Here is a 55,359-nt window from a genome sequence, read left to right as displayed (position 1 = left end):
TGCGCCAACGGCAGTGCGGCAATCCAGAAAGGCGCCGCGGCCTTCCATGCGTTCGGTGTGGACGGCGCGGGCAACCTCGTCGCGGGGGGCCAGTTCGGCCAGCTCGTGATAGCGCTGCATGAAGGCGGCGCCATCCTGGTTGTGCAGCGTGGCGCCTTCTCCGCGCAGGGCTTCGGTTGCCAGTGGCGCGGGATCGCGGCCGATGTCGATGGCGGTCGGGTGGAACTGTACGAATTCGAGATCGGCGATCAGCGCGCCGGCTTCCCAGGCCATGGCGACGGCGTCGCCGCGGGCTTCCGGAGGATTGGTGGTGACCTGGAACAGGCCGCCGGACCCGCCGGTGCACAGCACGGTCTCGCGGGCTGTGCGGGTCGAAAGCGTGCCGGCCTGGTCACGCAGGATGATGCCGGCCACCCGGCGTGTGTCATCCTGCAGGAGGCCGGTTGCCCGCGCGCCTTCAATCACGGTGATGTGCGGCGCTGCGGCCACGGCGGCGACGAGCGCATCCATGATTGCCTTGCCGGCAAGATCTCCGGCCACGCGGGCGACGCGCGGATGGGAATGGGCGGCTTCGAGCGACAGGGCCAGCGCGCCATCTGGCGTGCGGTCGAACGGCACGCCCAACTCGACCAGATCCCGTACCCGGGCGGGGCCTTCCTCGGCAATCAGGCGTGCGATGATCGGATCGACCAGGCCGGCCCCGGCGGCGACCGTGTCGGCGGCATGCTGTTCCGGACTGTCCTTGGGGTGCAGGGCGGCAGCGAGCCCGCCCTGGGCCCAGGCAGAGGATGCGGCCTGGCCCAAGGGTGCCGGCGAGATGACGGTGCACGGGCGCGGGGCCAGTTCGAGCGCGAGGAACAGGCCTGCAAGGCCGGCCCCGACGATCAGGACGTCATCATCGACTGGCCCGCTGGCCGTCAGGGTCTGGGAGCTCGGCGCGGACACGGATCAGGAAATGCCGTCATTGGCGCGGCGGAATTCCGCAGGCGCAGTCACCGCCGAGACCAGTGCGCCGAACATGCGATCGGCTGACTGGATGGTCAGCGTGAAATTGTCCGGCACATAGATCAGGCCTTCGACCTTGGCTTCGAGCATCTCCTCGATCTGGGACCGAATGGAAATCTGGTCTCCGAAGCGCCGCGCCTTGCAGGACTGGCGGACCACCGAGCGGCCCCACATGGAGCAGACTTCAACCGCGGTCAGTTCGCAGCCATACAGGCCTTCTTCCGGATGCGGAGAAAGATACATCGTGCCGGACATCATGCATTCCCCGCCGCGATATGGCTTGGTCTGGAAGCTCCATGTGCCGAGGACATCGGCGGGGTCTCCCGCGGGCTTGCTGTCGGCATGGGCGGGGGCGCAGGCCAGAAGCCCTGCCATCGCCACTGCCGCGAGACGGAACCTGCCTCGGAACATGCTACCTCTCCTTGCGCCCTAAGGCACATTACGCCGCACTCCGGCCTTAGCACAACCTGCGCGGCTGCTAGACGACCATTTCGATGTCGAGCGGTTTCAGACCGGTCTCGAACGCCAGCGGCCTGGCCATTTTCGGCAGGGCCATCATGGCATCCAGAGCCTCCTTGGCACGCACGCGCACATCTTCCGGAATGGTCACTTCATGCTCGCCTGTGACGAGGCAGTCATAGATGTTCTCCAGCGTGATCCGCTTCATGTGCGGGCAGAGATTGCAGGGCCGAATGAAGTTCACATCGGGATTGGCCGAGGCGACATTGTCGCTCATCGAGCATTCGGTCAGCAGGACCACCTTGTTGGGGCTTTCCTCGGCCACGTAATTGGCCAGCGCAGAGGTCGATCCGGCAAAATCGGCTGCTTCCAGCACGTCCGGCGGACATTCCGGGTGGGCCAGGATGACGACGCCGGGATGCGCTTCGCGGAGCTGGTCGACATCGTCGGCACTGAACATCTCGTGCACTTCACATGCGCCCGGCCACGTCATCACGCGGATACCGGTCTGTGCGGCCACGTTCTTGGCGAGATACTGGTCCGGCACGAGGATGACGGTGTCGGAATTCCATTCTGCGGCAATGGCTTCAACGACTTGTGCGGCGTTGGAACTGGTGCAGGTGATGTGGCACTCGGCTTTCACCTCGGCGGTGCAGTTCACATAGGTTACGACCGGATAGTTCGGGAATTTCTGCTTGATCAGGCGCACATCGGCGCCCGTGATCGAGGCCGCCAGCGAGCATCCGGCGCGCGTGTCGGGGATCAGAACGGTCTTTTCGGGGGCGAGGATCTTGGACGTCTCGGCCATGAAGTGCACGCCTGCCTGAACGATGATGTCGGCATCCACCTTGGACGCCTCACGGGCCAGCTGAAGGCTGTCACCGCGGAAATCGCCGACCAGCTGGAAAATGTCCGGCGTCATGTAATTGTGTGCCAGGATGACGGCGTTCTTCTCTTTCTTCAGGCGGTTGATTGCCGCCACGAGCGGCGCGATGGCCGGCCATTCCATCGGGGTGATGAAATCCTGCACGAGCGGGTACAGCGCATCGGTTTCCGCCTTCACGGCGTCATCATAGGCCAGACCGCGCGCTTCGGCGGCGGACGCGCCGCGCAGCGGGGTCGGGGTGGGGCAGCCAGGGCCGGAATCTATAAGACGTGCCATTGTCGTCCTCCTTGGTTCAGATCGACTTATGCTCGATCTGAGTATAATATGGTCCTGAACAGGTGCGTTTCAAGGGGATCGGCCTTCAAACGTCCGGGAACAGGTGGCTCGTGCGACAGAAACATGATGCTTATGCGCACTCTGAGCAAAAGGGGTCTAGCGGATAGGAATAAGGAGGGCAAGCCGAAACATTGGCGAACCGAGGGCGTCCCGTCAGGTAGGGATTGACCCGTTCCCGCCATCATTGCGGACATATTCCAGCACGGCCTCGATGAATTTGAGCGTGGCGGTGCCCGTTCTGTGGGGATTGTCCTCGATGTCGCCCTTGATCTTGAACAGGGATTCCGTCGCCAGGCTTCGCTCGCCAAGGCGAGGCTGACGGGCAAAGCGATAGGTTTCTGCAATCTCTTTCGAGATGCCCGGCAGCGTCGTTGCATGTTCATCGCGAACCAGTCTTGCAGCGAGTGCGCGTGCGGCATGCAGACTGTCCGACCTGCCGAGAAGCAGCAGCGCACGATTGCGGACCTGATCGTACTCTTTGTCATTCGTCAGCTGGAACAGGAGGCGGGACAGCGCGATGGAATGCTCCTGCTTCCAGCTTGACCCGGACAGATTGCGGCCATCCGCCACCACATCATCAAAGAAGCGGTAGAACTTCCGGCTCCAGTCCGGTTTGTCGCGACTTTCCGGTGACGTCCTTTCGTAGAGATCCGCGAGCTTGTTCAGTCGCTCGGTTACGCTGCCGACAATCAGATCCTTCGCGAACCAGCGCACGACTTCGCGCACTTTGCGATCCCGGTCATTGAACAATTCATTGAGGCGCCGCGTGTTGTAATAATAGTCACCCTTGTCGAGATCCTTGCTCTTTTCTCGGTGTGTCTCGAAGTAAGCCAGATAGCGGGAGTTCAGCGGGGCGGCGCCATGTTCTGCGGGCTGGAATGCCTTGCGCAGGATGCGGCGTTCCATGAACGGGTCGAAAAAGTCTATCTGGCCAGCTTCGAACAGACGTTCCTGCGCGCGATTTCGTTGCATGATCCCGAATGCCTGAAGCAGGGCCGCAATGAGCACAACGTCCACCAGCAGGCGCGACACGAACACGATATGGCGTGCCATCGGCCCTTTCGGGGCGAAGGGCTCTTCCTGGTTCACGTCGTAGATGTCCACCCAATCGACGATGGGCACACCCTTGGCCAGTTCTGTGCCGAAGAATTTCAGCCAATCCATCAGTCCCGCACTTTGCGCGGCGACGCCCATGGGGCCATCGACTGGTTCGAAGAGGTCAAAATGCATCTGGATCTGCCGCAGGGCCAGCGGCACGAGGATGAACAGCCAAGCATAGCCCATCAGGGCCTCGTCACGCAGGTCGTTCGCAAACCCAAGACGGAACTGACTTGAGCGCGTCGACTGGATGCGCAGGGCCTTTTCGCGGTCATCCTCCACCCATGCCCACCTTCGGCCGAGGCCGAAGATGATCACGCCAGCGATGCAGATCGGCACGAGGCCCCATGGAGCCGGCAGTGCATAGCCCATGGCGGTAAGCGGCAAGAAAATCAGTGTCAGGATCAGCTGTGGAATCATCCAGCCCGATTGGGTGGCGCCGGACAGCGGTGCGATCAGGCGCACGGCAGCGGCATCGATGCCGCTGGTGATGTAGCCGGGATGGAATGTCACTCCAGCGGCTTTGACCGGGCGCGGGTCGGTTTCCCGCCGGTTGCTGAGTGCATCTCCAAGATGCGGGACGAAGATGAAGGCGAGAAATCCGGCGATGACGCCGCTCATTACAACCAGTCCGAAATCCTGTTCCATGGAGAACCAGCGTTCGCCGGCCGCCCAGGCGCCAAGGCTGAGGAAGCCGAGTGCGCCGGCGCTGACGCCAAGTTGAAACCAGCTGGTCGGCCCTTCCGGGTGCATCAGATAATTGGCTTTGTCCGTCGCCGCCTCTCGCGCGATCGTGTGAAAGCCGAACAGGAGAGGCACGAAGCTCGAAATGATCGCTGCAATGTACAAGGAGCGTTGCGTTGGATCGTTCAAATCCACCGACCATGGCCAGTGTGCGAAGGGGACATGATGCCCGAACGCGATCCAGGCCAGTACACACAGCATGAGTGACGTCAGCAGGAAGACGCGGTGAAAAGATGGATGATGTTCCGGATCATCCAGTTCCTGATTTGACGTGCCAACCCGCGAGCGAAGCACGGCGAAAATTCCCGCAGCCATATATGCAAGCAGGCAGAGGGTTGTGATCGTGCCCCAGGCTGCCGCGCCTTCAACGGACTCCGGATCCGACAGATCCGCGATTGCAACGCTGACAGCAGCCAAGGCTGCCATCACCAGAGTCCACACGATCAGCCAACCATCCCGGCGCCCGGGACAAGACCAGCTTGGCCAGCCCGGATTCCAGACAATTCCCATTTTCTCCAGCATGGCATACTCCCCTCACCACGCCGGATTTTAATCATTTGTTAACAGGCGAGAAAAGCCAATTCTTCTATTTTTCGGCGAATGGGAGATCACCCCTCGTCGAAGAGTTCCAGGGCGGCGGCGGTCATGGCTTCGACGCCGGTGGCGATGGTGGGGTCATAGGCCGGGGCGAAGAAGGGGGAATGCAGCGAGGGCAGGGGCAGGGAACTGTCCTTGGAAGCCTCGTAGCGCTCCGGGTCTACCGCGCCGATCCAGAACAGCAGACCGGGAATGTTTTCTTCGGTGCGGCCGAACTGGCTGAAATCCTCACCGCCCATCACCGGCGGCACTTCTTTCACATTATCCTCGCCGATGGCCCCGGCGACGGCCGTCATCGCCTTGTCGGCGAGATCGGCATTGTTGAACAGGGACGGGGTGTAGTCCTGCTCCACCTTGATCTCCGGTTCCGGTGCGCCGAAGGCTTCGGCCTGTGCCTTCGCGATGCGCTCGATGCCGTCCAGCAGCATTTGCCGGGTCGCGTCATCATAGGAGCGGACGGTCAGGAGAAGGGTCGCTTCGTCCGAGATGATATTGTGCTTGGCGCCGGCCTTGAACGATCCGACGGTGACGACCGCGGAATCCTGCGGGTTCGTGTTTCGGGATACGAGGCTCTGCAGCGCCACCACGATATGCGAGGCGACGAGGACCGGGTCACGCGTCGTGTGCGGATACGCGCCATGCCCGCCCACGCCTTTCACCGTGATGTCGACACTGTCGACATTGGCCATGGCGTAGCCCTTTGTATAGACGACCGTACCGGCAGGTGCGGCGGCGGAGACGTGCAGAGCGAGATTGTAGTCCGGCTGCGGGAAACGGCTGTAGAGCCCGTCCGCCAGCATGGCTTGGGCCCCGAGGCCGATTTCCTCGGCCGGCTGGGCGATCATCACCAGCGTGCCGCTCCACTCATCCTTGCGGGCGGCCAGGGCGCGCGCCGTGCCGATCCAGCTGGTCATGTGGATGTCGTGCCCGCAGGCATGCATGACCGGGCTTTCCACGCCGGTCCATGTGGTGGAACGGACTTCGGACGCGAAGGGGAAGCCGGTCTGATCGGGAACGGGTAGGGCGTCCATGTCGGCGCGGATCATCACGGTCGGGCCCTCTCCATTGCGCAGCACGCCCACGACGCCGTGACCGCCGACACCATCCTTGACTTCTCCCACATCCTTCATGGCCTTGGCGACGACCCAGTCCTGACCGATGCCCGTTGTGACGTCGAAGCCGAGATTCTCCAGTTCGGAAGCCATGAGCGCCGCAGAGCGGGCTTCCTTGAAGGACAGTTCCGGATTGGCGTGAAGCTGTTTGTAGATCTCGATGAGGCCCGCATCGGCCTTCGGGAGCGCTGCGGCCTGAGCAGAGTCTGCCGGAGCGGCAGCGGGAGTGATTTCAGCCGTTTCAGCGTCCGCTGCGCCGGTGTCCGAGGCAAGCGGTTGGGGCGTTTCGGCGGCGTCGTTTCCATTTCCGCAGGCGGCAAGGGCGAGGGCGAGAGATGACAGGGCGACAGTACGGAACATGAATGCAGGCCTCCGGTTCGTGATCGGCTCAGCCTAGCGGCGAAATCCGCGCTGCCAAGAGGGCGAAAAAGACCTGCAGACAGCGGCATGGCGCGGGTTGCGCCACGGTGCTGCACTGCATATAAGGGACGGTCCAAAGGAGATTATCTGCTCATGGCCCGCGTTACCGTCGAAGACTGCATCGAAAAGGTCCCGAACCGTTTCGAGCTCGTCCTGCTTGCCGCACACCGTTCCCGCATGATCCGCGAAGGTTCGCCGATCACCGTGGACCGCGACAATGACAAGGATCCGGTCGTCTCGCTGCGCGAGATTGCCGATGAGTCGGTTGACCTGAAAGTGGTCAAGGAAGCCCTGATCTCGAACCTCCAGGACATCCGTCCCGGCGAGGAGAACGAGCGCGAAGCAGACCGTATGGCTCTCGAATCCGCGCCGACCGCCACCGAGGAAGATGTCATGCGGGCCTACCAGGCCGAGCTGGAGTCCGGACGGGACGACCGGCTCTAGGAGGCCTGATGGACGGCAGCACCCTTTCCGCAAAGGCTGAAGGGGCTGGCGACCCAGCTGCCACATCGCGACCGGCTGCCGACAAGCCGAAAGAAGTGCTCACCCGGCAGGGGCTGATCGACAAGGTCCGCGCCTATCATCCACGGGTGAAGTCCGAGCTGCTGGGCGCGGCCTATGATTTCGCGAAAAAGCATCATGGCGAGCAGATGCGCGATTCCGGCGACGCGTATTATTCCCATCCTGTGGAGGTCGCGAGCCTGCTGGCGGACGTCAAGCTGGACGAGATCACCATCGTGGCCGGCCTGCTGCATGATGTGGTCGAAGACACCGAGATCGACATTGGCGATGTCGAAGTGCGCTTTGGCGCCGATGTCGCCGAACTGGTTGATGGCGTCACCAAGCTGGACAAGCTGGAATACAGTTCGAAGGAACTCGCCCAGGCGGAAAACTTCCAGAAATTCATTCTGGCCACGACGAGCGATATTCGTGTCCTGCTGGTGAAGCTGGCCGACCGGCTGCACAATATGCGCACGCTGCACTTCCGGAAGAAGGCATCGAGCCGCGAACGCACCGCCCGCGAAACGATGGACATCTATGGCCCGCTGGCGCGTCGTGTCGGCCTGTACCAGATTGCGGCCGAGATGGAGGATCTGGCGTTCCAGGAACTCAACCCTGAAGCGCGCCGGGCCATTCTGTATCGCCAGGAGGAGCTGGCGCTGGAAAATGCCGGCGATCTCGAGCGGATCCGCGGCGACCTTCAGGACCTGATGGATGCCGCCGGCATACCGTGCCGCATCAAGGGGCGCCGCAAGCAGCCCTATTCGCTGTGGCGCAAGCTGGAGCGCAAGTCGATTTCCTTCCGCGACGTGGCGGACCTGTTCGCATTCCGGGTCATCGTGGAGAATGTCGAGGATTGTTATCGCGCTCTTGGCGAGGCGCACACACTGTGGGCCTGCATTCCCGACCGGTTCCGCGATTACATCTCCGTACCGAAGCCGAACGGGTATGCCAGCCTGCACACCACGGTGCGCGCATCCGGCAATCGCCGGGTGGAGCTCCAGATCCGGACCGAGGAGATGGATCGTACGGCCGAGTTCGGCGTGGCGGCGCACTGGGGCTACAAGAATCGCGCCTACGGGTTTGATGCGGATTCGGCCCGGGCGGCCGGTCTTGATCCGGCGGCCAGTCTCGAGGCCTTTGCGGAATTGCTGCAGGATGGTGGTGACCCCAGCGAGTTCATGGAACACGCCAAGCTGGAGATGTATCGCGAACATGTCTTTGCGTTCACACCGAAGGGCAAGCTGATCATCCTGCCGGCCGGGGCGATGCCGCTGGATTTTGCCTATGCGGTGCATTCGGCGGTGGGGGATACCTGTGTCGGTGCGAAGATCAATGGCGAGGTCAAGCCGCTGCGCCGGCCCTTGAAGAATGGCGACGTGGTCGAGATCATCCGGGGCAAGGCCCCCCAGGCCATACATGGCTGGGAAGCGCTGGCGATCACCGGCCGCGCCCGTTCGGCCATGCGCAAACTGGTGCGCGACAAGGAAACCACGGAATTCCGGCGCCTGGGGCAGGGACTGGTCAATCTGGCGCTGCGCCGCGCCGGGATCGACCCGGTCGATGTGAAGATGAACCATACGGCGCGGCTGGCCGGCTTCGAGAACATGGAAGACATGGTCGAGGCCGTCGGGCGCGGACGGATCTCGTCGGAGGATGTCATTCAGGCCGCCTTCCCGGGATACCGGCAGGAACTCGCCGCAGACCCTTCCAAGGTGCGGATGGATTCCGAGCACACGCCGCTGATGGTGTCGGGCGCGGACCTGTCGCCGGGGGTGACACTGCATCTTGGCAAATGCTGCTGCCCGCTGCCGGGGGATCGCATCATGGGCGTCCAGGAACCTGGCAAGGGCATTGTCGTCCATGTGGCGAGCTGTCCGAAGCTGGCTGAATATGATGACAAGCCGGAGCTCTGGGTGGATCTGCGCTGGACCGAACTGGCCCGGACCGGGGCGATGGCCATCGGGCGCATCCGCATCAATGCCTCGAATGAGCGCGGCGTGCTGGCCAAGCTGTGCGCAGCAGTGGCGCAGGCCAATGGCAACATCACCAGCATTCACACCGCAGAGCGGCATGAAGACTTCACCGAAATTCTCATGGAAATTGAGGTTGAAGACCTCAAGCGCCTGACGCAGATACTGGCGGCACTCCGGTCGATCGCAGTGGTTGACCGGGCGGTGCGCGACCAGGAGGGCGAAAATGACGAATGATGATGTGTTGAACGTATTCCGCGAGGCGGGGGCCTTGCTGGAAGGACATTTCATCCTGTCATCCGGGCGCCGCAGCCCGGTTTTCCTGCAGAAGGCGCTGGTGTTTTCGCAACCTGCCCTGTCGGAGAAACTGTGCAAGGCGCTGGCAGAAAAGCTGACAGCTGAGTTTGGCAAGATTGATGTGGTCGCCGGGCCGGCCGTTGGGGGCATCATTCCAGGATATGAACTGGCGCGCCAGCTGGGCGCTCGCTCGATCTTTGCGGAGCGGGTCGACGGACAGCTGCACTTCCGGCGCGGCTTCTCGATTGCCGAGGGCGAACGCGTGTTGATCGCGGAGGACATCGTCACCACGGGCCTGTCCTTCCGCGAAACGGTCGAAGCACTCGACAAGTTACCGGGCGATGTTATTGGCGGCGCCTGCATTATCGACCGGTCCAATGGCAAGGCCGATGTCGGGTGCAGGCTGGTCTCGCTCGCCGCCGTCGATTTTCCCGATTATGACGCAAATGATCTGCCCCCGGAGCTTGCCGCGATGGAGGCCGTCAAGCCTGGTTCGCGAGGCCTCGCCTGATGACCGACCGGCTCCGCCTCGGTGTGAACATCGATCACGTGGCGACGATCCGCAATGCGCGGGGCGGGGACCATCCTGACCCGATGCGCGCGGCGGCGATTGCGGCCGAGGCCGGGGCGGACGGTATTACAATCCATCTCCGTGAAGATCGCCGGCATATTCGCGATGGCGATCTGGAGGCCATCCGTGCTGCGTCCAGCCTGCCGATCAACCTGGAGATGGCGGCCACCGAAGAAATGACGGACATCGCCTGCCGGTTCCGTCCGCAGGCGGCCTGCATCGTACCGGAGAAGCGCGAGGAACGCACCACCGAAGGCGGCCTGGATGTGGCAGGCCTGCACAACCAGATCGCACCGATCGTGCGCCGGCTGAATGAGTCCGGTGCGCGAGTCTCGCTCTTCATTGAACCTGACCCGGTCCAGATCGCTGTTGCGGAAGTCCTGCAGGCGCCTGTCGTGGAATTACACACCGGCAAGTATGCCGAACTTTGGATCGAGGGGGGCATGGAGGCGGCCGCGCCGGAACTGGAGCGCCTGAAGGTTGCCGCAGCCGAAGCCCGCAAGCGCGGGGTGGAGCCACATGCCGGGCACGGGCTGACCTTCGAGAATGTCGCCCCGGTCGCGGCCATTCCAGAACTTGCCGAACTGAACATTGGTCACTTCCTGATCGGAGAGGCGATCTTCATCGGGCTTGAGGCGGCCATTCTGGAAATGCGTCGCCTGATGGATGAGGCGCGCGCATGATCATCGGTATCGGGAATGATCTCTGCAATATCGAACGGGTCGAAAAGACGCTGGAACGGTTCGGCGAACGGTTCGAGAACCGCGTCTTTACCGAGGTGGAGATTGCACTGGCCCGGCGCCGTCGCCGGACGGCGGAGACCTATGCCAAGCGATTTGCCGCCAAGGAAGCGTGCGCCAAGGCACTGGGCACCGGTGTGCCGCGACGGGGCGTGCACTGGAAACATCTGGGGGTGGTGAACCTGCCGACCGGGAAGCCGACCCTGGCCCTGACCGGTGGCGCAGCCGAGCGCCTTGCCAAGATGGTTCCGGACGGCCACGAGGCGGTCATTCATCTGACCATCACGGATGATTATCCCTGGGCGGAAGCGCAAGTGATCATCGAAGCCCTGCCAAAGGTCGAGACATGAGCGCCGCGCGTCCGAAACGGACCCGCCTGCGGGCGAAGGGAAAGGGCAGCCAGCCATCGCTGTCCGAAGCAGACCTCAAGCAGGTCGAGGCCATTCTTGGACACAAATTCAAGTCGCAGGAAACCCTCGTCCGTGCGCTGACCCATCCCAGCGCTGTGTCATCGGTAGACTCCGTCCGCCTGTCCAATCAACGCCTCGAATTCCTGGGTGACCGCGTGCTGAACCTGGTCATCGCAGACCGGTTGATCGACCGGCGCCGTATGGAAAGCGAAGGGGATCTGGCACCGCGACTCAACGGGTTCGTGAAGAAAGGCGCCTGTGCCGACGCAATGCGGCATCTGGGGCTGGAGAACTACATCATCATGTCAGAGGGGGAAGTCGCCTCAGGCGGACGCCGGCGCGAGTCGACCCTTGGCGATGCCTGCGAGGCGATCATCGGGGCGCTGTATCAGGATGCCGGCCTGAGTACGGCCCGGAAATTCATTGAGAAAGGGTGGGCGCCGCAATTTGATGCGCCGCCGACCCAGACCAAGGACCCCAAGACCCTGCTGCAGGAATGGGCACAGGGACAGGGCCTGCCGCTGCCGGACTATGACGTGGTCCGCCGGTCGGGGCCCGATCATGAACCCACTTATGAAGTCGAGGTGCGTGTGGCGGATCGGGGCGCGGCTGTTGCCGCGGGCTCGTCAAAGCGCGATGCTGAGCGTAATGCTGCCGCCCTTCTTCTCGACAGCCTGACCGGAGCCCAATGACCGAGACCGAAATCACCCGTGCCGGATTTGCCGCCATCATCGGCGCGCCGAATGCCGGAAAGTCGACCCTGACCAACCGCCTTGTCGGCACCAAGGTGGCGATCGTCACGCACAAGGTGCAGACGACGCGGTTCCCTGTGCGCGGGGTGGCGCAGCTGGACGGCACCCAGATCGTGCTGGTTGACACACCCGGGATATTTGCGGCGAAGCGTCGACTGGACCGGGCCATGGTCAAGGCGGCCTGGAGCGGCGCGGAAGATGCCGATGCGATTGTCCACCTGATTGATGCATCGGCCTGGGTGGCCGAGCGGGATGGCAAGGTGGACGGCGCGCAGAAAAAATCCCTGGAAGATGACCGCCGGGTGATCGAACAACTTCAGCAGACCGGCCGCAAGGCGTTCCTGGCTTTGAACAAGATCGACCTGTTTCCGCATGACCAGATACTGCCGATCATCGCTGAATTGAGCGAGACCGGTGTCTATGAGGAGATCTTCATGATCTCTGCCGAGAATGGTGACGGGGTCGACGCCTTGGAGCGCGCCATCGCCGAGAAGATGCCGGAAGGCCCGGCGCTGTATCCGCCCGACCAGATTGCGGACCTTCCCATGCGTCTCCTGGCGGCCGAAGTGACACGCGAAAAGCTGATGCTGCGTCTGCATCAGGAGCTTCCCTACCAGTTGATGGTCGAGACCGAGAGCTGGGAAGAGCGCAAGGACGGGTCCGTTCGTGTGCAGCAGGTCGTGATTGTCGGGCGCGATAATCACAAATCCATGGTGCTGGGCAAGGGCGGGTCCGTGATCAAGGATGTCGGGCGCAAGGCCCGGGAGGAATTGTCCGAGATGCTGGGCCGGAAGGTGCATCTGTTCCTGTTCGTCAAAGTGGATGAACGCTGGCAGGAGCGCCGGGAAAGCTATCAGGGGCTGGGCCTGGAGTTTGATGTTTGAACTGGTCCGATGACGGCATAATCCTCGGCGGGCGCCGGTTCGGGGAAGGCGGCCTCATCCTCGACGTTCTGACCCGTACGCGCGGGAGGCGATCCGGCCTCGTCTATGGCGGGTCCTCACGAAAGCGTCGGGCGCAATACGAAGCCGGAAATTCGGTGTCCCTCAGCTGGACAGGGCGGCTGGAAGACTCGCTCGGGCGGTTTGATGTCGCGGAGGCGAGCCGTGAACGGGCTGCGCGGGTGCTGGACGACCCGGCGGCGCTGTCGGCCATTTCGTCCATTACAGCCATCCTGCGGGGCGGGCTGGACGAGGGTGATGCGGCCGGTTCGGCGCTATTCGAAGCGACCGAATTGCTGCTCGACCAGATCGAGGCGCGCGAAATCTGGCCAGCTCTATACGTCCGTTGGGAGCTGGGCCTTCTGTCTGCGCTGGGCTTCGGACTGGACCTTGATGCGTGTGCATTGTCAGGCGCCAATGACGGCCTGACCCATGTGTCGCCAAAAACCGGCAGGGCCGTGCGAGGATCGGAAGCTGAAGACTATGTTGAGCGCCTGCTACGCCTGCCGCAATTCCTGACACAGTCTGCGGCGCCTGTGGCACCGGATGACATTGCCGACGGACTGACCCTGACAGGGCATTTCCTGGAGGCGCGCCTGTTCGGCGGGCTCAATCGCGGTGTACCGCCGGAACGGACCCGGCTTGTGGGGCGCATCCTGAAACAGCGTTAGGCAATCGCAGTTTCCGGCATGTGTTCAGAAGACATTCATTTTGCGTGGTGATATCTGGGCGGTGAGGACTGGGGCGTTCCGTGCAAACGAGAAGGCTGATGCCATGAAGAAAACTGTACTTGCCGCAACCGCCATTGCCACAATGACCCTGGCGGGCTGCATCCACGTAGACGCTGACGAACATGGCCGCGATGCGATCTACGAGAACACCGAGACCGCGCTGCGCGTTTGTGGCGGCGAAGGCCGCGTCAAGGAAGTGACCGAAGACGGCTTCAAATGCCTTGACTGATCCGGTCACCGGCAGACTTTTCCACCGCCCATGTCGAGATGAAAATGATCGGCATGGGCGGCATTGTATTCCGGTCCCAAAGTCACCGAGAAAAGGTCGCAGGCGCCCTTGTGAAGGCGACGCAGGAATTTCTGTTCAGCCCCGCCTGCATCCCAATGTGACTTCACATTGACGAATCGCCCGTCCTCCAGCCGGAAGCCGGCAATGTCGATGGCATTGCCGAGACCATGCTGGGACATGCGCCGCGTGCCTGCGATATTGCGGCAGGAGAAGCTGCCATAGGTTTCAATCCGGGCGATGGGAGACCCGAAGATGTCCACTGCCGCCGGCCGGGCGACATGGCGTTCCCATGTGTACAGCGCGGCGGCCTGCGCGCAGGTCATGCGGAGGGGGGCGGAGTATGGCGTCAGGGTCTGGTCCAGGGTCAGAGCGTCATAGAGGCCACAGCTGCCGGCCATGTCCTGATCTTCCAGCGGGGTGTACAGGACGCCTGCCTCGTCCAGCGCGGTGAAACAAAGTTCCCGGTTCTTCTTGGCGCGGGTCAGTTGGTGCCAGGTGCCGAGGCCCGGCGGCTCGGTCAGGTCGACCGGGGCGAAAGGATTGTGACGCGGTGGCGCCAGCCAGAAGAACACCAGAACGCACAGCACCGGTACGCCGATCAGGATGATCCATGCCTTGAGTGCGTTCATCTGCAGCTGCGCCCTTTTCCTTTCCTTAACCAAAACGACGTTTGTGTTAACGTGCTCCGGCCCGTGAGTCGCTGACTTTAATCAAGGGCCTGCACCAGAATGTGGCACGAACTGCAAAGAGGCCAGAATGTCCGATTTGATTGACGGGACGCCGGAAGACCGGATCATCAACGAGCCGATGAGCGAGGCGCTTTCCAAGCGCTATCTCGCCTATGCGCTGTCGACGATTACCGCCCGGGCCCTGCCGGATGTGCGCGACGGCCTGAAGCCCGTCCAGCGCCGTATCCTGTATGGCATGCGTGTCCTGAAGCTGGACCCTGAAGGCGGCTATCGCAAATGCGCCAAGATCGTTGGCGACGTGATGGGTAATTTCCACCCGCACGGCGACAGCTCGATCTATGACACGCTGGTGCGCCTGGCGCAGGATTTCACGGTCCGCTATCCGCTGGTCGATGGGCAAGGCAATTTCGGCAATATCGATGGCGATAGCGCCGCTGCCTATCGTTACACTGAAGCGCGGATGACGGTTGCGGCCGAGCTGCTGCTGGACGGCCTCAACGAGAATGCGGTCGATTTTCGCGCCAATTATGCCGAGAATGATGAAGAGCCTGTCGTGCTGCCGGCCGGCTTCCCGAACCTGCTGGCCAATGGCGCCAGCGGCATTGCCGTGGGCATGGCGACCTCGATCCCTCCCCACAATGCGGCAGAGCTGATTGATGCGGCGCGCCTGCTGATCGAGAAGCCGAAGGCAACGACCGAAGAATTGATGGACTACGTCAAGGGGCCGGACTTCCCGACGGGCGGCATCATCGTCGAGAGCAAGGACGCGATGATCCAGGCCTACGAGACCGGCCGTGGCAGTTTCCGCATGCGGGCACGCTGGGAAGTCGAGGATACCGGTCGGGGGACGTATCAGATCGTCGTCACCGAGATTCCCTATCAGGTGCAGAAATCCAGGCTGTTGGAAAAGCTGGGCGAACTGATCGAGGCCAAGAAGCTGCCTTTGCTGGATGATGTTCGCGATGAGAGCGCCGAGGATGTGCGCCTCATCCTGGTGCCGCGCTCCAAGACGGTCGAACCGGAAATCCTGATGGAGAGCCTGTTCAAGGTCTGCGACCTGGAAACGCGGTTCAGCCTGAACATGAATGTGTTGCACAAGGGCGCGCCTCAGGTCATGGGCCTGAAGGATGTCCTGCAGGCCTATCTGGATCACCGCCGCGAAGTCGTGGTGCGCCGGGCAGAGTTCCGCCTCGACAAGATCGAGAAACGCCTGCACCTGCTCGACGGCTATCTGATCGCCTATCTCAACATTGATGAGGTGATCCGGATCATCCGGTATGAGGACGAGCCGAAAGACGTGCTCATGTCGACCTTCAACCTGACAGACACGCAGGCTGAAGCGATTTTGAACCTTCGTCTGCGGGCTCTGCGCAAGCTCGAGGAAATGGAAATTCGCGGCGAGCATGACCGCCTGATGAAGGAACGCGAGGAGCTGACAAAGCTGATCGGTTCGACCCGCCGCCAGTGGAGCAAGGTCTCCAAGGAATTGAAGGAGGCGCGCGAGGCGTTCGATCCGGACTCCGAACTTGGCCGCCGCCGTGCCACGTTTGGAGAAGTCGCGGAAGTGGACCTCGCCGCAGCGCTCGAGGCGACCCTGCCGAAGGAGCCGCTGACGATTGTCCTGTCCCAGCAGGGCTGGATTCGCGGCATGAAAGGCCATGGACTCGATCCGGAATCCGCGAAATTCAAGGATGGCGACGCGCTCTACCTTTCCGAAGAAGTGATGAGTACGGACAAGATTATCCTGATGGCGTCGGATGGCCGGGCATTCACACTGCCCGCCGACAAGCTGCCGGGCGGGCGCGGTCATGGTGAACCGATCCGGCTTTCCATCGATCTGGAAGACAGTGTCGACATTGTCGCCATGTTCCGGTTCGAGCCCGAGCGCAAGCGCGTGGTCGCTTCGAGTGAGGGCTATGGCTTCGTGGTCGAGGAAAAGGAACTGGAATCAAACCGCAAGGCGGGCAAGCAGGCAGTGAATACCGGCAAGGGCGCGCTGAATGTCTGCGTGCCGGTCGAGGGCGACATGCTGGCCGTGGTCGGATCAAACCGGAAACTCCTGATCTTCCCGCTGGATGAACTGCCCGAAATGTCACGCGGCAAGGGCAACAAGCTGCAATCCTATAGCGGCAAGCATACGCTGAAGGATCTGATGACCTTCGACAAGCGTGACGGCCTGATCGTCATGACCGGTGGCCGCCACCGCGCTTTCCCGGAATGGGAAGAGTGGATCGGCAAACGGGCCCAGGCCGGCAAGACCGTGCCGAAAGGCTTCCCGCGCGGCGGCACATTCAGCGGCTAGGTATACAAGAAACACGGTCCTCAGGAGAGGGAGCTGTGTCCGAAGTGGTTGAACTTGTCTGATCGTCCTGAGGGGCTCGAACCACGCGCATTGGTATGGTGGGGTGCATCAGCTGATGCACCGGACCCTCCCAGAGCTTCCGAAGTTTGGGCAAGACCAGCGTGTGGCCAACCCTGAATTACAGTGTATGCGGACGGAATCTGTTCTCAGCGGTTCAGTCAAGTTGCTTGATGTCGGTTGCGTGGTCGCTGCACTTCTCTTCTTCAGAAGCGAGTGTGTACCAGGTCCTTGTGTGACCCTCGCTGAGGGGCTTTCCTGATGCCGGGACGATTTCCGCTGAGGTGAACCGAATGTACTGGTCTTTGTAAACATTTGCGGTCTTGGATTTGCGGCCGACATCCGATTGAAGGCGGATCTTGCAGCGGGAATTGCAGGACTTACCCCAAGGGCACCCGATATGGCATGACGTTTTCGTCGCGGAGACGTCATCCGTCCCGTCTTTCAGCCCCCTCAGGGTGAACTTCTTGTATTGAATCTGCGCGACTTTATCATGCCCATCGTAGGTGGTGAATTCCAGATCCATCTTCGTGCAATTCTTGACGTGGAAGTGGACGTCAGCGTGAGCTGGCAGGCTTGCCAGGAACGTTGAAAAGAGGAGGGCGAAGACGCCGTGTATACAGAGTTTCATTTGGATTTCCTGAATGGCTCAACCAATATTATTGATCCTGGAGAAGGAGTCTGAAGCACGCACGCTGGTCTGGAAGCTGATTTATTTTTCATCGTCAGCGGAAGGGTCTGCGCAGCGCATTTCGTCCTTGGTGATCGATACGTCCAGCTTGGCGTGCCTGATGCCGTATACACGGGCGTAATAGTCTTTCGGCACATCTTTCGTGTGGGTGAATGCGGTGTCGACTTGCGCCGCCAGCTTGCAGTGCTCATTGCAGGAGTAGAACCAGGAGCAACCTGCGTCGCATGTCAGCTTTTTGGAACGTGAGTCCGTTGCGCCTTGCTCCATGGCATCCAGAGTGTCGCCGTCTGCGATCAGCCACTCCGCTCCGTCCCCGCCATTGAAGGTCACCAGGGTCAAATCGTCGGAGGTGCAGTTTTTCGCATGAATGTTCACTTCTGCGCCCGCTGGCAGACCTGCCAAGAATGCAGTGACGCAGACAACGGCTAAACTTAATAGCGAGAGCTTCATGATCAACAGGTCCCTATATCGATCTGACCAGACTGGTCTCGGCGCGAAGGTTCGCTTCGGTTTTGAGGACTCAACAGTTACCAGAGTGTTTCGTGAGACACTCAGGACACAAACGGCTTGACCATCGCTCAGGGAGCTTGGTGCCTGAAGCAATTCACGCGACTACCGGAATCCCATGGGCCCCCCGCTTGGGTGGAGAAGGTTCCGCTGGCAAAGGCCCTCCTGCATGCGGGAGAGTGTTCACAGGCGTGTCTTCAGGCCTGAAGCAGGAGAGGCCGACCATGTGAACAGTTCAGGAAGAAGGTGAAAGCCCGAAGGCCTTGTAGGCGTCCTTGCGACCGCCCCAATAAGGCGTGATATGTGACGGGATCTGCACACGGCTGACCGCTTGTGCCTCGAAGGGGGCAGCGGGTGCCGGACCAACTAGAACGGCGTTGAAAGCACTGCCCCGCGCGTCGTTCAGGATCCACTGGGGACGTTTGCCGGAAAGTTTTTTGACGTCCTGACGGAAGAAGCGCGTCGCGTCACGATACTCCTGCTCCCATTGTGCCTTGTAGCGCCGGGGGTCGAAATCGGGGTTCAGGCGTTTCGCTGACGCGATGCGCTCCTCAACAGGGATGGCGCGGCCCTGTCCGCCGATGTAGCATTTGCGCGTCGGGGAGTTGTCAAAGGAGATGAAGCCTGTGCGCGCTGCATCGACGCCGTTGGCAATGGCCCCGGCATTATAGGAATTCACCACAATGCCGTCGATTTCGACGCCGGGCGCGCGCTGAATGTTCCACAGCACGGAATCGTATGAAGTCAGGTACAGGAATATGGGGGCATCGGTTTCCGTCACAAGCACGTCGATCTGGCGGGAGTTCTGCACGGCATTTCCGATCGCCATTCCGAGGGCTTCGCGTTGAACGGCTGTCTTCGCACTGGCCTTCCGCTCCCGGATGAGGGCTTCGCGCTCGGCAATGGCTTCGGGTGTGTCCTTGCGATCAATGTGATGAAGCGGTGAGGAAACGCCACCACCATATGTGTAGACATAGGCCGTCTTCGCTCCGGACCGTGCCTTCGGTGTGCGGCAGGCCGCACTGGTGCGAACTTCTTCCAGGGGGACGGGCAGGGTTGCAGGGCTCAGTTTCGGGGTCCCGGAGGTCACCTCTCCATAGGAGATCACAGGCTGGCCTTCGGCAACAACCAGCGGGGTGGAGGCGGCAATGGAAGTGCCTCCGCCATTCCCGCAAGCAGAGACCATCAGGAACGCTGATGCCCAGATCAAATGTCTCATGCCAGCCCCCGTCATGATGTGCTGTGGAGACAGATTAGCGGGACGAGGTTTCCACTGGGTTGATCCGGGGAAAGAAATTCAACTTTTCGGCGCTCTGTCGGGTGAGCGTCCGATCCGGATCATTTGTCGAGCAGAGCCATCGTGTCCGTCATAAGGGGGCCGATATCCGTATGCAGGACAAGGTCTGCGAACGGGTCCTGATCCGTGGGCTCCCGGTTGATGATGATCATCCGTGCACCATTGCGCTTGGCTTCCATCGGAACGGCCGACGCCGGATAAACGACGAGGGAAGATCCCAGGACGATGACAAGGTCGCACAACAGGGCCTCTTCGCTGGCGCGCAACATCTTGTCTTCCGGCATTGCCTGACCAAAGGAGATCGTCGCATTCTTCAGCAGGCCGGTGCAGAAGATGCAAGTCAGGTCCTCGTCATTCTCCCATCGAGGCTTCAAGGTCTCGAACTCGTAGCGCTTTCCGCACTGCAGGCATTTTGCGTAACTCGCATTTCCGTGGATCTCGATCACCTTGTCATCCGGCACACCGGAATCCTGATGGAGGTTGTCCACATTCTGCGTGACGACAGAGGAGACCTTTCCCCGTTTCACAAGGTCGGCAATGGCATAGTGTCCGACATTCGGCTTTGCGCCGGTCCAACCTTCGGTACGGTTGAAGACGCGCCGCCAGGATTCCCGCCGCGCATCGCGGGAGGCGACGAAATCCTGAAAATAGATGGGAGACATCTTGCTCCACACACCGCCGGGGCTTCGGAAATCGGGAATGCCGCTCTCGGTTGATATGCCCGCGCCGGTGAACACCATCACGCGGCGCGCGTCAGATATCATTCTTGCGAGCTGGCCTGCATCCGTCATGAGCGTCGTCTTCGAAGTCCCGATTGTCTTTCCTCTCCCCAAGCAGCTAATGGCTGGGGCAGATTTGTAAAGCGGTGCCTTTGCGAATGTGCGTAGTATTACCTACACGACCGCTCCGAAGGCGGCGCCGATCAGTCCGGTAACGAGCATGGCGACTACACCCCAGAAGACGATGCGGATCGTCGCTTTCAACTTGTGTGCCCCGCCGGCCTTGGCGGAAGCGAGACCGAGCAGGACCAGCGCCAGTAGGGAAACCAGCGCGACGACCGGCGTGACGAATGCGGCGGGCGCCAGGAGCCCGGCGAGCAGCGGGAGTGTTGCGCCGGCGGCAAAGCTGAGCGCCGAACTGATGGCGGCCTGGACCGGTCGAGCGGTCACGATTTCGTTGATGCCCAACTCGTCGCGCGCATGGGCTTCCAGGGCGTCTTTTTCCATCAATTGACGTGCAACCTCATAGGCCGTGTCTTTTTCCACCCCACGGTTCATGTAGATGTGGGCCAGTTCGACGAGTTCCGCCTCCGGATGCGCCTGCAGGGCAGCCTTTTCGATTTCCAGATCGGCGCGCTCGGTATCGGCCTGCGACGAGACGGATACATATTCGCCGGCGGCCATGGACATCGCCCCTGCAGCAAGTCCGGCCAGCCCGGCCGTCAGGATGGCCCCCTGTGAGGCATCCGCGGAGGCGACACCAATCATCAGGCTGGCGGTGGACAGAATGCCATCATTTGCCCCGAGCACGGTCGCTCTCAGCCAACCGATCCTGTGGCTGTAATGGTGTTCTCCAAGCGGATAGGCGGATGCCATGTCAAGTCTCCTGTTGATCGGCTCAGGGAGAAGATACCGGCCCGGGTCAAGCCCGGGGCTTGATTCAGATCAGGCCGCCCGGTTCAGGCATACATGCCTTCGCGCAAATTGATGCCGTGTTCGACCCACGCCTTCATGGCGCAAATCATTTGCGACCAGCCCATGCAATTGCCGTAGGAGTTCTTCAGGCCATCCTCGGTTTTCGGCCAGCCTTCCTCGGAAATGGATACAATCGTTCGGTCATCTTCCGTGGACTCGAACCGGATGGTGACTGTGGTCTCGACGCTGCCATCATCATCCCCGCCCCATTTGAGCACGATCCGCTTGTCCGGTTCCACCTCAACGACCTGCACGGGGAAGGCGCCGGGAAAATCATGAAAATCCCAGGTCACGGTGACGCCCGCCTCGAGACGCCCCCGGGCGCCTCCGGTCGTGAAATAACTGGATAGCTCCTTCGGGTCCGCGACCGCCTCGAAGACTTCGTGAACCGGGCGATTGATACGCCCGCTGACTTCGAATTTGGGTGTCATGGATCGCCTCCCGGACCAGCTTGCCTGCCGTCAATTAATGTTATAAAAAAATAACATGTCAAGCGAAGAGCAATCTGATCTCGTCTTCAAGGCGCTGGCCGCGCCGGTTCGAAGGGACCTGCTGGACGCGTTGAAGGACGCTCCGCAGACAACCGGAGAGCTGTGCGCGCGGTTCGCTCATTTGAACCGATGCACCGTGATGCAGCATCTTGGCGTGCTCGAAGCAGCTGACCTTGTCCTGGTGCGGCGGGTGGGGCGGCGACGCTGGAACTATCTCAACGCCCTGCCGATCAAGCACATTCATGACCGGTGGATCGGTGAGTATGCGCGCGGCGCTGTCGGCATGCTGGACCGCCTCAAGTCCGGGCTGGAAACGGAAACCGTCGCTGGATAGTCATCCCTCCCTTGCGCTGCAGGCCGGGCGCGGATACCCCTTTGTTATCCGGTTCTTATGGAGGGACGCCTAATGAGCCCCATTCTCGTAATCCTGGCTGCGATCGTGGCGATCGTCGGCTTTGTCATCCTCATCTACAACGGCCTTGTGATGAAGCGCCAAAGGGTCAATCAGGCCTTTGCGGACGTGGATGTGCAGCTGAAACAGCGCCAGAATCTGATCCCGAACCTTGTCGAGACGGTGAAGGGATACGCGTCGCACGAAAAGGAGACGCTGGATGCCGTCATCAAGGCCCGCAGCGCCGCGCAGAGTGCAAGCACGCCGGCCGAAATGTCTGCAGCCGAAGGCATGCTGACGGCCTCGCTCGGCAAGCTTTTCGCGCTGGCCGAAGCCTATCCCGACCTGAAGGCCAATGTGAATTTCCAGCAGCTGCAGACAGAGCTTTCCTCGATCGAAGACAAGCTGGCCGCGGCGCGCCGGTTCTACAATTCCGCGGTGCAGGACTACAACACGTCCCGCGAGCAATTCCCGGGCTCCATCGTGGCCGGCATGTTCAATTTCGAGCCGCGCGATTTCTTCGATGTCGGCGTCGAGGGTCGCGAAGCGCTTTCCACGGTGCCGGAAGTCAAATTCTAGGATAGACTGCCCCCTTCGGATACGGAGGTGGGACCATGAAACATCCAGCAATCTGCGCGGCGCTTGTCCTTGGGGCTTGCGCCGCGTCTTCATCCGGCTGGAGCGCATCGACATGGAACGGGTTGCCTGATCGCACGGTTGCGGGCGGTGGCTACAGCTTCTTTGCCTCACCCGCTGAGGGGCAGGGCTTCAAGCTGAAATTCTCGGTGAAGACGGACGGAACCTTTGGCGTGGCAGAGGCGCCGACCGAGGATGCCTTGCTGGAAGCTGCGAAGGCAGCGGCCCCCGAGGGGTGTGACTTCATAGCGCTGGAGCGGACACCGGATGGCGGAGCCGTTGCGGACTATGACTGCGAGACAGACAGATGAGTGTGGCCCGCGTTTCGACTTATCTGATGTTCGAAGGCCGGGCAGCTGAGGCACTGGCACTGTATGGCGAAGTGTTCCCGGAAAGTGACTCCTGCCTGCGGGACGGGCCGGTCTACATGGCCGAATGGCGTCTTGCCGGGCACGAAATCCTGCTGGTCGACAGCCCGGCCCGGCATGACTTCACGTTCACACCATCCACCTCCCTGTTCATCGAGTTCAGTGATGCAGATGCACAGCGCGCGGCCTATGATGCCTTGTCGGAGGGTGGGCAGGTGATGATGCCGCTGGACGATTACGGGTTCAGTCAGCGCTTCGGCTGGGTGGCTGACCGGTTCGGCGTATCCTGGCAGCTCAATCTGGTTTAGGCGGGCTTTGCCGCGCGTTGGGCGAACCAGGGCTCCAGCAAGGCGATCGCCTCCTCGATCTCCGGAGTGGAGAGCGCGAACGAGAAGCGCATGTAATGATGGCCGTCGACCGGGTCGAAATCCACGCCCGGCGCGGTCGCGATGCCGGTGTCTTCCAGCAGGTCCAGGCAGAAGGCCATGCTGTCCTGCGTGTAGCGGGAAACGTCTGCATAGATATAGAAGGCGCCATCCGGCGGAGCGATCCGGTCGAGGCCGAGACGGGGCATGGCGTCCAGCATCAATTCGCGATTGCGTCGATAGACGGCAACATGCCCTTCCAGTTCGTCGCGGCTGTCCATGGCGACGAGCCCGGCATGCTGCGACAGGGAAGGCGGCGTCAGGAACAGATTTCCGGCATAGGCGCCGGTGCGGGCCGCGCCGTCTTCCGGAGAGACCAGCCAGCCGAGTCGCCAGGCCGGCATGGAGAAGTATTTCGAGAACGAGTTCACGATGTAGGCGTTCGGATCGAATTCGAGCATGGAGCGCGTCGGCGGACCATAGCTGAGCCCGTGATAGATTTCGTCTGACACGATGCGGATGTTCCGGGCCTTTGCGACGGCTGCGAGCTGTGCCAGCTCCTTTTCCGGAATGATGGTGCCGGTCGGGTTTGCCGGGCTCGACAGGATGAGGCCGGCCGGGGCAGGCTCGATGGTTTCAAGTGCGGCGGCTGTCAGCTGATAGCGGACATCCGCGCCGCAGGCGATTTCTACCGGTTCCAGATTCAGGGCCCGCAGCGTGTTGCGATAGGCGACATAGCCCGGCCGGGCAAAGGCAATCCGGTCGCCCGGTGAGAAGGCCGTCGAGAGCGCCAGGACAAGAGCCGGGGACGCCCCGCAAGTCAGCGTGATCCGGTCCGGTGACAGATCCACGCCATACATGTCCCGGTAATGGGTGCAAAGGCGCTCCTTGAGCGGACGGCTTTCCCAATAGCCCATCGCATCCGTGTCCAGCACCTCATGTGCCTTTGCAATGGCACCCAGCGGGGCTGGGGTAGAGGGCTGGCCGAACTCCATGTGGAGGATGCGGCGGCCGGCTGCCTTCAACTCGTGCGCCCGCCGGCTGACCGCCATGGCGCGAAACGGATCGATGTCTTGTCCCATATTAATGGGCGGTAAGGGACGGCAGCCATGTTGCCAAGGCGGGAATTGCCGCAACCAGGCCGATCAGCAGAAGCTGCAAGCAGATAAAGGGGATTGCGCCCTGCCATATCTGCAGGGTTTTCACGCTGGAGGGCGCCGCGCCGCGCAGATAGAACAAGGCAAATCCGAAGGGCGGCGTCAGGAAACTGGTTTGCAGGTTCAGCGCCATCAGGATGGCCAGCCAGACCGGATCGAAGCCGAGGATGATCAAGGGCGGTGCAACCAGCGGAACCACGACAAAGACGATCTCAATGAAATCGAGGAAGAAGCCGAGCACGAACATGACCAGCATGGTCATCACCAGCGCCCCCCATTTTCCGCCGGGCATGGCGTGCAGCACTTCGGCCACGATGTCATCGCCGCCATAGCCGCGAAAAACGAGGCTGAACAGGGAGGCGCCGATCAGGATCAGGAACACCATGGAGGTGATCTGGGTTGCGCTTTTCAGGGCAGGCGTCAACTGACCCAAGCGGCGCATGACGATGAGACCGGTGGCGACACCGGCGAAGAAGACGAGCCCGGCCAGGGCGGTCAGGACGATTCCGACCTCATTGGCCATGCCGATGCGTTCGACGCCGGTGCGAAGGTCGAACAGGTTTCGCAGGATGATGATGGCGACCACGCTGGCCAGGCCGGCCAGCAGGAGCCAGGTGATGCGGCGTTCATGCTCGTCGTCGGCGAGGCGAAGCCCGGCCAGCAGGACGGCCCCGGCCACGCCGATGGCCGCTGCTTCAGTGGGCGGGGCAACCCCACCCAGTATGGCGCCGAGAACGGCCACAATCAGAAGAAGTGGCGCGCCCAGACCGAATGCAACCTCGCGGGTCGTCAGGGGCGGGCTGTCATCGTCCTGTACCGGGGGGCAGCGGTGCGGCTTGCGGAAGGCCGTCACGGCGATCCAGCCGAGATAGAGCCCGACGAGCAGCAGGCCGGGGATCAGCGCGCCGGCAAACAGGTCGCCGACGGAGACGACGAATGAGCCGGCCGTGCCAGTCGCCTGGCTGGCCTGGCTGGCCGCATTGGAGATGGCATCGGCGAGCAGGATCAGCACGATGGAGGGGGGAATGATCTGGCCCAGGGTGCCGGAGGCGGCGATGGTGCCCGTGGCGAGGCGCGGGTCATATCCCTGACGCAACATGGTTGGCAGCGCGATCAGCGTCATGGTGATGACCGTGGCGCCGACAATGCCGGTGGAGGCGGCCAGCAGGGCGCCGACGAGGACGACCGCAAAGCCGAGCCCGCCGCGTACTTTGCCCAGCAGGCGGCTGGCGATGTGCAGCAGGTCCTCTGCGACCCGGGAGCGTTCGAGAATCACGCCCATGAGCACGAAGAGCGGAACGGCGATCAGTGTCTGGTTCTGCATGATCGATCCGCCGAGAATGCGGCTGGGCAGATTGCGCAGGAAGGCCTCGTCGAACACGCCGATCCCGATGCCCACAAGGGCGAACAACAGGGCGACGCCGCCAAGGGTCAGGGCCACCTGGTAGCCGGCCAGCAGGGCCAGCACGGCGCAGACAAACATCGAAACGGCAAGGACAACCTCAAGCTCCATGGAGGCCCCCATGCGGGTCTTCTTCGGCTGCGTCCTCGAGCTTTCCGGTCAGGCGCAAGGCGGCCTTGAGCGCTTCCGACAGGCCCTGTGCGACCATCAGCACGGCGAAGGCCGGCAGCAAGGTCTTGAACAGGAAGAGGAGCGGCAGACCATCTGACTCCCGCGAGCCTTCAAACAGGGCCCAGCTGCGGGCAAGGCCTTGTTCGGTCATCATCAGCAGGCGGATGCAGATCGGGAACAGGAACAGGTAGATGCCGGCCAGTTCAATCCAGTTGCGTCCCTGCGGGCCGAACCGGGGGCGGAGGATGTCGACCCGAACATGCGCGTCGTCCCGAAGCGCCGAAGCCGAGCCGAGCATGAACATGGCCGCGAACGCGTAGATCACGATCTCATTCAGCCAGGTGAAGGAAAGGCCGAAAGCGTAGCGCAGCAGGACGACCAGCAATTGCGCCCCCACAAGGACCAGCGCGCTGGTGATGGCCGCGCCGAGCGCCCAGCCTGTGGCTGTGTCGATGATGCCGACCAGCCGTTTGCCAACGCCTTCGACCGGTTCTGGCCAGACGAGAATGATCAGCGGCAACAGCAGCAGGGGAGACAGGGCGAGGCCCAGCCAGTTCAGCCATCCGCCCAGTGTGAGAAAGATTTCCGGAGACATGCCAACCCGCCTCCAGCCTATTTGTTCGCGTTGCGGGCGGCGTAGTACGGCCCTTCGGACACATCGGCCCAGCCGCGCATCAGCTTGAGGCTGGCCTCGAAACTGTCATAGATCCGCTTCTCGATCCCGTCCCGTCCGGAGGCGGCGCGCACATCCCAGGCCGCTTCGGCCATGCGGCTGACAACTTCGTCGGGGAAGCTGCGCATCTGGACGCCATGATCGCGGATGAGCAGGTCGAGATGGACCGAATTCTGATAGGTGAATTCGCCGAGCGAGAGATGGTTCACGCTCTCGCAGGCGGCCCGGATGATCGCCTGTTCTCCCGGTGTGAGCCCTTCCCAGACGCGAAGGTTCATGCCCACGGCGAGGCTGGCGCCCGGTTCGTGGAAGCCCGGACCGTAATAGTAGGGCGCTTCCCGGTAGAAGCCGAGATAATAGTCGTTCCAGGGGCCGACCCATTCGGTGGCGTCGATCGCTCCGGTCTGGAGCGATTGGTAGATTTCTCCGCCCGGCAGGGCCACGGACGATCCGCCCAAGGCGCGCAGGACGTCGCCACCCTGACCGGGGATCCGCATTTTCAGGCCGACCAGATCATCCAGGCTGTTGATTTCCTTGCGGAACCAGCCGCCCATCTGGTGGCCGGTATTGGCAGCCTGAATGGGCTTGATACCGAATTGGGCGGACAGTTCATCCCAGAGCGACTGGCCGCCGCCAAAATCGATCCAGCCCATCAATTCCTGAGCGGTCATGCCGAAGGGCACTGCGGTGAAGAAGGGGTAGGCGCTGGACTTGGCGGTCCAGTAGTATTCGGCCCCGTGATACATGTCCGCCGACCCGTTGGAGACGGCGTCGAAACACTCGAAGGGCGGGACGAGTTCACCGGCGGCGAACACCTTCACTTCCATGAGGCCGTCCGACATCTGCTGTATGCGCTGTGCCACCCGTTCGGCCGCTTCGCCAAGGCCGGGCAGGCCTTTCGGCCAGGTGGTGACCATGTTGAAGCGACGCCGGTTGCGGGCGATGGCCGGGGCGGCAAGATCGGCCGCCTTTTCAGGATTGGCGAAGGCTGCAGCTGCGCCTGCGAGGCCGAGCGCTCCGGCGCCCAGCAGATTACGTCTGTGGATCATGAATCCTCTCCCCGTGCCTCCCTGATCTTGCGTCAGATATGAGGCGAAACCCTTGTTATTCGTCGTCTTCCAGCGGGCGCCAGCTCTCCCCGTCCAGCACCTCCAGCGGCTTGTAGCGCCGCTTGTAATCCATCTTCTGACTGCCCTTCACCCAATAGCCGAGATAGACATGCGGCAGGCCCAGTTCCTGAGCGTGCAGAATGTGGTCCAGGATCAGATAGTGGCCGAGCCCGCGCGATGAGAGGGCGGGGTCGAAGAAGGTGTAGACCATCGAGAAGCCGTCGCGCAGCACATCGGTAAGCGATGCGGCGATCAGGGGCGCATCTTCTTCCGGGCCGTCACGATATTCGAAGATCAGGCTCTGGACCGGGCTGCCGCTGACCATGGCGCTGTATTCGCGATACGACATGTCCGACATGCCAGCGCCGTCATGCCGGGATTTCAGATAGGATTTCAGCAACCGGTATTGCTCCCGGCTGGGCTGCGACTCGACCGGGCGGCGGACCAGCGACGTGTTCCGGTTCAGGGTGCGCCGGTCATTGCGTGACAGGGTGAATTCCCGTGTGGGGACGCGGACACTGCGGCAGGCATTGCAGCGCGGACAGGCCGGGCGATAGGCGATGGTCTGGCTGCGCCGGAAGCCGGCCTGGCTCAGGGAATTGTGCACCAGATCGGCGTCGCCAATGGCGAGATTGGTAAACGCCTTGCGTTCCTTCAGGCCCGGCAGATAGGGGCACGGGCTGGGATTCGTCACGTAGAATCGCAGCGAGCGCTCAAGCCCTGGCGGCAGGATCTGGGAGTCTGTGAACTTCATGGCTCCGACGATACACTTACAAATCGAACCGCCAAGGGGCGAATATCGTAAACACGATCCATAAGAGTATCACGAGCGGGCCGCCAAACTTCATGAAATCCCCGAACTTGTAGTGTCCCGGACCCATGACCAGCATGTTGGTCTGATAGGCGATCGGCGTGGCGAAACAGCAATTGGCGCCATAGATGACGGCGAGGAGGAAGGGCAGTGGATCCTCGACCTGCAGCTCGGCTGCGGCCGACAGGGCAATTGGCGAGAACAGGATCGCCGTGGCGGCGTTCGACAGGAGATTGGTCATCAGCGCGACGGCGAGGAAGATGGCAGACAGCACGGCGAGCGTGCCATAGGGCGAAGCCAGATTGACGACCGCATGGGCGATTTCGTCAGCGGCGCCGGTCTTTTCCAGCGCCATGCCCATGGCCAGGGCGGCGCCGATCACGAGGAAAATACGCAAATCCAGTGCGCGGCTGGCCTGCCGGGTGTTCAGACAGCCCGCGATCAGCATGGCCACGGCGGCCAGGACCGAGGCATGCAGGATCGACAGCAGGCCAGAGGCCGCGGCGATGACCAGGGACAGGGCGATTACGCGGGCGGCAAGCGCCTTGGTGGTGAGCGGGATTTCGGTCTGCGACCATTCCAGCAGGATCAGGTCGCGGCTGGAGCGCAATTCGCGGAACGCCTCGACCGGGCCGCAGAGCAGCAACGTATCGCCTGACTCGAGGCGAATCTCGCCCAGCTTGGTGCGAATCATGCGGCTGCGGCGCTGGATGCCCAGGGTCACGGCACGGGTCAGGCGACGGAAGCCGAGCATTTCCACCGTGCGTCCGACCATGCGCGAACCGGGAGCGATGACAGCCTCTGTCAGTGCCAGCGTGCCGGGGCGCGAGGAATCCTCGAGATCTGCGCCGGAGGCCTGCCAGACCTGTTGCAGGAAGTCCGGCTGGCGGGCCAACACGTTCTGGAGGGCGGCGCGGGTGGCGGCAATGATGACGAGGTCACCGGCCTGGAGGCTGATATCCTCATAGGGTGGCAGGAAGGCGCGCTCTCCGCGCTGGATCATCCGCACAGTCATGTCGGGCAGGTCCGTGAACATGCCGGCGACGGGCTTCTTGCCGAGCAGGAAATGGCCCTGTGTGACTTCGATCTGCGCCACGAATTGTTTGCCGGATGGCTGGACGATGTCGTCAGACAGGCCGCGGCGATTGGGCAGCAGGAATTTCGAAAAGATGAGAATGTACAGCAAGCCCGCGCCAGCCAGGATGAGTCCCATCGGCGTCTGGTCGAAGAAGCCGAGTTGCTCGCCCGTGATGCGGTCATAGGATTCGGCGGCCAGCAGATTGGTCGAGGTGCCGATCAGCGTGGTCATGCCGGCGAAGATGGAGGCAAAGCTGAGCGGCATCATCAGGCGCGATTGTGGCGCGTTCATGCGCATGGCGATGGCGGTCATCACCGGCAGGAACATGATCACGATGGGCGTGTTGTTGACGAAGGCGCTGGTCACGAAGACCGCGAGGAAGGCCAGCAGCAATGTCGTGACGGGGCGTTTGTCATAGCCGGCGAGCAGGGCCTTGGTGGGCCCTTCGAGGGCACCGGTCTGGAACAGGCCCTGGCCGACCACGAGCAGCGCCATGATCGTGATCAGGGCCGGGTTCCCGAACCCGGACAGAAGGTCTCCTGCGCTGATCGGATTGCCGTCCGTATCGTGTGCGCCGGGCAGGATGAACACGACCATCAGGGCCGCGATCACGCAGACCGACACAAACTCCATCGACCAGCGGTCGAGCATGTAGAATGTGATGGCTGCGCAGACGATGGCGAGGCTCGCCCACATCGGCCAAGTTTGGACCAATTCAGTCAGCATTGAGGCTCCGGTTCATCAGCACGCCCCGGCCCGGCCCCCAAGGACTAGCCGTCAATGTGAAGCAATATGCTTATGCGGCGATTGGCTGACAAGTGCGGTTCCCCGGGATTGAGGGGGCGAGTTGCAGCCAGTCCTGTCACAGCTGTTACACGATCAGGGGAAACGCCCGCCGAGACCAGAAGCCGCAGCGCCGTATTGGCGCGCTCCGAGGAAATCTCCCAATTGCTGCGCGCCGAATCGCGCGGCGTGAAGGCGTCGGTATGACCTTCAATGGTGAAGGCGGCTGACAGCGGCGCAAGGACCGCGCCAACCTGGCGGGTGAGATCGGTTCCGGCTTCACTGAGCGCGCCGCTATTGCTGGCAAAGAGCGGGCGCGCGGCGGAGTCGACGAGGTCGATGCGCAAGCCGTCTGCGGTGGATGCGATCCGGACGCTGTCGCCAGCGGCCTGCAGGGCCGGGGTGGCTGCGAGACGGGTGATCAGGCGCTGGGCCTCGGACGGGCGCATGTCCACAAGCGGACCTGCAGCCGCGGCCGGGCGGGCGTCGCCCGTGAAATAGTCCGCGATGGCGGCGCGCGAGGCCGGCGAGACGCCGCTGACCAGCCACAGCAGCAGGAAAAAGGCCATCAGCGCGGTCAGGAAGTCGGCATAGGCCATCTTCCAAGTCCCCATCTTGCGACGGGGCGCGCCGGGCCTTCTGCCCGGAAAGCGTTGCGGATTGGTGGTGGCAATCGCCATGCGCTACAGCATCCCTTCATTCTGTCAGGAGGGCTGTTTGTATCAGGCCTTGGTTTATGGGCGTTGAGAACAAAGGGTGGGATTTCCCTGAAATTCAATCTAACTGGTCCACAACAGAACAAGCGCCCGGCAGAGCACGGAGACTGGACATGGCGAAAACTGCGTTTCTTGGCCTTGGGGTCATGGGGTTCCACATGGCGGGACATCTGGCGGCCAGAGGACATCAGGTGACGGTGTGGAACCGCAGCGAGGCCAAGCGCGGTGACTGGGCGGCCCGTCACAAGGGCGAGGTGGCGAAGGATCCGGCAGATGCGGCGTTCGGCGGGGAGTTCGTGTTTCTGTGCCTGGGCGATGATCCGGATGTGCGCGAAGTGTTCGACCAGTTGGAGCCGAGCCTGGGCGCGGGCATGATCGTGGTGGACCACACCACCGCCTCTGCGGGGCTGGCGCGGGAACTCGACGAACGCTGCCGGGTAAAGGGCGCGCGCTTTCTGGATGCACCCATCAGCGGCGGCGAGGCCGGGGCCATCAATGGCAAGCTGACCATCATGTGCGGCGGTGAGGAAGCCGCGTTCAAATCTGCCGAGCCCGTCATGGCGGCCTATGGCAAGAGCATGACCCTGATCGGCGAGAGCGGCGCAGGCCAGCTTGCCAAGTCCGTGAACCAGATCTGTATTGCGGGCATCGTGCAGGGCCTTTCCGAAGGCTTGCACTTTGCCGAGCAGGCTGGGCTGGATGCCGAGAAGGTGATCGCGGCGATCAGTGGCGGCGCAGCGCAGAGCTGGCAGATGGACAATCGCTGGAAGACGATGGTCGAGGGGCATTTCGAGCATGGCTTTGCCGTTGACTGGATGCGGAAGGATCTGCGGATCGCGCTGGAGGCGGCGCGGGAGAATGGCGCAAGCCTGCCGCTGACGGCGACGGTGGACCAATACTACGCCGACGTTCAGGCGATGGGCGGACAGCGCTGGGACACGTCCAGCCTGATTGCCCGTCTGACGCGGGACTGATCCGGCATGCGCCTGCTGGAAGTTCACCTGCCTGCCGACGACCGGTTCGACACGGTAATCCGCGCCGTGAAGGCGGCCGACCCGATCGACTATTATGTCCAGAACACCGAACGCAAGGACCGCAAGCTGATCTCGGTCTTCATTCGCGAAGGCACCGGGCAATCGCTGATCGACAATATCCAGACGGCGCTGGAAACCTGCGACGATTTCCGCATCACGGTTTTGCCGGTCGAGGCGACCGCCCCGAACATCGAGGAGGCCACCGACCAGAAGGCGCAGAAACAGATCCAGGCGACGCGGGAGGAGATCTATTCCGACGTCTCCACCGGCGCGCGGCTGGATCGGGATTTCATCATCATGGTGGTGCTTTCCACCATCGTGGCGGCCATCGGCCTGAACTCCGATGGCATCGCGGCCGTGATTGGCGCGATGGTGATTGCGCCCCTGCTGGGGCCGGTGCTCGGCTTTTCCATGGGGGCGGCGCTGGGCGACTTCAAACTACTCAAGCGCGCCTCGGTGACGCTGGCGTCGGGCATCGCCATCGCCCTGTTCTGCGCATGGGTCTTGTCCTTCCTGCTGGAGATCGACCTGCAGAGCCGGGAGCTCATGTCCCGCGCTGAAGTTCGGCTGGACGGGCTGGCGCTGGCCATGGCGGCGGGCGGCGCGGCGGCGCTGTCCCTGACGCGCGGGCAGGCATCGGCCCTTGTCGGCGTCATGGTGGCCGCGGCCCTCTTGCCGCCGGGCGCGGCGCTGGGCCTGTTCGTGGGAACGGGGCACTGGACGCTGGCCATGCGGGCCGGCCTGTTGCTGGCGCTGAACGTCGTGGCGCTGGTCCTGGCGGCGTTGATCGTCTTCCGGCTGCGGAAGATCCGGCCGCGTTCCTGGATCGACCAGAAGAATGCGCTGCGCGCCGTCTGGATCAATGCCGGCTTGTCGGTGCTGCTGCTGGCCATCGCCACCGCCCTGATCATCTGGCTGGATCTTGGCTCGGAAGTGTCGGTCGGTTAGGCTTTCCGGGACAGGGAGGCGCGCATGGCAAAGAACGAGAACAAGACCCAGCCGACCGATGTGTCGCCAGCCGATTTCATTGCCAGCGTTGAGCATGATCGCAGGCGCGAAGATGCCGAAGTGCTGCTGAAATGGTTTGAGGATGTCACAGGCTACGCGCCGAAAATGTGGGGGCCGAGCCTGATCGGCTATGGCCGCTATCATTACAAGTACGACAGCGGACGCGAGGGTGACATGCTGATCACCGGCTTTTCCCCGCGCAAGGCCAATCTGGTGATGTATATCATGCCGGGCTATCGCGACATGGGCGAGAAGCTGGCGCGGCTGGGCAAGCACAAGCTGGGCAAGAGCTGTCTCTACATCAACAAGCTGGCCGACATCGACATGGACGTGCTGAGGGAGATCGTCGAGGACGGCGTGGCCTACATGACCGAGCATTACGAGACCTGGCCGGAATAGGCCGCTGTCCCTAACGGGAATGTGATCGGAACTGCCGGAGGGGCGGCCCGTTCAGTCTGGGAACACCAGATTGGAGACCTCCCCGAATGAACGATCCCCTCAAGACCATCAATCCGGCAACCGGCGAGTTGCTGAACACCTATCCGCGCATGAGCAATGGGGAGATGATGACCGCCATCGAGCAGTGCCATGCGGCTCATCTGGAATGGCGCCAGCGCAGCCTTGAGGACCGCGCCAAGGTGATCAGGGCCATCGGCGAGGAGTTGCGCAAGCATGTCGATGACTATGCCGAACTGATGACCAGGGAGATGGGCAAGCTGTATCGCGATGGCCAGGAAGAAGTGAAACTGTGCGCCGGGATCTGTGACTACACCGCTGAGCAGGGCCCGAAGGAACTGGCCAGTGAGGACCGCGAGATCATGACCGGCAGAAAGGGCATCATCACCTATTCGCCGATTGGAATCGTGTACGGCATCCAGCCCTGGAACTTCCCGCTGTACCAGGCGATCCGCTATTCCATCTCGAACCTCATGGCAGGCAATGGCGTGCTGCTGAAACATGCGGAGACGTGTACCGGAAGCGGGCTGATGCTGCGGGATATCTATGAGGCGGCAGGCCTGCCCAAACATCTGTTTACGGTCTTGTTGATCTCGCATGACCAGTCCGAGAAGGTGATCGAGCATGACCGTGTGCGCGGTGTGACGCTGACGGGCAGTGACGGCGCCGGCAGGATCGTGGCCGAGCAGGCAGGCAAGGCGCTGAAAAAGACCGTGCTGGAGTTGGGGTCGAATGATGCGTATCTTGTTCTGGAAGATGCCGACCTCGATCTGGCGGTGAAAAAGTCCGTCGAGGGTCGCCTGTTCAACAATGGCGAGACCTGTGTGAACGCGAAGCGCTTCATCGTGACCGAGGCGCGGTATGATGATTTTGTCGACCGGTTCGTCGAGGCCATGGAGAAGATCCGGCATGGCGACCCGTTCAGCGAGGAAACGGATATCGGTCCGATGGCCCGTGCGGATCTGCGCGAGACGCTGCATGAGCAGGTGACGCAAAGCGTGGAGAAGGGCGCCGTGATCCGGTGTGGCGGGCGCATTCCCGGCGGCGAGGGCGCATACTATCCCGCCACCGTGCTGACCGAAGTCGCCCCTGGCCAGCCGGCCTATGATGACGAATTGTTCGGTCCGGTCGCCTCGGTCATCCGCGCGAAGGATGATGAAGACGCCCTGCGCATTGCCAATGACAGCCGGTATGGCCTTGGCGGCGGCATCTTCTCCGCCAATGAGGAACGGGCAATCGAGCTGGCCTGCAACCATTTCGACACCGGCATGGTGATGATCAATGGCTATGGCATTGCCACGCCCAACATGCCGTTTGGCGGGGTGAAGGATTCCGGCTATGGCCGGGAACATGGCGGGTTCGGCATGAAGGAGTTCGTCAACGTCAAGGCCGTTTTCGTATACTGATCAATGGGTTGGCCCGGCATCGCGCCGGGCCTTTTCCCACCGCTCGGGTTTACATCTGCCCCAGATCACCTAGGTATGGCGGGAGTTCGACAGAGCACCCGTGCGCGCGACGCGGCCTCTGAAATCCACCTTCCAATTCCGGAGAGAGACCATGACGCAAGTGAAAACGGGCGACACCGTACACATTCATTACACCGGCACGCTGAATGACGGCACGACGTTCGACAGTTCCGAAGGCCGCGAGCCGCTGAGCTTCCAGGTGGGCTCCGGCCAGATCATTCCGGGCCTCGATTCTGCCATTCCGGGCATGGCGGTTGGCGACAAGAAGACCGTCAATGTGGCCTGTGACGATGCCTATGGACAGGTCAACCCGGCCATGAAGCAGGATGTGCCGCGCGGCGACATCCCGGCTGACATTCCGCTGGAAGTGGGCACGCGCCTGCAGATGCAGACCCAGAACGGACAGGTCATTCCGGTGACGGTGGCAGCGGTTGACGACAGCTCCGTCACGCTGGATGCGAACCATCCGCTGGCCGGTGAGGACCTGACCTTCGCCATCGAACTGGTCAAGATCGACGCGGCGGCCTAGCGTTTCCTGACAGTCGATCCAGAAACGGCGGCGTTCCATAGCAGGGCGCCGCCGTTTTTCTTTTCAGCCAGCATGTTTGGCCGGTCTGGCGGCGGCCATCCGGTCAAGCAGGGCTGAGTTGAGTAAAAAATCCGTATCAGGACGTATCGTGCAAGATGAGCGGAGCCATCGGGGCGTCCAGGGGGCGTGGGGCCCCGGCCCGTGCGGCATGTACGGCTTCCAGCTGTGCCATGTTGCCGATATTCTGCGGCAGGTCGCTCCAGCATGACGGGCGATCCCAAGCCGGGAATGCGGGCGGCGTATGATTGTAGCGGCCGGGAGTCGGCGCATCCGCCATCGCCTGAATGGTGAGATTGCCGCAGCGGTCAATGCGGATGAGGACGGCGCGACGTGTCTGCTTCTGCCAGGCTACGAGCCAGCGCAGATTGAGCCACAGGACCGGCCAGAACAGGGGCCAGACAAAGGCATAATAGCGGATATGGCGCGCCTCGATCATGCCAGGCAGTATAGGCCGGGTCCGGACGGTGTGGGATGAGTTTAGTTTTTTCGGCAATGATTTCAGCTGGCTGGCGCGCCAAAGCCGGGGATAGGCGGCGAACATCAGAAGACGCCCATTTCGATTCCCGCCCCGAGCGCCGCGCCCAGATCGCGGCATTTGGCGAGGTCTGTGTCAGGAATGGTCTTTTCCGCGAGAATTTCTGCTTCGGTCTGCGCGTGGGTGCAGATGATCAGCGGCGGCTGTACCTGTTTCAGCCGCCAGCCTGTTGCGATCCGCGCGGCCTGGCGGGCAGCGTTTTCACCATCCGATCCGGCGCAGATCATCAGGCCATAGGGGCGGCCCTCGATCTTTCCGAGAACGGGATAGTAGCAGCGGTCAAAGAACTCCTTCATCGCGCCGGACAGGGCGGCGAGGTTTTCCGGCGCGGCGAACAGATATCCATCTGCGGCAAGCAGATCGTCCGGCAGGGCGTGTTCAGCGCGTTTCAGTTCAGTGTCAGTTTCGTTCCCGGCGGCCTCGGCGGCGGCTTCGGCCATCTGGCGCGTTCCGCCGGTGCGGGAATGATAGATGATGAGCAATCGGGGCATGCCCCTTCATTCCAAGCCAGATCGCTCTCGGCAAGTGCGCATCAACCATCCCTGGCGTCAAACCGTCTGCGATAGGCGAGCGGAGACGTTCCTGAAACCTGCCGGAAGACGGCGCGGAATGTCTCCGTGGAGCCAAAGCCGCACTGGTGGGCGATGTCTGCGGAATCCATCTGTGTGGATTCGAGCAGGCTCATGGCTCTGAACACTCTTTCACTGCGCAGCCATTTGAGCGGTGTCGTTCCCGTGCCGTCGCGGAACCGCCGCAGGAAGGTCCGTTCGCTCATGCCGGCATGTTTCGCCAGTTCGGTCACGGTCAGGGGCTTGTCCAGATTTTCGCGGGCCCAGTCCAGGACCGAGGCAATGGATGTGCCCGGACGCTCCTGTATCGGGGCTTCGACATATTGGGACTGGCCTCCATCCCGATGAGGAGGTGCAACCAGGCTGCGGGCAACCTTGTTTGCAATCGCCGAGCCGTGATCGCACCGGATGACATGGAGGCTCGCATCGATTGCGGCGCTGCTGCCAGCGGAGGTGATGATGTTGGAATCCTGCACGTACAGAACGTCTTCCTGCGTCTCGACTTGCGGAAACAGGTCTCTCATCATCGGCAGGTAGCGCCAATGTGTTGTCGCGCGCCGGCCATCGAGCAGGCCGGTGTGGGCGAGCGCTAACGCGCCGCTGCAATAGGAAACCAGCCGCGCGCCGCGATCATGAGCCGAAATCAGGGCGCGCTGAACCTCCGCTGGGGGTGCCTCCTCGACATTGCGCCATCCCGGAATGATGATCGTGTCCGCGTCTTCCAGGCTGTCCAGACCGTGCGGAGAGGCCAATGCGAAGCCGCCCACGGCCCGGGACACGTTCTCCGAACAAGCAACCCGGAACTCGTACCAATCGGTGTCGAGTTCGGGCCGGGACCAGCCAAATATCTCTGCCGCGATACCGAATTCGAGCGGCCACAGCCCCTCATACGCGAGCGCGACGATGAGATGAGGAGCCTGATGTGTCGTGTCTGGCAAGCGTGCCTCCGGATTGGCGAAAATCAACCATATATTGTCATTATCGCCAATTCGGTTCAGTCAGGCAATCCCCTAGGTTTTGGGCATCCAGCAGCAGACACAGGAGTCCGGACCGATGAACAGGAGAGAAATTTCGCGCTTGGCAGTGGGGGTTTGCAGCGTTGGGGCCGCGTTGACGGCGCAGGCCGCAATCGCTGACCCCGCAGGCGTGTATGTGCGTTCATTGATGGGAGAAGCTTCGCATGTGGAGAGGTGCTTCGACGTGGTTCAGCGGCCCGGATCGGCCGACCAGAACGGTGTCGAGGCGTGCACGGAGCTTGTGGAAAGCGATCCGCCGCGTGACCGTTTGCGCATCGCAGGTCTGACCAATCGGGCAATACTCTACCGGCGCGCAGGACAGCTCGGCCTGGCACAGCAGGATTGCGCGGGCGCACTGGCTTATCATGATGCGGGGGCGGCCACGGCGACGAGCTGCGCCGCCGTCTATCTCAGTTCCGGCAAGCCGGGACTGGCCCTGCGGGTGCTGACTGAATCCGAGGTACCGGCCTCGGAAAACCGCGCGCAGTATTTCCACAATCTGGCGCTCGCTCATCATGATCTCGGGCAGTATGCGCTGGCCTATGAAGCGATTGAGCATGCCCTGGACGCTGAGCCGGGCTTTGCTCCCACCGTGGAGCTGAAGGCGTTGTATCGCGTGGAGGAGGCGAATTGAAAAAGGCCGGTGCGGGAGGGGGACCGCACCGGCCAGGTCAAGGCGGCGGGTTAGCCGGCCTTGTGCCATTCGAATTTCGCGAATGGTGCGTCCACCGGCGTTTGTGCGAGGTGGTTTGTATAGTTCGAGATCGTCTTCTGCGCGACGCCGAGCACGACTTCGAGGATCTGGCGCTGGGTGTAGCCGGCATCGAGGAAGGCCTTCACGGCGGCGTCATCGACATTGCCGCGATTGCGCACGACGCTGAGCGTGAAGGTGCGCAGCGCTTCCAGCTTGTCGCTCGGCAGGGGCGTTTCGTTGCGCAGGGCGTCCGTGATGTCCTGGCTGACGCCCATGCTGCCTGCGATCGCCGTGTGCGCGGGGACACAATAGTGGCAGCTATGCTCGACATTGATGGCCTGCCACACCACGGTCAACTCGTCCTTGTCGAAGCTGGAGGCCTGGAACAGGTCGCCAAGCTCCTTGTAGGCTTTCAGCAGGCCCGGCGCCTCGGCCATGACGGCGTAAAGGTTCGGGACGATGCCCATGCTTTTCCGGGCGCCAGCGAGGATTTCGCGGCTGTCTGCGGGGGCGGTGTCTTCGGTGTGGAGAGTGAAATCGGTCATCTGGGGGCTCCTTGCGGTGAGTGTTTGTGTGCCCGTTCGTCGGGGCCCACCTCATCTGGGAGGCCCGGCCGCGAAACCAAGATCTTTTTTGAGCGATCACTCAAATGTGAGCGGCGGGACGAGACAAGCGCGCCCTGAGACCCTATCTTGAGGGCATGACACGTATGCCTGCCTATGACCGGGATGCCGCGCTGGAGGCCGCTGTTCGCCTGTTCTGGGCGAAGGGGTATCACGCGACATCACTGAAGGATCTCGAAACCGCGCTGAACATGCGGCCGGGCAGCATCTATGCCGCTTTCAAGAGCAAGCAGGCCTTGTTCCTTGCGGCGATGGAGCGGTATTTCGAAAAGATGCAGGCCGGGTTTCGCGCGCATATGGCGGAGGCGGACTCGCCCCTCACTGGGCTGGCGGGGTTCCTCCGGGCCTATGCCGAGGACGCGCCCGGCACGCGGGTGCATGCCTGCCTGTTGCTGAAGACGCTGCTGGAAGCGACGGCGACAGATTCAGAGATTTCAGGCCCTGCGCGGGACTATCTGGACCGGATGAAAGGCGAATTCGAAACGGGCTTCGCGGCGGCGCAGGCCGCCGGCGACGTGCCGGAAGCGGCGGATACGGCGCGCCTCGCAAGGCGCTATCAGGCGGCGCTGACCTCCTTGCAGATCGAATTGCAGCGCGGCTTGGCCGGGGCGGAGCTGGCGGATTTCGTCGATGATCTGGCCGCGCCGTTCGAACAGCTGGCGGCCGAGACTGCGGCCTGAATGATCACTCGGCCGGGACGGGGGTGAGCGCCTCTTTCCAGTCATCCATGGCGTGGCGATTGTCATGATCCCACGGATGGAAGCCGGGCTTGAACCAGGACAGCCAGACCTTCCAGCCACGCCCGAACAGGGCCGGCTTCTTCCACAGGAATTCCTTCACGGCACGGTCGGCCTCTTCGCGCGTATAGCCGTCAGCCTCCAGCAGCATGGCGGAGAAGGTCGCGATATTGGCGGTGAAGTGTTTCGTGATCAGCAGCATGGACAGGCTGCGCCGGAAATAGCGCTTGAAGGCGGGCCAGCCCTTGGTGACTTCCAGGAAGACGTCATAGGCGACGGCCTTGTGTTCGGTCTCTTCCATCGCATGCCACCGCCAGAGGCGTTCGAGTGCGGGATCGGTCTGGCTGAAGATCGGCACGCCATCAATGTCGGCATCGAACATCAAATCCGCCATCATGGAGGTGAAATGTTCGAGGCAGATCGTGGCCATCAGCATGCGCATCGGGCCCCCGGCACGGCCGAAATTGATCCGCTCCATGATTTCCGCGTCGATCTCTGCGACCGGGTATTTCTCGCGGTCGATCTTGTTGTTCAGCAAATGGTGTTCGCGCGAATGGATCGCTTCCTGGCGGATGAAATCCTTCACATCCTCGGCCAGCTTGCCCGAGACATCCCCGCGATAGGCCTTCACCGCATCCATGAACATGCGCTCGCCCTCCGGAAAGGTCAGCGACATGGCGTTGTAGACGGCCGTGGCGACGGGGTTCCCGTCGAGCCAGGGGCGGCCATCATCGGCGGCGGACATGTCGAAACGCAGGTCGCGCGGCTGGATGGTGATGTCTTCGGGGGTGCGTTTGCGCGTCATTGTGTTTACTGCTTTCTGGTACAGAACTGGCAATCGTCTTGTCGCAACAGGTAACACTACTGACAAAAATGTCAATAAAGAAAAAAGACAGCCCGGCCCGAATCCGTCGTACGCCCGAGGAATCGCGCGCCAACATCCTGGCCGCCGCAGAGACCTTGCTGGTGGAACAGGGGCCGCAGACGCTGCGCCTGGCCGATGTGGCCAAGGCGGCGGGTGTGGCGAATGCCACCGTGCTGCACCATTTCGGCTCCATCGACGCCGTGCAGCAGGCCCTCATGGAGCGGATGATCGCCGACCTGGTGGATGCGATCCTGGCGATTCAGATTCCCGCTGACGGGCCGGTGCGGGCGCGGGAAGTGGCACTGCGGACGCTGTTCGAGGCGCTGGAGACCCGCGGGGCGGCCCGGCTGGCCGCCTGGCTGGAATTGACCGACGAGACCAGCCGCCTGACCGTGGTGCAGAAAGCCGTGCAGGATGTGGCGCAGAAGAAAATCAGCCAGGCCGGCATTCCGCCGGGACTGGCTGAGGACATGATCCTGATGAGCGTGACGCTCGCCCTCGGCACCGGCCTCTTCGGCCCGTCGCTCGGCAATCTCATCGGCAAGCCCCCGGAGCGCGCCCGGGAGCTGACGCTGCAGATGCTGATGAGCTATTTCGAGAAGCTGGCCGGGTAGGCCGTCAGATCGTGACGGCTTCGAGCCGGACGGCCTGGGCAAAGCGGACCGCCAGACCGGCGACGCGCTGGCCGAGCAGACGGGCCGTTTCCCGGTCTGCCTCCGGAGGCGCGACATCGCCGCCCTGATCGGCATTTGCCTGGGCCATTACGCCGAGCGAGCCGCCGATTCGGTTGATGTCATCGATCGAGGCGGTGGAGGCATTGTTGCCCGGCACAAGGCCGAGGCTGATCCAGAGCATGCCGTGTTGGGCGGCCAGCGTGGCAAGCTGGCTGAGCGTGGCGAACTTGTCTCCGGCCTGTGAGCTGGAGACGGTGAAGCCGGCGGCGAGCTTGTCCTGCCAGCCGCGCTGGAACCAGATGCCGGACGTCCTGTCCATGAAGGTTTTGAAGGGGCCGGACACCGCGCCCATATAGGTGGGTGAGCCGAAGATGATGGCATCGGATGCGTCGAGGATTTCCCAGCACCGGTCGGTCATCTGCGTGACATCGACAAGATGCGGGGCCGCACCTTCAATGGATGCAACGCCGGACTGGACGCTCCGGGCCAGGACGGATGTGTGGCCGTAGCCGGAATGGTAGACGATGGAAACAAGAATGGACATGACGCTCTCCAGTGTTTGGGGAGGCCAAACTAGTCATCCGGGCCAGCCGGATAAGTGCCCGTTCGGGAACAAGGCTTTTTACCGGGAGCGAACAATCGGATCAGGCAGGTGCCGGCCCGAGCGCGGCGAACTCCCCGACCAGGAAATCGATCAGCAACCGGTGTTTCAGGGATTGTTCGCGATGCGCCGGGTAGAGGGCGTGAAGGGCCTGTGGCGCCCCTTCCCAATCGGGCAGGATCTGCACCAGCGTGCCCGATGACAGGGCATCGCGGACATAGAGATCCGGCACCAGCGCAACGCCGAGCCCGGACAGCGCGGCCTCGCGCACCGCTAGGGAGCTGTTGGCGCGGAATACGGACCGGACGGGAATGGCGGCCTGCCGGACGCCCTGCCGCAGATGCCAGACATCGGGCGTTTGTGCGCCGGTGTAGACGAGGCCGGCATGGCTCGCCAGATCCTCCGGAGTGGCAGGCGGGGCGTGACGAGACAGATAGTCCGGCGCCGCGCAGAGGACGCGCCTGATATCGTGCAGCTTGCGGGCCCTGAGGCTGGAATCCGCAAGCGCGCCGCCGCGGATCGCCAGGTCGAAGCCCTCATCGACGAGATCAACGAAACGGTCATTCATGACCAGGTCGATCCGGATTTCCGGATGGCGCGCTGCAAACCGCGGCAACATGTGCGCCACCGTGGCGAGCCCGAAGGACATGGGCGCGGCGACCCGCAGTCGGCCACGCGGCGTGCCGGTTTCGGCCCGGACCTGTTCATCGGCGGCGGCGAGCCCGTCCAGCAGGTCCGACACCTGGTCGAAATAGGTCCTGCCGATGTCGGTGAGGTGCAGCGAGCGGGTGGTGCGCACGATCAGCTGCGCGCCAAGCTCGGCTTCGAGATCCTTCACCATCTTGCTGACTGCGGCATTGGAATAGTTCAGGTCACGGGCGGCGGCGCTGAAGCTGCCGCATTCGATGACGCGCCGGAACACGGTCAGGCTGGAGAAACGGTCCATTGTCCACTCACAGGAAACAGTCTTTCGATCATTCCAGCAATTATCACCTGTGGTGAAAAGCTCCAACTTCCGGCCAGACGAAGCCGAAGGAGCCTGACATGACATTCCGGACCATCACACACATCCTGGCCGCCCTGCTGGCCGCGCCCGCGCTGGCTGGCGCAGCCGTGGCACAGGACCGGGTCGGCGAGAGCCCCTGGGGCGCGGAGGATGAACGCGGCCGCCTGAACCTGATCACACCGGCCTCGCGCGCGGAGATCATGTCCCGCGTGTCGGCCGAACGCGTCTATGACCTGTCGGTGGACTATTTTGTCGGCATGCCCAGCTGGCAGGCGGCCGGGGATCCGCACTACCAGATCTGGATGACCCACACGCCGCACGGCACGGAGATCGACGATCCGATGGGCGTGGGCCCAGAGATGAACGCCCATGTCGGTTACACCGGCTCGGCCATTTCCATGTACACCCATACCGGCACGCATATCGATGCGTTCAACCATTTCGGCATTGGCGGACAAATCTATAATGGCTTCCGCGCCGAGGAACATCTGGGCGACCGGGGATGGACGAAGACCGGCGCCGAGACGATCCCGCCGGTCGTGGCGCGCGGCGTGCTGGTGGATGTGGCCGCCGCAAAAGGCCTCGACATGCTGCCGGATGGTTACCGTATCACGCGGGCCGACATCGAGGCTGCGCTTGACCGGCAGGGTACGGATCTTCGCAGCGGAGATGTCGTTCTGATCCGGACCGGTCGGATGCAGGTTTATGAAGAGACCCACCGCTACATGGCCAACCCGCCGGGCCTTGGCCTGGAGGCTGCGAAATTCCTTGTCGAGGAGGGCGGCGCGATGATCCTTGGGGCGGACAATCTCAGCTTCGAGGCGTTCCCGTCCGAGATCGAGACCAATTATGTGCCGTTGCACACCTATCTCCTTGCGCAGATGGGGGTGCCGATCATGGAACTCGTTTTCCTGGAAGACCTGGCCAATGACCAGGTGTTCGAATTCGCCTTTATCGGTGGATCGCTCAAGCTGCGCGGCGCGGATGCCGCCCCGATGCGCCCCATCGCCTTTCCCCTGACCGGGGACCACTGAACGGGCCGCTGCCGCGCGCCGGATCATTCCCGAGGAAAGTCATCATGCCGACGAAATCCGATCTCCTTCTGACTGCAACTGCGCCCATTGTCTGGGGCAGCACCTATATTGTCACGACCGAATTCCTGCCGCCGGATATACCGCTGACGATTGCCGCGCTGCGGGCCTTGCCGGCAGGTCTTCTACTCTTGGCGCTGGTACGCCAGTTGCCGGGGCGGGACTGGCTCGGACGGATCCTGGTTCTGGGGGCGCTGAACTTCGCGATCTTCTGGGCGCTGCTGTTCGTATCGGCCTATCGCCTGCCGGGCGGCGTTGCGGCCACGGTCGGGGCGGTGCAGGCGCTGGCCGTCGTGTTCCTGTCTCGCCTGGTGCTGGGCATTCCGGTCCGCTTCCTGGCCGTGTTTGCGGCGGTGCTGGGCATGGGCGGCGTGGCGCTGCTCCTGCTGACGCCGACGGCGGCGCTGGATCCGGTCGGCATCGCGGCCGGGATCGGCGCAGCGCTGGCGATGGCCGGTGGAACCGTGCTCAGCCGTCGCTGGCGCCCGCCGGTGCCGCTGCTGACCTTCACGGCCTGGCAGTTGACGGCGGGTGGTCTGTTGCTGGTGCCAGTGGCGCTGGTGGTCGAGCCGGATGTGCCGGTCTTCACGATGCGGAATTGGGGCGGCATGGCCTATCTCGGCCTGATCGGGGCTGCGTTGACCTATGCGGTCTGGTTTCGCGGTGTGGACCGGATCGCGCCGTCGGCTATCTCGACGCTGGGCTTTCTCAGCCCCGTGTCCGCCGTGCTGCTGGGCTGGGTGTTTCTCGGTCAGGCCCTCAGCCCCGGGCAGGTTGCCGCCACCGGCATTATCCTCGCCTCGGTCCTCATCAGCCAGCGCGCCGCCACAGTGCCGGTACGGCCGCCGCGCCTGCGGCTGGCGGGGTAGCGGGTGGCAGCAGGTAACACTTCGTGTCGGCTAATCCTGTCTGAAATTCAGCTCCAGCAGAACACCATTCGGTTCGGTGAAGAATATCTGACGGAGATTGGCCGAGGCGACGGTGTTTGTACGGTATTCGATGTTGTGGGCCTGGAGCTTCTCAGTGAAGGTTTCGTATCCGCTGCATGAGAGGGCGACGTGGTGGATGGCGCCGGTCAGACCACCTATAGGCGTCTCGCGCGGATAGGCCTGTTTCGCGGCTTTTGACACGATATGGAAAATGGCGCGGTTGCTCTCATCATAGAGCCATTGGAATTGTTCGGGCGGCAGAGGTGGCGGCGCGTCGCGGACGTCCAGTCCGAAAATGTCGACGAAGAACCGGACCGTGCCAGCCAAGTCATCGGTGACAATGTTGATATGGTCGAGTGCGTTCACTTTCATGGTGTCTACTCCGCGCCATGCTGGCTTACCCGTTCAAAGTCTCCGCAGCCTCTTCCGCGAAGTAGGTGATCACGCCACTGGCGCCGGCGCGTTTGAAGCAGATGAGCGACTCCATCATCACGCGGTCGCCGTCGATCCAGCCATTCCGGGCGGCGGCCTTGATCTGGGCGTATTCGCCGGAGACCTGGTAGGCGATGGTCGGCACACCGAAGGTGGAGGAGACGCGCTGGACAATGTCCAGATACGGAAGGCCGGGCTTGACCATGACCATGTCGGCGCCCTCGGCCAGGTCGAGCGCCACCTCCCGCAGGGCCTCGTCCGAATTGGCGGGATCCTGCTGATAGGTCTTCTTGTCGCCCTTCAGCGCCGCCGCCGAGCCGATAGCATCGCGATAGGGGCCGTAGAAGCCGCTGGCATATTTGGCAGCGTAGGCGAGGATCATCTGGTTGGTGAAGCCTTCGTCCTCGAACGCGGTACGGATCGCGCCGATGCGGCCATCCATCATATCTGAGGGCGCGACGACATCCGCGCCCGCGCCGACATGGACCAGAGCCTGCCGGACCAGTTTTTCCGTGGTCGCATCATTCGGGATGGTGCCGTCGGCGTCCAGCAGGCCGTCATGGCCGTGGCTTGTATAGGCGTCGAGCGCGACATCGGTGATCAGGCCGACTTCCGGCGCGGCATCCTTCATGGCCTTGAGCGCGCGGGGGACGAGCCCGTCCGGGTCGAGCGCGCCGGAGCCGGTCTCGTCCTTGCCGTCGGGGCCGATATAGGGAAACAGCGCGATCGCCGGGATGCCGAGTTCCCGCGCCCGCACGGCCGCCTTTGCGGCATCCTTGACGCTGAGCCGGTCAATGCCGGGTAGGGAACCGACGGGCAAGCGATCCTCGCCCTCATGCACGAAGACGGCCCAGATCAGGTCTGAGGGGGTGAGGACGTTCTCGCCCGCGAGCGAGCGGATCCAGGGCGCCTGGCGCAGGCGGCGCATGCGGGTGGCCGGGAAGGCTTGGGGAAACTGGGTCATGGCTGCCTCAATGGTCGAAAATGGCGCTGGCTACAACCAGCCAAGTTTACGCACCATGAAACAGCGTTTCGAGATGTCCAGATCCTCGGCCTGGATGCGTTCCAGGTCCAGCATCCAGTCGGCCATGTCGCTGCGCTTGATCTCGCGAAAGCCATGGCGGGCATAGAAGGGGCCGTTCCAGGGCAGGTCGCGGAAGGTGGACAGGGTGACCCGGCGCAGTTTCCGGGTCCTGGCCTCGTCAACCACCCGGCCCAGCAGGGCCGCGCCCAGCCCCTGGCGGCCATGATCGGGATGGACGCTGATCTGGTCGAGATAGAGTGTGCCGCCGCGTAGCGAGACCAGCGCGAAGCCGACCGGAATGCCGCTGCCGGCGCGGGCAGTGAACAGGTCCCCGGTGCCGGCGGCATGGGCGAGGACGTCCAGCGGCACATGGTCTGCCAGCGCCTCTTCCGACAGGAGGCCTGTCGGCGCAAACAGCGTGCTGGCGGCGCGATCCACCTCGATCAGCGTCGCAAGATCGGAAGCGGTCGCCCCGTCTATTCCATAAGCTGTGCTGGCCTGTTGCATTGACATTCGGCGTTGCCCAATCAATTCCGTTTGAAACTTCTTAAGCGAAAAAGCGGGACATTAACAATGAGTGCTTTGTTTTCCGACGAACAGGTGATGATCCGGGACATGGCCCGCAAATTCGCGGAAGATCAATTGATGCCCCATTCCGAGGCCTGGGACCGCGACAGCCATTTCCCGGTTGATGTCATCAAACAGGCCGCAGAACTGGGCTTTGCCGGCATCTATGTGCGCGATGATGTGGGCGGCAGCGCGCTGACCCGGACCGATGCGGCGCTGATCTTCGAACAGCTTTCCTATGGCGATGTATCGACCGCGGCCTTCATCTCGATCCACAACATGGCGAGCTGGATGATCGACACGTTCGGCTCTGACGAACAGCGCGCGGCCTGGCTGCCGCGGCTGACCTCGATGGAGCTGATCGCGTCCTATTGCCTGACCGAGCCGGGTGCGGGATCGGATGCGGCGAGCCTGAAGACGCGGGCCGTGCGCGATGGCGACGACTATGTCATCAGCGGCACGAAGCAATTCATCTCGGGCGCCGGAACGTCCGACATCTATGTGCTGATGGCGCGCACATCGGATGACGGGGCCAAGGGCGTCTCCACCTTCATCATCGAGAAGGACACGCCGGGCCTCAGCTTCGGCGCGAACGAGCGCAAGATGGGCTGGAAGAGCCAGCCGACCCGGCAGGTCATCCTCGATGGCGTGCGTGTGCCGGCAGCAAACCGGATCGGCGAGGAAGGCCATGGCTTCCGCTTCGCGATGGCGGGGCTGGATGGCGGACGGCTGAACATTGCCGCCTGTGCGCTTGGCGGCGCGCAGCTGGCGCTGGACAAGGCGGTGGCCTATGCCAAGGAGCGCGAACAATTCGGCAAGGCGATCGCCACATTCCAGAACACGGCCTTCAAGCTGGCCGACATGGAAACAGAGCTGCAGGCGGCTCGGGTGATGCTGTATGAGGCCGCCGGGCGGCTGGACGGCAAGGCGCCGGATGCCACGCGCTGGTGCGCCATGGCGAAGCGGTTCGTGACGGACACGGCCTTCAAGGTGGCCAATGATGCGCTGCAGATTCATGGCGGCTATGGCTATCTCGCCGACTATGGCGTGGAGCGCATTGTGCGGGATCTGCGCGTGCACCAGATCCTGGAAGGCACCAACGAAATCATGCGCGTCATCATCTCGCGGGACATGCTGAAGGACTGACGGCGCGGCGCGCCCGCCTGAACATTACCGATATTTATAGCGTTTTTGGGTGTGTGGGCCGGGATTCGGTGCCGTCCGTGTCTGGACAAGACGCGGTGGCTGCGCTGTTGTTGGAGCCTGGTAGAGTTCAGGAACAGGAGGGCCCGCGATGCAGACGGTCCGTAAGCTGTCATTCATGGCGGGATTAGCCGTGCTGGGCGCGTGCGCCAGTGCGCCGCCGGATTTGCGGGACAATCAGATCGTGCGGGGGGAGCGCGTCGGTGAGGTCGAGCTGGGCATGAGCCTGATCGAGCTGTTCGCCGTCAAGGGGACGCCCCTGCACACCACGCCCATCGAGGGCACACGCGCGACGACCTATACGTATGACGGCCTTGTCATTGCGGCAGACGAAAAGGTCTACTGGATCATTGCCCGCGATCCGCGCTATCGCACCGATATCGGCGTTGGCGCCGGGGCGGAACAGATCCTGGCACGCGGGGCCTATGGCAAGCCGAAATGCGTCGTCACCAAGGGCGATGAGACGCTGTATGATTACAGCGACATCTATTTCGGCGTCAACAACAAGAGTGGCAAGGTGACCAAGGTTGGCATCATGCGCGACACGCAGACCTGTGATGGCTGAGCCGGCAGGCTGCGCAGGCTAGGCTGGCCGAACCGGAAACCGATTGAACCGCCCTGCGATCTGCGGCAGCCTGCGCCCGGATGTCAGCTGATCGGAAGAGGTGCCGCGTGCGGGGATTGAAAAATTTGGCAGGAGCGCTGGTGGCGGCGCTGCTTGTGCCTGTTGCGTGGGCGCAGACAGGTGACTGGACCGAGGAAACCGAGGCGCTGGTCCACAAGGACGGCTTTGTCGACCTCTATCTGGATGGTGAAGGCGGGCGCATCCTGGTTGCGCTGCCCGCCCCGGATGAGGACGGCGTTGCCCTACGCGCCATTCAGGCGACGGGGCTGACGGCCGGGCTGGGCTCCAATCCCATCGGCCTGGACCGGGGGCGGGCCAATGCCGGCGAGATCGTTGCCTTCCGTCAGGTGGGCGACAGGGTCATCGCGGAAATCGAGAACTGGACCTATCGCGCGAGCGCCGACAATCCGCTGGAGCGCAAGGCGGTGAGGGATTCCTTTGCGCGCAGCTTCGTCTGGTCGGGTGAAATCCTGGGCACCGGGCCGGAGGGGGAGATCCTCGTGGACCTGTCCTCCTACCTGACCCGTGACACAATGGATGTGCGGGCGGCGCTGAAACAGCATCCCGATGGCGGGACCTTCCAGGTGTCGAAGGATTTGTCCATGCCGGATGTGGACGCGGCACTGGCCTTTCCGGACAATGTGGAACTCGATGCCTTCCTGACGCTGACCAGTGACGAGCCGAAATCAGAGGTCTGGGCCACGGCGGCCGATGCGCGTTCAGTGACGCTGGTGCAGCACACTTCGCTCGTGCGCCTGCCGGATGATGGCTACACACCGCGCCGGTTTGATCCGCGCAGCGGCGCCATTGATGTCGGCTTCTATGATTTCTCGGCGCCTCTGACGGGGCAGGTCGGCCAGGCCTATGCGCGCCGGTTCCGGCTGGAAAAGCAGGACCCGAGCGCAGACAGCAGCCCGGCGAAGGAGCCAATCGTCTTCTATGTGGATTCCGGCGCGCCGGAGGAAATTCGCAATGCGCTGATCGAAGGCGCATCCTGGTGGGCCGAAGCATTCGAGGCGGCAGGCTTTCCGGACTCCTACCGTGTGGAAGTCCTGCCCGAAGGCGCGCACCCGCTGGATGTGCGCTACAATGTGATCCAGTGGGTGCACCGCCAGACCCGGGGCTGGTCCTATGGCGGCGGCCTGACCGATCCGCGTACGGGTGAAATGCTGAAGGCGAATGTCATTCTGGGCAGCCAGCGCGTGCGTCAGGACCGGATGATTTTCGAAGGGCTTGCCGGTGCCTCGAAGACCGGCACCGGTGCGGCAGACGACCCCGTCGAGATTGCCCTGTCACGCATCCGCCAGCTGTCGGCGCATGAGGTCGGTCACACGCTGGGCTTTGCGCACAATTTTGCGGCCTCATCGAATGACCGGGCGTCGGTGATGGACTATCCGGCGCCCTGGGTGCGGATCGGGCAGGCGGGCGATCTCGATTTCTCCGCTGCCTATGACACCGGCATCGGCGAGTGGGACAAGGTGGCCACGATGTGGCTGTACCGCCAGTATCCGGACGGGACGGATGAGGATGCTGCGGGAGATGCGCTGCTGGAATCGGCGCGGGCCGGCGGGCTGCGTTTTATCGATGATCCGCAGGGGCGCGGCGTGGGGACGGCGCACCCGCATGCCAGCGTCTGGGACAATGGCGCCGATCCCGTGGCTGCGCTGACGGAAGTAATGCAGGTGCGACAGGTGGCGCTGGACCGGTTCGGCGCAGATGTGTTGCGGACGGGTCAGCCGAGTTCGGGCCTGCGGGCGGTGATCGTGCCGATCTATCTGTATCACCGTTATCAGGTGAATGCCGCAGCCAAGATGATTGGCGGTTATGATTTCCATTATGCCGAGACGGGCGAAGCCGATCTGGCCGGGACGGCGGTTCCTGCGGCGCGACAGAAGGCGGCACTGGATGCGCTGGTGGCAACCCTGGACCCGGCGGCTCTGGACCTGCCGGATGACACGCTGAACCTGCTGACCCCGCCCATGGTGTCGTTTCGCGGGGCAAATGCCGGTGCGGAATATTTCCCCGGCGAGACCGGCGCGATGTTCGATTTGCTGGCCGCAGCGGATACAGCCGCCTCCATGACGCTGAGCGCGGTGCTGCATCCGCAGCGTGTGGCGCGACTGATCGAGACCCGGCGGCGGGACACCTCTGCGCTGGGCTATGATGACGTGCTTCAGGCATTGGAGGGCGCGGTGTTCCGCACGGTCTCCAGCCCGCGCCAGGCCGGGATCCTGCACCGGGAACAGGTGCGTTATGTCTCCACCCTGATCGATTTGTCCGGGAACGGGCAGGCGACGCCGGAAGTGGTGATGCAGACCAATGCCTATCTGGCGGGATTGGAGGGACGTCTGTCGAAGCGGCAACGCCGCATGCCGGACAGCGACGCAGCGGTGCGCATGGAGCTGGCCCGGCGCATAGGGGCGCATCTCGACCGACCATCACCGGCCGCGCCACCGTCTTCCAGCGCGATCGACATTCCGCCCGGCAGCCCGATCGGGGCGGGCAGCGCGGAAGCGTGCTGGCATTGCGATACGGATTGGCTATCGCGCTAGGTGTTCTCCCTTGCGCTGCGGGCTTGATCCCGACTGCGACCCCTGTAGGGGTATGGCCGTAAAAGTGAGACCGGCCCGGGCCGGCGGAGACAAAGGGATAGAACATGTCGAATGAGGTATCGGTCGAGGTCCATCGCGGTGTGGGCCGCATCACGCTGACCCGTCCGAAGGCGCTGCACGCGCTGAATGCGCCGATGTGCGACACGATTCTGGCGGCGCTGGAGCGTTGGGCCGAGGATCCCACCGTCTACCTGGTCATGATTGATCATGAGGACGGCACGCGGGGGTTCTGTGCCGGGGGGGACATTCGCATGCTGGCCGAAAGTGGCGCAGGCGATGCCGGCGAGGCGCGGGCCTTCTTCCGTGTCGAATACCGCATGAATGCCGCGCTGAAGACTTTTCCCAAGCCGGTGCTGGCCATCATGGACGGTGTGACGATGGGCGGCGGGGTCGGCTTGTCGGTGCACGGCTCCCATCGCGTTGCGACTGAGCGCACCCTGTTCGCCATGCCGGAAACCGGGATCGGCCTGTTCCCGGATGTCGGCGGTGGCTGGTTCCTGCCGCGACTGTCCGGCGAACTTGGTACCTGGCTCGCCCTGACCGGTGCGCGCCTGAAGGGTGTGGACGTGGCGGCTGCGCGCGTGGCGACCCATTATCTGCCGTCCGAACTGATCCCGAATTTGAAGAAGCAGGTGGAAAGTGCCGACTTCTCCGTTGGCGCGGCCGAGATGCTGAACGAGATCCTGCGGGGTCTGACCCATGCTGTCCCGCCGGGCAGTTTCGAGGCTCATCGCGAGGTGATCGATGCGTGCTTTGCCCGGGAGACGGCCGAGGAGATTGTCGCGGCATTGGAGGCTTCCGGCGATGACTGGGCCGTGGAGCAGGCGGCTACCCTTCGCACCAAGTCGCCGGAGACGGTGAAGGTGGCGCTGCGCCAGGTGCGTGAAGGCGCAAAGATGGAAACCTTCGAGGACAATATGCGGATGGAGTACCGCATTGGCTGGCGCAAGGTGCAGAGCCATGACTTCCTCGAAGGCGTGCGCGCCGTGATCATCGACAAGGACAATGACCCGAAATGGCAGCCCGCGACGCTGGAGGAGGTCAGCGAGGCAGATGTCGCGGCATATTTCGAGCAGCTTGGGGCCGATGAATTGACCTTTGGGGATTGAGCCCCGCTGCCTGTCTTGAAATAGTGCCGCCAGTTTTGATGGGGCGATTCAGGAGCAGGCATGCGCGGACAGGTTTTGAAGGCGGATTCCGCCGAGGGGCTCGGCATCATTCTTGGGGATGATGGCGCACGCTACAAATTCTCTCAGGCGCAGGTGCGCGATGACAACCGGCTGGTGCAGGGCCATGAAGTTGATTTCGTGGCCATGGGCGATGAAGCGCGTGACATCTACCTGCTTCAGCCGCGCGGGGCGCAAGCGGCAGCGGCTGCTCCGGCGCAGGCGCCCATGGCTGCTGCGGCGGCGCCGGCCTATGCCCGAATCCCGGCAGTGAAGAGTGACGGCATCTGGACCTATTTTCTCCGGTGCCTGTCCTCCAATTACTTCCAGTTCCATGGCCGCGCGCGCCGACAGGAGTATTGGGGCTTTATCCTGTTCTACATTCTGACGTTCTTTGTTGCGCTCATACTGGACACCATTCTGACACTGGCAGTATTCGGCGTGGATGACTCCGATGGATACTTCCTGCCGATCTTCACGGTCCTCTGGTGGCTTTACACCATCATTCCCGGCATCGCGGTCACCGTACGTCGGTTCCACGACCAGGACCTGTCCGGCTGGATGTATCTGCTGAACCTGATCCCCTATATCGGCGGCCTGATCGTGCTGGTCTTCATGTTCATCGACAGCCGGCCAGAAGAGAATGTGCATGGCCCGAGTCCGAAATACGGGGCCCGGAGCATGGCCGACACGTTTGCCTGACCTGCAATCGAATATTTGAATTCACGAAAGGCTGCGGTCCACTAAATCGTTACGCAATAGTAACGGTTAATGTATTCGGCCGTTTGTTAACCTTCTAGTCTTCCGAAAAGGGTATGCTTATCAATTCATTAGGAATGATGCTGTACTTCTACTCAAACTACAACAAAAGTTGAGTAAAATAAATTGAGTGGTGGTGAGTATGATGATTGCAGAAACGCAGGAAACTGCGAACAATAGTCTTGGTGAATCCTTCCTGAAGTCTTTGTCTTTGCTTGAGCAGGCGCACCGTCGTCTTCACGATGTTGTCAAAGACGATCTGGAGCGCGGCGGCGAACGGTCCCTGACCGGTGTTCAGGCCCTGCTGCTTTATGAAATTGGTGAAGGCGAGGCCCCGGCGTCTGTTCTGCGTGCTCGCGGCGCCTTTGCCGGCACCAGCCTGTCCTACAACGTCAAGAAACTGCAGGAAGGCGGCTATCTCATTCAGACGCGTTCCGAGGATGACAAGCGCACCGTCACGCTCAGCCTGACCGAGCGCGGCCTCAAAGTCCGCAAGCGGGTCGAAGCCCTGTTCGAAAAGCAGGCCGGTGCCCTGGAGCCGACCGCCAGCGTCCGTCCGGATGACCTGTCCCAGCTTAACAAGACCATCTCGCGCCTTGAGCGTTTCTGGTCAGACCAGATCCGTTTCCGTCTCTAGGAGCCACGCTTCACGCGTCTTGCAAAAGCCCCCGCCTGGTCAGGTGGGGGCTTTTTCGTGCGTGCGACATGCGATCTTTGCGGCACGCCGGGAGCGGAAATGAGTTTTCAACCCTGGATTTCGTGATTAGGTTGCGATGCCATGAGGGGTTCGGGATGTTTCTTGCTGGCGATGGCCGTGACGGGCCCGGCATGGGCGGGTCCGTGGGCCCAGCCGGAAGGCGGCTGGTATGCGCAGGCTGTGCTAACTGCGGAAGAACTGGAAGGCATTCGCGGAAACCGCGTGGAACTCTATGGCGAATATGGGCTGGCCCCCGGCTGGTCTGTGACGGCGAAATCGGAAGCGGTGGCCTACGAAACGGCGGGCAGCCAGTTCGACCGCACGGCCTGGCGCGCCACGCTGCGCCGCCAATTGGTGGATCACAAGGGCTGGGCCATCGGGGTTGAGGCCGGCCTTCTGGAAGGCAATTCGGTGGGCGGCGTGTTCGGCTGTGACAGCTGGGGTGGGGAAATCCGTGTGAGTGGTGGCCTGTCCGGCTTGCGCGGAGGACGGAATTTCCATGCCTTCGCGGACGCGGTGTCGGTGCGCTACGAGGACGGGTGCGTCCGTCACCGGGCAGAGATCGGCTATGGCGTCGATCTCTGGCAGAATCTGTTCCTCGGCCAGCAGTTATGGATCGAGCGCGGTAGCGACACGGCCGATTCCAGCAAGTACGAGACCAAGCTGGGCTATCATTTCGACTGGGCCGATCTGGCCGTGGGGTACCGTCAGGAGTTTGCCGGGGAGTTCGACGAGCAGGCCGTGCTGCTCGCCGTCAGTTTCCGGCACTGAAGCCGGAGGCCTATTCCTCCGCCGTGTCCGGCATCGCGGCGGCGTCATATCCGGTTTCGCTCATCAGATAGGCGACAACCGCGATCCGGTCTTCAGGCTTGCGGACGCCCGCAAAGGTCATGCGGTTGCCGGGCAGGAAGGTGCGCGGATTTTCGAGCCAATGATCGACCTGTTCCGGGGTCCAGACGAAATCGGCTTCCTGCAGGGCCGGAGAATAGGCAAAACCGTCCAGCGTACCGGCTTCGCGACCGAACAGGCCATGCAGGTTTGGGCCGACCAGATTGCCGGCGCCTTCGGCGGTCAGGTGGCAGGACTGGCAGAGTTTCCATGTCCGGCGGCCGCGCGCATAGTCTGCCGTGT

General features: G+C 62.6%; 61 protein-coding genes (2 of these 61 running past the window's edge). 31 read left to right on the top strand and 30 right to left on the bottom strand.

The features are described 5' to 3' along the window. From HF955_RS00545 to HF955_RS00525, 5 genes are all read right to left on the bottom strand, one after another. Positions 1-945, bottom strand: partial view of an L-aspartate oxidase gene (locus HF955_RS00545; RefSeq protein WP_291077081.1) — the 5' portion only. It extends 594 nt beyond the left edge of the window; only the first 945 of its 1,539 coding nucleotides appear in the window; the start codon lies at positions 943-945; its stop codon lies beyond the left edge, outside the window. A 3-nt stretch (positions 946-948) separates the two neighbouring features. Next, complete coding sequence (locus HF955_RS00540) at positions 949-1,416, bottom strand: hypothetical protein (protein WP_291077080.1); 468 nt, start codon at positions 1,414-1,416, stop codon at positions 949-951. A 67-nt stretch (positions 1,417-1,483) separates the two neighbouring features. Then, on the bottom strand, positions 1,484-2,626 hold the full coding sequence (gene nadA, locus HF955_RS00535) for a quinolinate synthase NadA (RefSeq protein WP_291077079.1): 1,143 nt from the start codon (positions 2,624-2,626) through the stop codon (positions 1,484-1,486). 213 nt (positions 2,627-2,839) lie between these two features. Next, positions 2,840-5,050 (bottom strand): hypothetical protein, encoded by a 2,211-nt coding sequence (locus HF955_RS00530; RefSeq protein WP_291077078.1) that lies wholly within the window; start codon positions 5,048-5,050, stop codon positions 2,840-2,842. 86 nt (positions 5,051-5,136) lie between these two features. Continuing rightward, positions 5,137-6,597: an amidohydrolase gene (locus HF955_RS00525; RefSeq protein ID WP_291077077.1), complete on the bottom strand. Its 1,461-nt coding sequence runs from the start codon at positions 6,595-6,597 to the stop codon at positions 5,137-5,139. A 153-nt stretch (positions 6,598-6,750) separates the two neighbouring features. Between HF955_RS00525 and rpoZ the strand changes: the two genes are divergently transcribed. From rpoZ to HF955_RS00480, 9 genes are all read left to right on the top strand, one after another. Further along, positions 6,751-7,101 carry a DNA-directed RNA polymerase subunit omega gene (rpoZ, locus tag HF955_RS00520; RefSeq protein WP_027836607.1) on the top strand — a complete coding sequence of 117 codons (351 nt, stop codon included), beginning with the start codon at positions 6,751-6,753 and terminating at the stop codon, positions 7,099-7,101. Positions 7,102-7,109: 8 nt separating this feature from the next. Further along, positions 7,110-9,368: a bifunctional (p)ppGpp synthetase/guanosine-3',5'-bis(diphosphate) 3'-pyrophosphohydrolase gene (locus HF955_RS00515; RefSeq protein ID WP_027836606.1), complete on the top strand. Its 2,259-nt coding sequence runs from the start codon at positions 7,110-7,112 to the stop codon at positions 9,366-9,368. Further along, a complete protein-coding gene (gene pyrE / locus HF955_RS00510; RefSeq protein WP_291077076.1) occupies positions 9,358-9,939 on the top strand; it encodes an orotate phosphoribosyltransferase in 582 nt (193 codons plus the stop codon). The genes HF955_RS00515 and pyrE overlap by 11 nt, the downstream gene beginning before the upstream one ends. After that, positions 9,939-10,682: a pyridoxine 5'-phosphate synthase gene (locus HF955_RS00505; protein ID WP_291077075.1), complete on the top strand. Its 744-nt coding sequence runs from the start codon at positions 9,939-9,941 to the stop codon at positions 10,680-10,682. Before pyrE ends, HF955_RS00505 begins: the two co-directional genes overlap by 1 nt. Next, positions 10,679-11,089, top strand: a complete 411-nt coding sequence (gene acpS, locus HF955_RS00500) for a holo-ACP synthase (protein WP_027836603.1) — start codon at positions 10,679-10,681, stop codon at positions 11,087-11,089. Before HF955_RS00505 ends, acpS begins: the two co-directional genes overlap by 4 nt. Further along, positions 11,086-11,841: a ribonuclease III gene (gene rnc, locus HF955_RS00495; RefSeq protein ID WP_291077074.1), complete on the top strand. Its 756-nt coding sequence runs from the start codon at positions 11,086-11,088 to the stop codon at positions 11,839-11,841. Before acpS ends, rnc begins: the two co-directional genes overlap by 4 nt. Then, positions 11,838-12,785 (top strand): GTPase Era, encoded by a 948-nt coding sequence (gene era, locus HF955_RS00490; protein ID WP_291077073.1) that lies wholly within the window; start codon positions 11,838-11,840, stop codon positions 12,783-12,785. The genes rnc and era overlap by 4 nt, the downstream gene beginning before the upstream one ends. Beyond that, on the top strand, positions 12,782-13,513 hold the full coding sequence (gene recO, locus HF955_RS00485; protein WP_291077072.1) for a DNA repair protein RecO: 732 nt from the start codon (positions 12,782-12,784) through the stop codon (positions 13,511-13,513). The genes era and recO overlap by 4 nt, the downstream gene beginning before the upstream one ends. A 103-nt stretch (positions 13,514-13,616) precedes the next feature. Then, positions 13,617-13,802, top strand: coding sequence for a hypothetical protein (locus HF955_RS00480; protein WP_291077071.1), 186 nt, complete (start codon positions 13,617-13,619; stop codon positions 13,800-13,802). Between the two features lie 5 nt (positions 13,803-13,807). On the opposite strand, the gene HF955_RS00475 is transcribed toward HF955_RS00480, so the two are convergent. After that, entirely contained in the window at positions 13,808-14,491 is a 684-nt protein-coding gene (locus HF955_RS00475; RefSeq protein WP_291077070.1) for an extensin family protein, read from the bottom strand. A 127-nt stretch (positions 14,492-14,618) separates the two neighbouring features. Here HF955_RS00475 and parC point away from each other — a divergent pair, with 127 nt between their 5' ends. Continuing rightward, on the top strand, positions 14,619-16,853 hold the full coding sequence (gene parC, locus HF955_RS00470) for a DNA topoisomerase IV subunit A (protein WP_291077069.1): 2,235 nt from the start codon (positions 14,619-14,621) through the stop codon (positions 16,851-16,853). A gap of 214 nt (positions 16,854-17,067) precedes the next feature. On the opposite strand, the gene HF955_RS00465 is transcribed toward parC, so the two are convergent. The 6 genes from HF955_RS00465 to HF955_RS00440 all read right to left on the bottom strand — a co-directional run bounded on the left by HF955_RS00465 (position 17,068) and on the right by HF955_RS00440 (position 21,530). Beyond that, positions 17,068-17,541 carry a hypothetical protein gene (locus HF955_RS00465; RefSeq protein WP_291077068.1) on the bottom strand — a complete coding sequence of 158 codons (474 nt, stop codon included), beginning with the start codon at positions 17,539-17,541 and terminating at the stop codon, positions 17,068-17,070. Positions 17,542-17,622: 81 nt separating this feature from the next. Then, complete coding sequence (locus HF955_RS00460; RefSeq protein WP_291077067.1) at positions 17,623-18,057, bottom strand: hypothetical protein; 435 nt, start codon at positions 18,055-18,057, stop codon at positions 17,623-17,625. Between the two features lie 286 nt (positions 18,058-18,343). Next, positions 18,344-19,327: a hypothetical protein gene (locus HF955_RS00455; RefSeq protein ID WP_291077066.1), complete on the bottom strand. Its 984-nt coding sequence runs from the start codon at positions 19,325-19,327 to the stop codon at positions 18,344-18,346. 119 nt (positions 19,328-19,446) lie between these two features. Beyond that, positions 19,447-20,169 carry a Sir2 family NAD-dependent protein deacetylase gene (locus HF955_RS00450; RefSeq protein WP_291077065.1) on the bottom strand — a complete coding sequence of 241 codons (723 nt, stop codon included), beginning with the start codon at positions 20,167-20,169 and terminating at the stop codon, positions 19,447-19,449. A gap of 129 nt (positions 20,170-20,298) precedes the next feature. Beyond that, a complete protein-coding gene (locus HF955_RS00445) occupies positions 20,299-21,000 on the bottom strand; it encodes a VIT family protein (RefSeq protein WP_291077064.1) in 702 nt (233 codons plus the stop codon). An 83-nt stretch (positions 21,001-21,083) separates the two neighbouring features. Continuing rightward, positions 21,084-21,530, bottom strand: coding sequence for an SRPBCC family protein (locus HF955_RS00440; protein ID WP_291077063.1), 447 nt, complete (start codon positions 21,528-21,530; stop codon positions 21,084-21,086). A 55-nt stretch (positions 21,531-21,585) separates the two neighbouring features. Here HF955_RS00440 and HF955_RS00435 point away from each other — a divergent pair, with 55 nt between their 5' ends. The 4 genes from HF955_RS00435 to HF955_RS00420 all read left to right on the top strand — a co-directional run bounded on the left by HF955_RS00435 (position 21,586) and on the right by HF955_RS00420 (position 23,293). After that, on the top strand, positions 21,586-21,924 hold the full coding sequence (locus HF955_RS00435) for a helix-turn-helix domain-containing protein (RefSeq protein WP_291077062.1): 339 nt from the start codon (positions 21,586-21,588) through the stop codon (positions 21,922-21,924). Between the two features lie 72 nt (positions 21,925-21,996). Then, a complete protein-coding gene (locus HF955_RS00430; RefSeq protein ID WP_027836587.1) occupies positions 21,997-22,560 on the top strand; it encodes a LemA family protein in 564 nt (187 codons plus the stop codon). 35 nt (positions 22,561-22,595) lie between these two features. Beyond that, positions 22,596-22,928, top strand: coding sequence for a hypothetical protein (locus HF955_RS00425; RefSeq protein WP_291077061.1), 333 nt, complete (start codon positions 22,596-22,598; stop codon positions 22,926-22,928). After that, positions 22,925-23,293 carry a VOC family protein gene (locus tag HF955_RS00420; protein ID WP_291077060.1) on the top strand — a complete coding sequence of 123 codons (369 nt, stop codon included), beginning with the start codon at positions 22,925-22,927 and terminating at the stop codon, positions 23,291-23,293. Before HF955_RS00425 ends, HF955_RS00420 begins: the two co-directional genes overlap by 4 nt. Here HF955_RS00420 and HF955_RS00415 read toward each other — a convergent pair. From HF955_RS00415 to HF955_RS00385, 7 genes are read right to left on the bottom strand one after another with little or no spacing between them, the layout of a single operon-like run. Further along, complete coding sequence (locus HF955_RS00415; protein ID WP_291077059.1) at positions 23,290-24,432, bottom strand: aminotransferase class I/II-fold pyridoxal phosphate-dependent enzyme; 1,143 nt, start codon at positions 24,430-24,432, stop codon at positions 23,290-23,292. The two genes, HF955_RS00420 and HF955_RS00415, sit on opposite strands and share 4 nt — an antisense overlap. A 1-nt stretch (position 24,433) precedes the next feature. Continuing rightward, the gene (locus tag HF955_RS00410; RefSeq protein WP_367279809.1) at positions 24,434-26,020 is read right to left on the bottom strand and encodes a TRAP transporter large permease subunit; all 1,587 of its coding nucleotides are present in this window, start codon (positions 26,018-26,020) and stop codon (positions 24,434-24,436) included. Then, the gene (locus tag HF955_RS00405; protein ID WP_291077057.1) at positions 26,010-26,675 is read right to left on the bottom strand and encodes a TRAP transporter small permease subunit; all 666 of its coding nucleotides are present in this window, start codon (positions 26,673-26,675) and stop codon (positions 26,010-26,012) included. The genes HF955_RS00410 and HF955_RS00405 overlap by 11 nt, the downstream gene beginning before the upstream one ends. Positions 26,676-26,692: 17 nt before the next feature. Beyond that, entirely contained in the window at positions 26,693-27,802 is a 1,110-nt protein-coding gene (locus HF955_RS00400; protein WP_291077056.1) for a TRAP transporter substrate-binding protein, read from the bottom strand. Between the two features lie 55 nt (positions 27,803-27,857). After that, positions 27,858-28,616, bottom strand: a complete 759-nt coding sequence (locus HF955_RS00395) for an arginyltransferase (RefSeq protein ID WP_291077055.1) — start codon at positions 28,614-28,616, stop codon at positions 27,858-27,860. Positions 28,617-28,632: 16 nt separating this feature from the next. Then, on the bottom strand, positions 28,633-30,477 hold the full coding sequence (locus HF955_RS00390) for an SLC13 family permease (RefSeq protein ID WP_291077054.1): 1,845 nt from the start codon (positions 30,475-30,477) through the stop codon (positions 28,633-28,635). A gap of 44 nt (positions 30,478-30,521) precedes the next feature. Further along, the gene (locus tag HF955_RS00385) at positions 30,522-31,214 is read right to left on the bottom strand and encodes a flagellar motor protein MotB (protein ID WP_291077053.1); all 693 of its coding nucleotides are present in this window, start codon (positions 31,212-31,214) and stop codon (positions 30,522-30,524) included. A 149-nt stretch (positions 31,215-31,363) separates the two neighbouring features. Between HF955_RS00385 and HF955_RS00380 the strand changes: the two genes are divergently transcribed. The 5 genes from HF955_RS00380 to HF955_RS00360 all read left to right on the top strand — a co-directional run bounded on the left by HF955_RS00380 (position 31,364) and on the right by HF955_RS00360 (position 35,743). Further along, positions 31,364-32,224, top strand: coding sequence for an NAD(P)-dependent oxidoreductase (locus HF955_RS00380; RefSeq protein ID WP_291077052.1), 861 nt, complete (start codon positions 31,364-31,366; stop codon positions 32,222-32,224). Between the two features lie 6 nt (positions 32,225-32,230). Beyond that, complete coding sequence (locus tag HF955_RS00375; protein WP_291077051.1) at positions 32,231-33,232, top strand: TIGR00341 family protein; 1,002 nt, start codon at positions 32,231-32,233, stop codon at positions 33,230-33,232. A gap of 24 nt (positions 33,233-33,256) precedes the next feature. Beyond that, positions 33,257-33,691: a DUF1801 domain-containing protein gene (locus tag HF955_RS00370; protein ID WP_291077050.1), complete on the top strand. Its 435-nt coding sequence runs from the start codon at positions 33,257-33,259 to the stop codon at positions 33,689-33,691. A gap of 86 nt (positions 33,692-33,777) precedes the next feature. Then, on the top strand, positions 33,778-35,154 hold the full coding sequence (locus HF955_RS00365) for an NAD-dependent succinate-semialdehyde dehydrogenase (protein ID WP_291077049.1): 1,377 nt from the start codon (positions 33,778-33,780) through the stop codon (positions 35,152-35,154). Positions 35,155-35,305: 151 nt separating this feature from the next. Continuing rightward, positions 35,306-35,743: a peptidylprolyl isomerase gene (locus HF955_RS00360; RefSeq protein ID WP_027836573.1), complete on the top strand. Its 438-nt coding sequence runs from the start codon at positions 35,306-35,308 to the stop codon at positions 35,741-35,743. A gap of 136 nt (positions 35,744-35,879) precedes the next feature. Here the strand turns inward: HF955_RS00360 and HF955_RS00355 are convergent, their stop codons facing one another. The 3 genes from HF955_RS00355 to ftrA form a co-directional block, all read right to left on the bottom strand. After that, entirely contained in the window at positions 35,880-36,239 is a 360-nt protein-coding gene (locus tag HF955_RS00355; RefSeq protein WP_291077048.1) for a hypothetical protein, read from the bottom strand. A gap of 104 nt (positions 36,240-36,343) precedes the next feature. Next, positions 36,344-36,829: a flavodoxin family protein gene (locus tag HF955_RS00350; RefSeq protein WP_291077047.1), complete on the bottom strand. Its 486-nt coding sequence runs from the start codon at positions 36,827-36,829 to the stop codon at positions 36,344-36,346. Positions 36,830-36,870: 41 nt separating this feature from the next. Then, positions 36,871-37,845, bottom strand: a complete 975-nt coding sequence (gene ftrA, locus HF955_RS00345; protein ID WP_291077046.1) for a transcriptional regulator FtrA — start codon at positions 37,843-37,845, stop codon at positions 36,871-36,873. A gap of 262 nt (positions 37,846-38,107) precedes the next feature. Here ftrA and HF955_RS00340 point away from each other — a divergent pair, with 262 nt between their 5' ends. Continuing rightward, a complete protein-coding gene (locus HF955_RS00340) occupies positions 38,108-38,557 on the top strand; it encodes a hypothetical protein (protein ID WP_291077045.1) in 450 nt (149 codons plus the stop codon). A 50-nt stretch (positions 38,558-38,607) separates the two neighbouring features. Here HF955_RS00340 and HF955_RS00335 read toward each other — a convergent pair whose 3' ends face one another. Beyond that, positions 38,608-39,162, bottom strand: a complete 555-nt coding sequence (locus HF955_RS00335) for a carboxymuconolactone decarboxylase family protein (RefSeq protein ID WP_291077044.1) — start codon at positions 39,160-39,162, stop codon at positions 38,608-38,610. A gap of 155 nt (positions 39,163-39,317) precedes the next feature. Here HF955_RS00335 and HF955_RS00330 point away from each other — a divergent pair, with 155 nt between their 5' ends. After that, entirely contained in the window at positions 39,318-39,920 is a 603-nt protein-coding gene (locus tag HF955_RS00330) for a TetR/AcrR family transcriptional regulator (protein ID WP_291077043.1), read from the top strand. Positions 39,921-39,924: 4 nt separating this feature from the next. On the opposite strand, the gene HF955_RS00325 is transcribed toward HF955_RS00330, so the two are convergent. Next, complete coding sequence (locus HF955_RS00325; RefSeq protein ID WP_291077042.1) at positions 39,925-40,782, bottom strand: metal-dependent hydrolase; 858 nt, start codon at positions 40,780-40,782, stop codon at positions 39,925-39,927. Between the two features lie 68 nt (positions 40,783-40,850). Here HF955_RS00325 and HF955_RS00320 point away from each other — a divergent pair, with 68 nt between their 5' ends. Then, a complete protein-coding gene (locus tag HF955_RS00320) occupies positions 40,851-41,456 on the top strand; it encodes a TetR/AcrR family transcriptional regulator (RefSeq protein ID WP_291077041.1) in 606 nt (201 codons plus the stop codon). Between the two features lie 4 nt (positions 41,457-41,460). Here the strand turns inward: HF955_RS00320 and HF955_RS00315 are convergent, their stop codons facing one another. Together HF955_RS00315 and HF955_RS00310 are read right to left on the bottom strand one after the other, a co-directional pair. Continuing rightward, on the bottom strand, positions 41,461-42,060 hold the full coding sequence (locus tag HF955_RS00315; protein ID WP_291077040.1) for a flavodoxin family protein: 600 nt from the start codon (positions 42,058-42,060) through the stop codon (positions 41,461-41,463). 100 nt (positions 42,061-42,160) lie between these two features. Beyond that, on the bottom strand, positions 42,161-43,063 hold the full coding sequence (locus tag HF955_RS00310; RefSeq protein WP_291077039.1) for a LysR family transcriptional regulator: 903 nt from the start codon (positions 43,061-43,063) through the stop codon (positions 42,161-42,163). 98 nt (positions 43,064-43,161) lie between these two features. Here HF955_RS00310 and HF955_RS00305 point away from each other — a divergent pair, with 98 nt between their 5' ends. Further along, on the top strand, positions 43,162-44,157 hold the full coding sequence (locus HF955_RS00305) for a cyclase family protein (RefSeq protein ID WP_291077038.1): 996 nt from the start codon (positions 43,162-43,164) through the stop codon (positions 44,155-44,157). 44 nt (positions 44,158-44,201) lie between these two features. Beyond that, positions 44,202-45,083, top strand: coding sequence for an EamA family transporter (locus HF955_RS00300; protein ID WP_291077037.1), 882 nt, complete (start codon positions 44,202-44,204; stop codon positions 45,081-45,083). Positions 45,084-45,113: 30 nt separating this feature from the next. Here the strand turns inward: HF955_RS00300 and HF955_RS00295 are convergent, their stop codons facing one another. From HF955_RS00295 to HF955_RS00285, 3 genes are read right to left on the bottom strand one after another with little or no spacing between them, the layout of a single operon-like run. Next, entirely contained in the window at positions 45,114-45,515 is a 402-nt protein-coding gene (locus tag HF955_RS00295; protein WP_291077036.1) for a VOC family protein, read from the bottom strand. A 25-nt stretch (positions 45,516-45,540) separates the two neighbouring features. Beyond that, positions 45,541-46,539 (bottom strand): porphobilinogen synthase, encoded by a 999-nt coding sequence (gene hemB, locus HF955_RS00290; RefSeq protein ID WP_291077035.1) that lies wholly within the window; start codon positions 46,537-46,539, stop codon positions 45,541-45,543. 30 nt (positions 46,540-46,569) lie between these two features. Further along, entirely contained in the window at positions 46,570-47,112 is a 543-nt protein-coding gene (locus HF955_RS00285; RefSeq protein WP_291077034.1) for a GNAT family N-acetyltransferase, read from the bottom strand. 60 nt (positions 47,113-47,172) lie between these two features. Here HF955_RS00285 and HF955_RS00280 point away from each other — a divergent pair, with 60 nt between their 5' ends. The 7 genes from HF955_RS00280 (at position 47,173) to HF955_RS00250 (ending at position 54,999) form a co-directional block, all read left to right on the top strand. Then, positions 47,173-48,312 (top strand): isobutyryl-CoA dehydrogenase, encoded by a 1,140-nt coding sequence (locus HF955_RS00280; protein WP_291077033.1) that lies wholly within the window; start codon positions 47,173-47,175, stop codon positions 48,310-48,312. A gap of 148 nt (positions 48,313-48,460) precedes the next feature. Continuing rightward, positions 48,461-48,934 (top strand): hypothetical protein, encoded by a 474-nt coding sequence (locus HF955_RS00275; protein ID WP_291077032.1) that lies wholly within the window; start codon positions 48,461-48,463, stop codon positions 48,932-48,934. A gap of 107 nt (positions 48,935-49,041) precedes the next feature. Next, positions 49,042-51,546: a zinc-dependent metalloprotease gene (locus HF955_RS00270; RefSeq protein WP_291077031.1), complete on the top strand. Its 2,505-nt coding sequence runs from the start codon at positions 49,042-49,044 to the stop codon at positions 51,544-51,546. 104 nt (positions 51,547-51,650) lie between these two features. Continuing rightward, the gene (locus HF955_RS00265; protein ID WP_291077028.1) at positions 51,651-52,715 is read left to right on the top strand and encodes an enoyl-CoA hydratase/isomerase family protein; all 1,065 of its coding nucleotides are present in this window, start codon (positions 51,651-51,653) and stop codon (positions 52,713-52,715) included. Positions 52,716-52,775: 60 nt separating this feature from the next. After that, positions 52,776-53,474, top strand: coding sequence for a DUF805 domain-containing protein (locus HF955_RS00260; RefSeq protein ID WP_291077027.1), 699 nt, complete (start codon positions 52,776-52,778; stop codon positions 53,472-53,474). 199 nt (positions 53,475-53,673) lie between these two features. Continuing rightward, positions 53,674-54,168: a MarR family transcriptional regulator gene (locus HF955_RS00255; protein ID WP_291077026.1), complete on the top strand. Its 495-nt coding sequence runs from the start codon at positions 53,674-53,676 to the stop codon at positions 54,166-54,168. Positions 54,169-54,309: 141 nt separating this feature from the next. Further along, positions 54,310-54,999: a hypothetical protein gene (locus HF955_RS00250; RefSeq protein WP_291077025.1), complete on the top strand. Its 690-nt coding sequence runs from the start codon at positions 54,310-54,312 to the stop codon at positions 54,997-54,999. A gap of 10 nt (positions 55,000-55,009) precedes the next feature. Here HF955_RS00250 and HF955_RS00245 read toward each other — a convergent pair whose 3' ends face one another. Further along, positions 55,010-55,359, bottom strand: the 3' portion of a protein-coding gene (locus tag HF955_RS00245; RefSeq protein ID WP_291077024.1) for a cytochrome c family protein. The gene runs 190 nt beyond the window's last position; only the last 350 of its 540 coding nucleotides appear in the window; its start codon lies beyond the right edge, outside the window; its stop codon occupies positions 55,010-55,012.

Origin of the sequence: Hyphomonas sp. (assembly GCF_017792385.1) — a bacterium.
Taxonomy (GTDB): Bacteria; Pseudomonadota; Alphaproteobacteria; order Caulobacterales; family Hyphomonadaceae; genus Hyphomonas.
The sequence above is the reverse complement of the archived record's forward strand: the minus strand, read 5'-3'. Positions and strand labels throughout refer to the sequence as shown.

Coding starts and splice junctions, on each gene's coding strand:
- HF955_RS00375 (WP_291077051.1), top strand. CDS start 32,231: ATGCGCCTGCTGGAAGTTCACCTGCCTGCCGACGACCGGTTCGACACG.
- HF955_RS00315 (WP_291077040.1), bottom strand. CDS start 42,060: ATGTCCATTCTTGTTTCCATCGTCTACCATTCCGGCTACGGCCACACA.
- nadA (WP_291077079.1), bottom strand. CDS start 2,626: ATGGCACGTCTTATAGATTCCGGCCCTGGCTGCCCCACCCCGACCCCG.
- HF955_RS00350 (WP_291077047.1), bottom strand. CDS start 36,829: ATGCCCCGATTGCTCATCATCTATCATTCCCGCACCGGCGGAACGCGC.
- HF955_RS00305 (WP_291077038.1), top strand. CDS start 43,162: ATGACATTCCGGACCATCACACACATCCTGGCCGCCCTGCTGGCCGCG.
- HF955_RS00370 (WP_291077050.1), top strand. CDS start 33,257: ATGGCAAAGAACGAGAACAAGACCCAGCCGACCGATGTGTCGCCAGCC.
- HF955_RS00385 (WP_291077053.1), bottom strand. CDS start 31,214: ATGGCGATTGCCACCACCAATCCGCAACGCTTTCCGGGCAGAAGGCCC.
- HF955_RS00395 (WP_291077055.1), bottom strand. CDS start 28,616: ATGAAGTTCACAGACTCCCAGATCCTGCCGCCAGGGCTTGAGCGCTCG.
- pyrE (WP_291077076.1), top strand. CDS start 9,358: ATGACGAATGATGATGTGTTGAACGTATTCCGCGAGGCGGGGGCCTTG.
- HF955_RS00330 (WP_291077043.1), top strand. CDS start 39,318: ATGACACGTATGCCTGCCTATGACCGGGATGCCGCGCTGGAGGCCGCT.
- HF955_RS00320 (WP_291077041.1), top strand. CDS start 40,851: ATGTCAATAAAGAAAAAAGACAGCCCGGCCCGAATCCGTCGTACGCCC.
- HF955_RS00335 (WP_291077044.1), bottom strand. CDS start 39,162: ATGACCGATTTCACTCTCCACACCGAAGACACCGCCCCCGCAGACAGC.
- rpoZ (WP_027836607.1), top strand. CDS start 6,751: ATGGCCCGCGTTACCGTCGAAGACTGCATCGAAAAGGTCCCGAACCGT.
- HF955_RS00530 (WP_291077078.1), bottom strand. CDS start 5,050: ATGCTGGAGAAAATGGGAATTGTCTGGAATCCGGGCTGGCCAAGCTGG.
- HF955_RS00260 (WP_291077027.1), top strand. CDS start 52,776: ATGCGCGGACAGGTTTTGAAGGCGGATTCCGCCGAGGGGCTCGGCATC.
- HF955_RS00425 (WP_291077061.1), top strand. CDS start 22,596: ATGAAACATCCAGCAATCTGCGCGGCGCTTGTCCTTGGGGCTTGCGCC.
- HF955_RS00475 (WP_291077070.1), bottom strand. CDS start 14,491: ATGAACGCACTCAAGGCATGGATCATCCTGATCGGCGTACCGGTGCTG.
- HF955_RS00505 (WP_291077075.1), top strand. CDS start 9,939: ATGACCGACCGGCTCCGCCTCGGTGTGAACATCGATCACGTGGCGACG.
- HF955_RS00465 (WP_291077068.1), bottom strand. CDS start 17,541: ATGAAACTCTGTATACACGGCGTCTTCGCCCTCCTCTTTTCAACGTTC.
- HF955_RS00355 (WP_291077048.1), bottom strand. CDS start 36,239: ATGATCGAGGCGCGCCATATCCGCTATTATGCCTTTGTCTGGCCCCTG.
- HF955_RS00435 (WP_291077062.1), top strand. CDS start 21,586: ATGTCAAGCGAAGAGCAATCTGATCTCGTCTTCAAGGCGCTGGCCGCG.
- HF955_RS00380 (WP_291077052.1), top strand. CDS start 31,364: ATGGCGAAAACTGCGTTTCTTGGCCTTGGGGTCATGGGGTTCCACATG.
- HF955_RS00410 (WP_367279809.1), bottom strand. CDS start 26,020: ATGGAGCTTGAGGTTGTCCTTGCCGTTTCGATGTTTGTCTGCGCCGTG.
- HF955_RS00325 (WP_291077042.1), bottom strand. CDS start 40,782: ATGACGCGCAAACGCACCCCCGAAGACATCACCATCCAGCCGCGCGAC.
- HF955_RS00390 (WP_291077054.1), bottom strand. CDS start 30,477: ATGCTGACTGAATTGGTCCAAACTTGGCCGATGTGGGCGAGCCTCGCC.
- HF955_RS00280 (WP_291077033.1), top strand. CDS start 47,173: ATGAGTGCTTTGTTTTCCGACGAACAGGTGATGATCCGGGACATGGCC.
- HF955_RS00420 (WP_291077060.1), top strand. CDS start 22,925: ATGAGTGTGGCCCGCGTTTCGACTTATCTGATGTTCGAAGGCCGGGCA.
- HF955_RS00250 (WP_291077025.1), top strand. CDS start 54,310: ATGAGGGGTTCGGGATGTTTCTTGCTGGCGATGGCCGTGACGGGCCCG.
- hemB (WP_291077035.1), bottom strand. CDS start 46,539: ATGACCCAGTTTCCCCAAGCCTTCCCGGCCACCCGCATGCGCCGCCTG.
- HF955_RS00405 (WP_291077057.1), bottom strand. CDS start 26,675: ATGTCTCCGGAAATCTTTCTCACACTGGGCGGATGGCTGAACTGGCTG.
- HF955_RS00455 (WP_291077066.1), bottom strand. CDS start 19,327: ATGAGACATTTGATCTGGGCATCAGCGTTCCTGATGGTCTCTGCTTGC.
- parC (WP_291077069.1), top strand. CDS start 14,619: ATGTCCGATTTGATTGACGGGACGCCGGAAGACCGGATCATCAACGAG.
- HF955_RS00515 (WP_027836606.1), top strand. CDS start 7,110: ATGGACGGCAGCACCCTTTCCGCAAAGGCTGAAGGGGCTGGCGACCCA.
- HF955_RS00480 (WP_291077071.1), top strand. CDS start 13,617: ATGAAGAAAACTGTACTTGCCGCAACCGCCATTGCCACAATGACCCTG.
- HF955_RS00540 (WP_291077080.1), bottom strand. CDS start 1,416: ATGTTCCGAGGCAGGTTCCGTCTCGCGGCAGTGGCGATGGCAGGGCTT.
- HF955_RS00275 (WP_291077032.1), top strand. CDS start 48,461: ATGCAGACGGTCCGTAAGCTGTCATTCATGGCGGGATTAGCCGTGCTG.
- HF955_RS00285 (WP_291077034.1), bottom strand. CDS start 47,112: ATGTCAATGCAACAGGCCAGCACAGCTTATGGAATAGACGGGGCGACC.
- HF955_RS00450 (WP_291077065.1), bottom strand. CDS start 20,169: ATGATATCTGACGCGCGCCGCGTGATGGTGTTCACCGGCGCGGGCATA.
- acpS (WP_027836603.1), top strand. CDS start 10,679: ATGATCATCGGTATCGGGAATGATCTCTGCAATATCGAACGGGTCGAA.
- HF955_RS00295 (WP_291077036.1), bottom strand. CDS start 45,515: ATGAAAGTGAACGCACTCGACCATATCAACATTGTCACCGATGACTTG.
- HF955_RS00445 (WP_291077064.1), bottom strand. CDS start 21,000: ATGGCATCCGCCTATCCGCTTGGAGAACACCATTACAGCCACAGGATC.
- HF955_RS00360 (WP_027836573.1), top strand. CDS start 35,306: ATGACGCAAGTGAAAACGGGCGACACCGTACACATTCATTACACCGGC.
- era (WP_291077073.1), top strand. CDS start 11,838: ATGACCGAGACCGAAATCACCCGTGCCGGATTTGCCGCCATCATCGGC.
- HF955_RS00400 (WP_291077056.1), bottom strand. CDS start 27,802: ATGATCCACAGACGTAATCTGCTGGGCGCCGGAGCGCTCGGCCTCGCA.
- HF955_RS00255 (WP_291077026.1), top strand. CDS start 53,674: ATGATGATTGCAGAAACGCAGGAAACTGCGAACAATAGTCTTGGTGAA.
- HF955_RS00265 (WP_291077028.1), top strand. CDS start 51,651: ATGTCGAATGAGGTATCGGTCGAGGTCCATCGCGGTGTGGGCCGCATC.
- HF955_RS00310 (WP_291077039.1), bottom strand. CDS start 43,063: ATGGACCGTTTCTCCAGCCTGACCGTGTTCCGGCGCGTCATCGAATGC.
- HF955_RS00415 (WP_291077059.1), bottom strand. CDS start 24,432: ATGGGACAAGACATCGATCCGTTTCGCGCCATGGCGGTCAGCCGGCGG.
- HF955_RS00430 (WP_027836587.1), top strand. CDS start 21,997: ATGAGCCCCATTCTCGTAATCCTGGCTGCGATCGTGGCGATCGTCGGC.
- HF955_RS00365 (WP_291077049.1), top strand. CDS start 33,778: ATGAACGATCCCCTCAAGACCATCAATCCGGCAACCGGCGAGTTGCTG.
- rnc (WP_291077074.1), top strand. CDS start 11,086: ATGAGCGCCGCGCGTCCGAAACGGACCCGCCTGCGGGCGAAGGGAAAG.
- HF955_RS00525 (WP_291077077.1), bottom strand. CDS start 6,597: ATGTTCCGTACTGTCGCCCTGTCATCTCTCGCCCTCGCCCTTGCCGCC.
- HF955_RS00440 (WP_291077063.1), bottom strand. CDS start 21,530: ATGACACCCAAATTCGAAGTCAGCGGGCGTATCAATCGCCCGGTTCAC.
- HF955_RS00300 (WP_291077037.1), top strand. CDS start 44,202: ATGCCGACGAAATCCGATCTCCTTCTGACTGCAACTGCGCCCATTGTC.